This window comes from Pseudomonas sp. NPDC086566 (assembly GCF_050280885.1).
Lineage (GTDB): Bacteria > Pseudomonadota > Gammaproteobacteria > Pseudomonadales > Pseudomonadaceae > Aquipseudomonas > Aquipseudomonas vlassakiae.
This window is the reverse complement of record NZ_JBNNWD010000009.1, coordinates 166,807-220,180: the sequence shown is the minus strand read 5'-3', so window position 1 is coordinate 220,180 and position 53,374 is coordinate 166,807. Positions and strand designations below refer to the sequence as shown.

Sequence of the window (53,374 nt, the reverse complement as noted above, 5' to 3'; positions counted from 1 at the left end):
ATATTTAAATGGCTTTCTGCCTGGCTGTGACATCCGTTATTACAGGAACCCTCATGTCCGATCCGAAACCCCTTTTGTTCGCGCTCTATGAGCAGGCCAGTGTTGGCTGTGGTGGCGCACCGAGCCTGTGGACGCATCCGGCTGATGAGCGCCTGGCCGCCAATACGTTCCAGTTCTGGGCAAAACAGGCGCGCATCGCCGATCAGGCCAACCTCGACATGCTGTTCTTCGCCGATGTGCTGGGCTTCTACGATGTGTTCGGCGGCAACGCTGAAGCCGCCGTGAAGTGGGCAGTGGAGGCGCCTGCCAACGACCCGCTGATGATCATTCCAGCCCTGGCTGCGATCACCCGCAACCTGGCGTTCGGCGCTACCGTATCGACCACCTACGAACACCCGTTCAGCCACGCCCGACGCTTCAGTACGCTCGACCACATGAGCGATGGCCGGATCGGCTGGAACATCGTCACCTCTTATCTTTCCAGCGCAGCGCGCAACTTTGGCCTGGAGCAGATGATCAAGCATGACGACCGCTATGAACGGGCCGAAGAGTTCATGGATGTGGTCTACAAGCTTTGGGAAGGCAGCTGGGCGGACGACGCCGTGGTGGCGGACAAAGCGCGGCAGGTGTATGCCCGGCGTGACGGGGTGAAACCGATCAACCACAGGGGCGAACGTTATCGTGTGGCCGGGCCCCACCTTGCTGCCCCTTCGCCACAACGAACACCGCTGCTGATACAGGCTGGCTGGTCCGGCAGGGGACGTGAATTCGCGGCCAAGCATGCCGAACTGATCTTCATCGCCAAGTCGAACCCTCACGAAATCCGCCAGGGCCTGGAGGAAATCTGGCGCATGGCCGAAGCACGTGGGCGTGCGCGGGCTGATGTGCAATCGCTGACCGTGCTGCGGATCGTCACGGCAAAAACCGAGATCGAGGCGCAGCGTAAGTACGAGGCGTTGCAGAGCCACTATCACCTGGAGGCTCAACTGGTCAGTTATGCCGGCGATACCGGTATCGACCTGAGCCGCTATGCCGACAGCGATGCCTTGGCGACCCATACCGAAGGCCTCACTTCCTACATGATGCGCCCCGATGGCAGCGGCAAGCCGTTGACGGCAGGTGATGTCCGCCAGCGCTTCGCCAACGTCACCCGGGGCACGGACCTGATCCTGGTGGGTACGCCGGCTCAGGTGGCCGATCGCATTGAAGAGCATGCGCGCATTTCCGGGACCAGTGGCTACATGCTCAACCCGCTGACCAGCCCAGGTACGCTGGAGGATTTCGTCGAATGGGTGGTGCCCGAGCTGCAGAAGCGAGGGCTTTACCGTACCCAGCCGCAAAGCGGGACGTTGCGTTCCCGGTTGAGAGGCGACGGAGCCAGCCGTTTGCCAGCGAGCGCGTATGGCGCGTCGTTCCGCCAGGTAAACGGTGACTGAGGCTTCACTCTGCGCGGGGTTCGGGCGCGAATGAACGAGGAGGTATTCCTACGCGCAAGCAGCATGGCAGATTGAGACTATAGTAACGTCTTAAAAGCCGGGTCAGTGGGTGCCATGTCTACGATCGATCTGTCGTCCTCGCAAAGTCTTCGCAAACGCGTGTTGTTGGCTGGGGCGCTGAACATCGGCTCCATCGTGGCCTCCCAGGTCATTCGCCTGGGCGGCAACCTGATCATCACCCGTTTGCTGTTGCCAGAGATGTTCGGCCTCATGGCCATTGCCACCACGGTATCGGTGTTGCTGCTGTTGCTGTCCGATGTCGGCCTGCGGCAGAACATCATCCAGAGCCCCCGCGGCGACGAGCCACTGTTCCTCAACACGATCTGGTCGTTGCAGATCATTCGCGGCCTTGGGCTGTTCGTGGTGATGCAACTGGTGGCGTTGGCCTCCTGGGTGTCCCAGCACTTCGCAATGTGGCCGGCGCATTCCACCTACGCCGCCCCGGAATTGCCTGCGGTCCTGGCCGTTACTGGCTTTTTCGCGATCATCTTTGCCTTCCAGTCGACCAAGATCGACGTGGCCATCCGCACCTTCCAGCAGAAAAAGGTGGTGCTGGTCGAACTGGTGTCGCAAATCGCCGGCCTGGTGGTGATGCTGGTGATCGGCTACCTCACCCGTTCCATCTGGGCGCTGGTGGCGGCCGGTCTGGTCTCCACCTTGGTCACAACGGTGCTCAGCCACCTGATCTTTCCGGGGCATAAAGACCGCCCGCAGTGGGACCCGGCAGCGCTGCGCGAAATCGTCAACTACGGCCGCTGGGTGTTCCTGTCGTCCGCGGTCGGCGTGCTGGCCATGCAGGGGGACCGGATCTGGTTCGGCGGCAGCATGACGGTGGCCCAGCTGGGGGTGTATTCGATTGCGGTGGGCATTCTGGCGGCTTTCCAGCTCAGCCTGCAGCGGCTGGCCGGGGCGGTGGCCTTGCCGGCCTTCAGCGAGGCGGCCAGGACCGGTGACATGGACCGCTTGCGCCACCTGTATTTCCGTTTCCGGCTGATCTTCGATGTGCTGACCCTGTTCACCTGCGGCTTCCTGTTCACCGCCAGCCCGCTGATCATCCACTGGCTTTATGACGCCCGGTATCAGGAGGCCGGGCAGATGATGGCGATCCTGTCGTTGTCGCTGTTCACCTTGCGCTATGGCCTGACGCATCAGATATGGATGGCCCTCGGGCTGACCAAGTACATGGCCATGGACAACATCATTCGGGTGGTAGCGCTATTCACCCTGATGCCGTTGCTGCTGGCCATCGGCGGGGTGACCTATGCGCTGTGGGGCGTGGCCCTGCATACCTTCTTCACGCTGTTCCTGATCTTCAAGGTCAGCCACCAGTTGGGCATGCTGAGTATCAAGCGGGAGCTGGTGGTGCTGCCTGTCATGGTGTTTGGCGCCCTGTGTGGCCAGTTGATCAGCCATCTGTTCGCCTTCTGATCGGCTGCGCCAAGGACCTGAGCGATGAACGTGATCGACTTTTTTGATCGGACCCGAATCATCAACATCCCGTCCAGAACGGACCGCCGCGATGAAACCGAGGCCGAATTCGCCCGCCACGGCTTCCACATCGATGACGAAAAGATCGGCTTTTTCCCTGCTGTGACGCCCACCGACCAACAGGGCTTCCCCAGCATCGGCGCCCGCGGCTGCTTCATGAGCCATCTGCAGGTACTGGAAGAAGCCGTGCGCCTGAATGTCGGCAACATCCTCATCATGGAAGACGACATCCAGTTTTCCCGGCGCATAGGCCCGTTTGGCAAAAAGGCCATCGAGTCCCTGCAACGCATGGACTGGGACATCGCCTACCTCGGCCATTCCTGCGAGGGCAATTGCGATGACCCCGGCTGGGCACCGGTTGATCGTCCCATTCACCTGTCGCACTTTTATGCGGTGAACGGCAAGAGCGTGGGCAAGCTGCGTGACTTTCTTGCGCAGATTCTACAGCGCCCGCCCGGGCACCCGGACGGTGGGCCGATGCACTATGACGCGGCCCTCAATACACTGATCCACACCGACAAGAACATCCAGGCCTACTACTTCACCTGGAACCTGGGCTACCAGAGGCCTTCGCGTACCGACCTGCATGCCCTGTCGGTCTTCGACCGGATGGCGCTGCTGCGGCCGGTGATGGCCCTGTACCGACGCTTGAAGGCAGAGAAACTCAGGCGAACCCGCTAGCCGGCGTCACCTGCCTGTCATGCGAAGCTGATAGTGTGCGGGTCCCTCTTCGTGGCACAAGGTGTGCGACACGGTGTATCCCGGCACGACCCGCAAGCCGTTCATGCTCCGCTCAAGCGACATGCGCAGCGACGAATTCGCCGCCTTGTTCACCCAGCTTTACGGCAACCTGTATGCCGACATGCCGCCGCTGGGCGACGGCATTGCCATCGGTGGCGTCTATGGCCGCTTCGACGGCATGAGCGTGCGGCGCATGCACTACCAGGGCGATTTCACCCTCGTCCTGCCGACGCCCCAGGACGAAATCACCTTCGTGCTGCCCACTGCGGGCAAGATCATCTTCGACCACCGCGGCGAGTCGATCGGCGGTGCTCAGGTCGGCCTGGCGGTGGACAAGCTCGACATCCGCTCGGTGCGCATCACCGACGGGCATGCCCAGTGCGGCATGTCGATCCGCCGTGGGGCGTTCGCCGAACGGCTGTCGACCCTGCTCGAACAACCCTTGCCTGCGCCGATTCGCTTTGCGCCACAGGTTGACCTGAGCAACTGCGCACTGCCTGGCATCCGGGCCTTGCTCGAACTGGCAACCGGAACCGAGTTCGATCAACTGATCAGCACTGGCCTGCTGATGCCTGTGCGCTTGCAGGAGATGCTGGTCGACGCGCTGCTGGAAACCTGGCCACACAACTACAGCGAGGCGTTGCGCAGCCCGGTGCCGGCCATTGCGCCGCGGCATGTGAAACTGGCCATGGCCTACCTGCGCGAACACCCGGCCAGGCAGGTCAGTGGCAGCGAGCTGGCGGGGTTGGCCAATGTCAGCCTGCGTGCGTTGCAGGAGGGCTTCCGGCGGTTTGCCGGCACGTCGATCGTCGGCTATCAGCGGCAGGTGCGGCTGGAGCAGGCGCGTGCGATGCTGGCGCGCGGGGAGGGCGGGTCGGTGGCGGAGGTTGCCTTGCGCCATGGTTTCAGCAATGCCGGGCGGTTTGCCCAGTACTTCAAGCATGCCTTCGGGATCAACCCCGCCGATATCCGGCACCGATAGTCGGGGCCGCTCGGCGGCCCCCTGATCTTCAGAACGCGTAGCTGGCCTTGAGGCTGCCACTGACCCCATGGCTGTCACCCCCACCCATGGCTGCCACCTCGGCCCCGACACTCAGCGCCCCAAGGTTGGCCATCAGGTTGACGCCGCCGGTGAACTGGTCGCGATTATCGAAGGCCGACCGCTGTTCGATATCAAGCCCCAGCAAATGGCCTTGGCTGTCGATCTGGTGGTCGCCCAGCACATGCTCGTAGCCCACCTCGACGCCTGGCACCAGCTGCCAACTGCCCAGGGCGACTGGCGCGAAGGAGGCCTTGAGGTTGGCCACGGCGGCGCGTCGGGTTTCTTTCAGGTCGTCGACCTGCAGGGCCAGTTCGCTGCCTTTCTCGGTGAAACCGTCCACGTCAACGCGGCTGACCCGCAGCCCCAGGCTCGGCTCCAGCACCAGGGCGGCGGCGGGCAGGCGATAGCCCAGTGCCAGGCTGCCGCCAGCCAGCGTGCCATGGCTGTCGCCCTTGGCCGTGCCCAGGCCGCCACCCAGTTCACGCTTGCTGGAATAGTCGAGCCAGCCGGCGCTGGCATCGGCGTCGATGAACAGGCCATGTTCCAGGCCATTGGGCGCAAAGCGCGCCCCCAGGCTGAGGAAGGTCAGGTCGGTGTCCGCCTCACCACCGGCTCCGCCGACATTGCCATTGCTGTAGCCGAAACCGGCATGGGCGCTGAGCTGCTCGGAGAAGCGCTGGGTCAGCCCGACCATCAGCCCCTGGCTGTGCTCGTTGCTGCTGGCCGCGCGAGAAGAACCATCGGTGCCCAGATAGCCGGCCAGCGCGGTGCTCCACAGGCGCGACTGGCCGACCTTGAGGGCGCTGCCATCGGTAAACGGCGCGGCCGCACGGTCGATCATCGCCCCCTGGCGCAGCAGGGAGCTGGCGGCGTCGGCATGCACCTGGCCCCCCACGGTCGACTCGGCGCCCCCCAGCGTGCCGGCGTCGATGGCCGACTGCAGGTAGTAGTTGTAGGCGCTGTAGGTACCCGACAACGAGGTGTCCTGCAGCTGTCCCAGCAGCTGTGCACCGGCAGCGGCGTTGCCCAGCAGGCCGGCTTCGCCTGGCAGCGTGCCGTAGCGCACCATCTTGCCGCGCAGCACATAGAGGGTTTCTTGCGACAGCCCAAGGCCTGCCTTGAGGTAATTGTCCATGGTCCCGTACTCGGCGGTGACCTCATCCAGCCCAGCCTGCAGATAACTGGCTTCGACGCCGAGCAGCGGCGCGTAGATCGCGGCCATGCTCGCCGGCATGGCGGCCAGCGTCGCCGCCACGCGTGTAGTGGTGTAGTCGTTGGTGGCCAGGTAGTTGTTCATGATGGTCGCCTCGTCGACCCCGGCAATGCTCAGCAGCACGGCCGCGGTCCAGCCGGTGCGGTCCTTGCCAGCGGTGCAGTGGAACAGCGCGGCACCGTCGGCGTTGGCCAGTTCGTTGAACAGCACGCTGAACTGACCGCGCATGCCGGCATCGCTGACGAAGGCGCGGTTGGTGTCCTGCATCATCGCCCGCGCCTGGGCTGCGCTGGTGAACGAGATGTTGGTGATGTTCGAGCCCGAGGTGGTGCTGCCGATAATGTCGATGTTGGTGTAGCTGGCGCCTGCTGGCAGGGTGTCGGGCGTGCTGGCGATTTCGCTGGGGGTGCGCAGGTCGTAGACATTGCTGATGCCCAGGCCGTTGAGGATTGCGAGGTCGGCCGCCGTAGGGGTCAGGGCATTGGAGCGGTAGAACACCCCGCTACGCATCACGCCATCATGGCGGGTGGTATAGGCGCTGGTGGTGCCGGCGATATCGCGGAAATTGTCGATGCCGGCCAGGCGCGGCGTGTCGAGTGAGTCGGCGGCATGGGCAGCGGAAACGGCCAGGGTGAGCAGGGATACGGAGCAGAACAGACGTTGCAACACGGAAGTAGCCTCGATCAGGTGCGTTGGGCTGGCTACTGTCGGCGGGCAATATGAAACTGAATGTTGCAAGATGCCGCGTAGCATAAATGGCTGCGCGTTCTGTCTGCTGTGTGCGCTTTTTGGCTATGCCACCCCCAAGATGCCGGTGCATACCGCGTGGCTGTCCAGGATCCGGGCGTAATCCAGTGCCAGGTTGCTCAACGACAGTGCATGCACATCCTCGGCAGGCCAGAGCCGGCCCTGCCAGTCCTGCTGGTCGAAGGTGAAACAGGCGTCTGCCACGACCACGACATCGAACCCGAGATTGCCTGCCGAGCGCGCCGTGGACTCCACCGAGTTGTTGGTGATCACGCCGGCAATCACCAGTTCGCCGATGCCGCGAACGTGCAGCCAGCGTTCCAGGCCCGAGTTGGCGAAGGCGTCCGGCACATGTTTGTCGAACACCGTTTCGCTGGCCAGCGGTGTAAAGGCCGGCTGGAATTCACAGCCCGCCTGGCCTGGCCAGAATACCGAGTCGGGTGAGCGGGAGACATGCCGCACATGCACGATGGGTCGCCCGCCCAGACGCCAGGCGGCGAGCAGTTCGCCCATGCGCAATTCGGCCTCGGGGTTGTTGCGCCGGCCGAGGCGAGGGTGGTGGATACCGACCTGCAGGTCGATCAGCAACAATGCGGCATTGGCGGCGATGGCAGTCATGCGAAGCTCCTAGTCTGCGAGCTTCTGACCCTAGCACAGGCGAAGGCCCGAGGGGCGTGCGGGTCATCTGATCCGCTTTTTTTCCGCGAACCTGAATCTGTAACCGTATCAGCCTGCGGCGCACAATGCTGTTCGTCCCTGCTATCACATTGAAGAGGTTCCGATGGGCAAGCTCGCGCTGTTTCTGGGTGGCTTTCTGCTGTTGACCGTTCTGATCGGCCTGCTGGGCACCATTCCGCCAAGCTGATTCTTCTCACCCTTCCGGCCCGTCTGCCTCGTTGGACGGGCCAGACCACTGCCAGATCCTGGCAGTCCGCCTCGGCTGTATCGCTGGGCGTTGTCTCGGCGATCCGTGTGCGATAAGTCCTTAATTGTCCGGGGAAATCTGTCCACAAAAAACGTGGGTAGGTCTGTGGATAAAGTTCTGCAAGCCAGGTAATGTGCGGGCTCTGTTAAATTGAGCAGAAATTGAACAGCCTCTACCTGGCACGTTCAGAGGCGGCTGAGCCAGCCTGGCGCAAGGCCAGTAGCAGCTCGCGCACGCGGGCAGGCAACTCGCCAGCGGGGTAAACCGCGTGCATCTGTGGGTCCTGGCCGGTGCTCGAGGTCAGCCGGTAATCCGCGCATACCCGCACCAGGCGCCCCGCCTTCACCTGTACTTCTGCCACCCAGTCTGCCAGGCGGGCGATGCCGGCCCCGGCCAAGGTGCTGTGGTACACCGCGTCGCCAGAGCCCAGGCGCAAGCGCGGGTGCGGGCGCAGGCTGGTGATCTGGCCGTCACGGCAGAAATGCCAGGCTTTGAGGATGCGCGGCGCGGTGTGCAGGATCAGGGCATGCTTTTCCAGCTGCTCGGGCCGTTCCGGCATGCCGGCGCGGGCGACGTAGGCCGGGCTGGCATACAAATGGCGGTGATAGCGCCACAGTGGGTACCCAATCAGTTCGCTCGACTGCGCAAAGGCGCCGCGGACCACGAAATCGAACTTGCCGTGCAAGGGGTCGAAAGCCGCATCGCCGTATTGCACGTCGAGGGTGACTTGCGGGTGGCGCTGGCTGAAACTGGCCAGCACACCAGGCAATACGTGCTCGCCGAGCAGTTGCGGCGCGGCAAAACGCACCCAGCCTTGCGCAGTACCGGTGAGTGCGGCCAGTTCGTCGGCCGCGTCGCGTTGCACATCCAGCAAGCGTTCGGCATGGGGCAGCAGGCGTTCACCGGCTTCGGTGAGCGTAACCGCGTTGGCGTTCCGGTTGAGCAGCTTGCACCCGCTGTTGTCTTCCAGGGTTTGCACCGCGCGGGTTACCGCGCTGGGAGAACGGCCCAGCGCACGTGCGGCGGCGACGAAGCTGCGCTTGTGCGCGACACTGACGAACGCCTGGATTTCGCGCAGCATGTTCAATGCCATCGGAGGCTCCTGATTGCAGTTTTCGCAATGCGGCATTTCAACACAAGCGCGCTGCATTGATTAGCCTTGCGGTCTGTTTTCACTGCCAGGACCGCACCATGATGGATATCGCCGTACTTTCCCTGTTCGCTTTCGCTGCCGGCCTGATCGATGCCGCCGTCGGTGGCGGTGGGCTGATTCAGATCCCGGCGCTGTTCAACGTGCTGCCCACGGCGCAGCCGGCGGCGTTGCTGGGCAGCAACAAGCTGGCTTCGGTGTGCGGTACGGCCTTTGCGGCTCGCTCGTTCATTCGCAAGGTGACCCTGGACTGGGGGTTGATCGTGCCGGCGGCACTCAGTGCCTTTGTGATGTCGTTTGCCGGAGCGGCCACGGTTTCGCGGGTACCGCCGAGCGTGATGCGCCCGGCGGTGCTGGTGCTGATCGTGCTGATGGCGATCTACACCTTCTACAAGAAGGACTTTGGCACCTTGCACAAGCCGGCCAGGATCGGCCGCCGGGAGCAGTGCCTGGCGGTGCTGATCGGCGGTGCGATCGGCTTCTATGACGGCTTGTTCGGCCCAGGCACCGGCAGCTTCCTGATCTTCCTGTTCATCCGCTTCTTTGCCCTCGACTTCCTGCATGCCTCGGCATCGGCAAAAGTCGTCAACATCGCCACCAACCTGGCAGCGCTGGTGTTCTTCGTGCCGTCGGGCAATGTGCTGTACGCCATCGCCCTGCCGATGGCTGTGTGCAATATCCTCGGTGCCCTGACCGGGACCTGGCTGGCGGTGCGCAAGGGCGCAGGCTTTGTGCGCGGGTTGTTCCTGATTCTGCTGTGCGTACTGATCGCCAAGCTGTCCTGGGACCTGCTGAGCTGACTCAGATGACCTGGCGCTGCGCCTCGGCCTGCTCGACGCGATTGCGGCCATGCGCCTTGGCTCGGTACAGCGCCTGATCGGCGCGCGCCAGCAGGTCGTCCAGGCTGGGCGCGCTTTCGTCCTCGGCGCAGCCAGCCAGGCCGATACTGACGGTGATCTGCAGGCGCGGATCACCCTGGGCCGCATGCAGGTCCTGCACGGCGCGGCGCAGACGTTCGGCGGTGAACGTGGCCTGTTCCGGTGGCAGCCCCGGGAGCACCACCACGAACTCTTCACCGCCCAGGCGAGCCAGTAGCGCTTCGTCGTGCAGCTGCTCTTGCAGGGTACTGGCGAACTGGCGCAGGACCTGGTCGCCGACTGCATGACCATGGCAATCGTTGATCGATTTGAAATGGTCGATGTCGAGCATCATCAAGGTCAGCGGCAGCCCATGCTGCTGGCGGCTGTCGAGCAGGGCATTGGCGCGCCGGGTAAAGGCACTGCGGCTGAGCAGGCCGGTGAGGTGGTCGATGGTGGCCTGGTGCGCCAGGCGCGCCAGCAGGCTGCGATTGGCCTGGCTGACGCAGGCGACGACCAGTGGGCCGAGGACCAGCATGGCGATCCCCAGGCGCGCCGACATCAGCGTGGTGACCCCGGGCTCGCTCTGCGGCACGCTGAAGTGCATGAGGTTCTGCGCCACCGCCACGATCAGCGTGCTGCCAGCGATGAGCGCCAGCAGCGAAACCAGGAAAGGCGAGTACGTCCAGGCACACCACAGCAGCGCGGCAATCGGAAAGGCAATGGCGCCGGGGCCGCCGAAGGCGATGCTCAAGGCCAGTGAGGCCAGCAGCACCAACAAGGGCGCCAGGCGGATCAGCTGGGCACCGCTGCGCATCAGTACACGGGTCGACGGGGCGGTGAGCAGCACCGGCAGCACCAGCACGCTGGTCGAGAACTGTTCGCTGAACCAGGCCAGCCAGGTGGCCTGCAGCGACTTTTCAAACCACGGTGTAGCCATCATGCAGGCCATGCTGGCCGCCACCACGGCACCCGCTGCGCAGGCACCGAACACACTGAGCACGCCATGCGGGGTGCGCATCCGCCTATGCAGGCGGGGCAAGCGCGACAGCAGCCACCACACCGTCACCACCACGCCGAGGTTGCACAAGTTGAACCACAGGGCGGGGGCCCAGGCACTGCCACATGCCAGGTCGGCGGCGACCATCGCCAGCCACACCAGGCAAAGGCCCACCAGGCTGGCCTGGCGCGGGTAACGCAAGAGCACCCCGGCCAGCACCGCATTGACCGGCCAGAACAGCGATAACGATTCGATCGGCCGGGCCAGGATCCCGCCGAGGGTAAGGGCGAAGGTCAGGGCGAACAGGGCAAGGTAGGGCAACAAGCGCGATTGTGCTGGAAAAACCATAGGCTCGACCGACAAGCGGAAACGAAATCCAGGACAACGGCTATAAGCACCTGGGGCATTGGCGTGTCAGTGTGTTGGCACCGGGTGCTTGATGTCAATCTGCCGTGTTCGTGCAAGTTGGTGGCAAATAGCCTTCAATCCTTGCCATATTGCCTAAAGACCGAAGAACCAGGGCACCATCAGCACGGTGACCAGCATCACCAGTACGGTGAAAGGCACACCGATCTTGACGAAGTCGGCAAAGCGGTACTGACCCGGGCCGAGCACCAGGGTGTTGACGGGAGAAGACACCGGCGTCATGAACGCCGCCGATGCGGCCAGGGCTACGGTCATCGCGAACGGGTAGGGCGACAGGCCCAGCTGCGTGGCTGTGCTGATCGCCACCGGGGCCATCAGCACGGCGGTGGCGGTGTTGGAGATGAACAGGCCGATAATGGCCGTGACCATGAACAGGCAGGCCAGCATGGCCAGCGGCCCGGCACCGCCCAGCAGGCTGACCAGGCCGCCCACGGCCAGGTCTATGCCGCCGGTTTTCTGCAGTGCCTGGGCGAACGGCAGCATGCCGACGATCAATACCAGGCTCTGCCAGTGAATGGCCCGGTAGGCGCTGTTCATGTCGATGCAGCGCCCGGCACCCATCAACAGGCAGCCGATCAGCGCGGCGATGACATTGGGTACTGCGCCGCTGACCATCAACCCGACCATCACCGCCAGGCTGACCAGGGCATGCGGTGCACGGGCGCGGGCCGGCGCCACCTGATCGATTTCGGCCGGCAGGCTCAACACCAGAAAGTCCTTTGGCTGGCTCTGCAGCTGACGCACGGCCTTCCATGGGCCGACCACCAGCAGCGTATCGCCAAGGCGCAGCTTCTCTTCCACCAGTTGTTCTTCAATGGCCGCCTGCTCGCGACGCAGGCCAACCACGTTGAGGTCATAGCGGGTGCGGAAGGCCAGGTCCAGAATGCTCTTGCCGATCAGCTGCGAGCCCGGCGGCAGCGACACCTCCGCCATGCCCAGGTCCTGGGACTGGTCGATGAAATAGGCCGCCTTGAAATGCAGCGGTTCCAGTTGCATGGTCTGGCACAGGGTACGCAGGTCGTCGCGTTTGGCGAACAGGTCGAGCAGCAGCACATCGCCTTGCTGCAGGACGGTGCCTGAGTCGGCGGCGATCACCCGGGTGGTGAACTTGTGCTGGCGTTCGATGCCGATGACGTTGGCGCCATGCCGGGTGCGCAGTTCCAGCTCGCCCAGGGTATGGCCGATCAGTGGCGATCTGGGTCGGATGCGCAGGCGCCGTTCGCGGCCGTTGAGCTTGTAGTCGAGCACCAGGTCCAGCAGCGTGCGGCGGCTTTCCACGCGGCCGTCCTTGCGCATTTCGCCGTTGAGCCAGTTGCGGGTCAGCAGCATGTAGCCAATGCCCAGCGCCAGCACCACCAGGCCGAACGGGGTGAAGCTGAAAAAGCTGAAGCCGGGCGCGCCATGGCGTACCAGTTCACTGTGCACCACCACGTTGGGGGGCGTGGCCACCAGGCTGAGCATGCCACTGATCAGGCCGGCGAAGCTCAGCGGCATCATCAACCGGCTGGGCGACAGCTTCAGGCGTGCGGCAATGCTGAGCACCACCGGGATGAAGATCGCCACCACGCCGGTCGAACTCATCACTGAGCCCAGCCCGGCCACCGAGACCATCAGCAAGACCAGCAGCCGTGCCTCACTATTGCCGGCCTTTTCGCTCATCCATTCACCGATGCGGTAGGCGATGCCGGTGCGTACCAGCCCTTCGCCGATCACGAACAGGGCGGCGATCAGCACCACGTTGGGGTCGCTGAATCCGGCCAGGGCCTGCTCCACCGTGAGGATGCCCGACAGTGGCAGGGCGAGGATCACCAGCAGGGCGACCACGTCCATGCGCGGTCGGTTGATGACGAAGAGGATGACGACGACAGCCAGCAGGCCGACTACCCAGAGCAATTCCTGGTTCATGGGGCGAGGGTGTTCCTTCACTCAAAGGGTCACGAAAGACAGTAGCAGTCAGTGTGGCAGCTTGCGGTGAAGGTGGCGTTGATGTGCTGCAGGGTTTGCAGCCATGGGGAAACGAAAAGGGCCGCACGATGCGGCCCTTTTGCTGGTCGTCACTCAGTGGTGACGGTGATGGCGGTGCTTGCTGCTGCCACCGTTGTCGCCCATGTGGTTGCCCAAGGCACCACCGGCCGCGCCGCCCAGACCTGCACCGATGGTAGAGCCGGTCCTGCCGCCTACTGCGCCGCCCAGCAGCGAGCCGCCGGCCGAGCCCAGGCCACCGCCAATGGCGGCTTCGGTACGGTTGCCTTTCTTCGCCGCTACTGCACTACCGGCGGCACCGCCGAGACCGGCGCCGATGGCTGCGCCAGTGCGGCCGCCCATTTGCTGGCCGACAACGTTGCCCAGGACACCACCCAGGCCACCGCCGATGGCGGCAGTACCGTCACCGGCGAAAGCGCCCTGGCACAGCAGCAGGCCAAGGGCGAGGGAAGGTAGAGTCAGACGCATGATTGGAACCTCAGAGGAATCATCAGGTTAAGGTGCCGCACGGTTGGGCGGCGGGTCAGGGTAGGGAAGACGCTTCAACGATCGTAACGGTCACCGCGCCATTGGCGGTCGTCGTCATCGTCGCGATCATGGCGGTGGTGGTGACGGTGGCCGCGATCGTCATCGCGCCAGCCGCCGTCATCACGGTAGTGGTGGTGATAGCAGCCCGACAACAGCAGGAAGGCGGCGATCAACGTAATGCTTGTAAAGCGGGTCATCTCGATAGGTCCTTGATCCGCATAGGTTTACGGGACACTTACTGAGACTGGGATCGATCCATTTGGTTTCCTTGACCCGCAAGATTTTGCTGCCCGAGCGATGAATGGCGTTCAGGACGCAGGGTGGATGGCAAGCACTACGCCATTAGTGGTCTGAACCAGCACATAGTGATCCCCCATGCGCACCCAGTGGCTTTCCTTTTCTGGTGCGGGCAGGCCCTTGGCTTTCCAGTCGCTCAGGGCCGCGTCGTCGCGTTTGTACTGGTCCGGCGCCTTGTCGCCGACCTTGAGTTCGCGGTTGTGGGTTTCCGGTGCCTTGACGCTTTCTTCGGCCGAAGGGGCGGCCAGGGTCATCATCGGCAGGCTGGCCAGCAGCAGTGCAGGCAGAAGGTGGTTGGCTTTCATGGCAATCTCCTTGAGGGGGTATGTACCAGATGCGACAGCGGCCCGCTTGGGACAATTCATTTGCGGTGCTAGAGTCGCTTTCTTTTTTGCCCCGAGGATGGAACATGCGAGCAATTCTGCCGATGGCTGCGGCGCTGGTGTTGGTCGGTTGCGCGAGCGCGACCATGGATGCGGCGCGGGGCGGCAAGCCGACAGCCCAGCTCGACTCGCGCAAGGCGCCGGAACTGGTGGCGCAGTGCATCCAGTTCAGCTGGCAGAAAGAGGATGTGTTCGGCGACGATGCCAGCGGCTACCTGGAGCCGCGCAAGCAGGGTGGATTGACGGTTTATACCCGCGAGGCGGAGTCGTTCGTGGATGTGTACCCGCAGGCGGGTGGGACGCGGGTGGATTACTACGCGCAGAAGAATGACGGGGTGGCCCTGCAGCGCCGGGCGGCGGCGGCCACCTGTTTGTAAAGGCGATGCAGTACCGGCCTCTTCGCGGGTGAACCCCCTCCCACAGGTACTGCACGGCCCTTGAGGTCGGTGCAATCCTTGTGGGAGCGGGTTCACCCGCGAATGGTCATCAGCGCCTGATCAGGACAGGAAACCACCGTCGACATTCAGCGCGGTACCGGTGGTATAGCTGGAAGCATCGCTGGCCAGGTACAGCACGGCACCGGCCATTTCCTTGGGGTCGGCCACGCGCTTGAGCGGGATTTGCTGCAGTGCGGCATTGAGGATGGCGTCGTTCTTCACCAGGGCCGAGGCAAACTTGGTGTCGGTCAGGCCCGGCAGCAGGGCGTTGCAGCGAATGCCGAACTGCGCGCACTCCTTGGCAAACACTTTGGTCATGTTGATCACCGCGGCCTTGGTCACCGAATAGATGCCCTGGAACAGGCCTGGCGAAACGCCGTTGATCGAGGCGACGTTGATGATGCTGCCACCACCGTTTTCACGCATCAGCTTGCCAGCTTCCACCGACATGAAGAAGTAGCCGCGGATATTCACGTCGACGGTCTTCTGGAAGGCGCTCGGGTCGGTGTCGAGCACGTTGCAGAATTGTGGGTTGGTGGCTGCATTGTTGACCAGGATATCCAGGCGCCCGAACTGTTCACGGATGCCGGCGAAGACCTGCTGGATCTGCTCCAGCTCACCAATATGGCAGGCCACCGGCGTGGCCTTGCCACCCGCTGCGATGATCGCATCTGCCACCTGCTGGCAACCCTCCAGCTTGCGGCTGGAGACGATCACGTGGGCGCCTTGCTGGGCCAGCAGATGGGCGATGGCCTCGCCGATGCCACGGCTGGCACCGGAGACGAGAGCAATCTTGCCGTCGAGGTCGAACAGTTGGGTCTTGGACATGCTGTTTTCCTTGTTGTCTGGCATCAGAGCGTTGACTTGCCGATGACCTGCAGGCTCATCTGCTCCAGCAGCCGGTTCATGTGAATGAACTGGGCGAAGCGTTTGTCCTGGGTCTGGCCGTGGTAATAGCGGTAGTAGATCTGCTGGACGATGCCGGCCAGGCGGAACAGGCCGTAGCAATAGTAGTAATCGAAGTTGTCCAGGTGGATGCCGGCGCGCTCGGCGTAGTAGTCGACGAACTGGCGGCGCGTGAGCATGCCCGGGGCATTGCTTGGCTGGCGGCGCATCAGTTGCACCGGCGCCGGGTCGCTGGCTTCGATCCAGTAGGCCAGACTGTTGCCCAGGTCCATCAAGGGATCACCGAGGGTGGCCATCTCCCAGTCCAGCACCCCGATGATGCGCATGGGGTTGTCGGCATCGAGGATGACGTTGTCGAAGCGGTAGTCGTTGTGCACGATGCCTGGGCGCGGGTGGTCGGCGGGCATCTTCTCGTGCAGCCAGGCGATGACGTTCTCCCAGCGTGGCGCATCGGGTGTCAGGGCTTTTTCGTAGCGGCTGGTCCAGCCCTCGATCTGGCGCTGCACGTATCCTTCCGGCTTGCCCAGGTCGGCCAGGCCACAGGCGTGGTAATCCACCTGGTGCAACTCGACCAGGCGGTCGATGAAACTTTTGCACAGGGCTTCGGTGCGGCTGGCGTCCAGGCCCAGCTCGGCGGGGATGTCCGAGCGCAGGATCACGCCCTTGACCCGTTCCATAACGTAGAACTCACCTCCGATCAGCGACTCGTCGGTGCAGTGGGCGTAGGCCTTGGGGCAATACGGGAAACCGCTGTTGAGCTGGTTGAGGATGCGGAACTCGCGGCCCATGTCATGGGCCGACTTGGCCTTGTGACCGAAAGGCGGCCGGCGCAGCACGAACTCGCGGCCCGGGTAGCTGACCAGGTAGGTGAGGTTGGACGCGCCACCCGGGAACTGGCTGATGCTCGGCAGGCCTTCGAGGCCGGCGATGTGGCCCTTAAGGTAAGGATCGATGACGGCCGCGTCGAGTTCTTCGCCGGGGCGTACCTGGGTGGACTGGTCGGTGAGCGTCATGCGATTTCCTTATTATCTGGTGCAAGGACTATTGGCTAATCTAATGGCCAGGCGGCTGTGGAACAAGCGTGCCAGGCGCCATATAGGCGAGGGTGTTGCCGGTCGATCACTGCACCGAATGCCGGGCAAAAAAAAACCGAAGCCGGCCAGGCTTCGGTTTTCTGATTGCGCGTTGTGCCCCGCACTCAGGAAGGGAACAGCTCGCTGAGCTTCATCGACAGCATCATGTCGCCTTCGACGCGCAGCTTGCCGCCCATGAAGGCCTGCATGCCGTCGGTTTCACCGCTGACGATGCCTTTCAGGGTTTCGCTGTCCAGCACCAGGGTGCAGTTGGCATCCGGGTTTTCACCTTCCTGGATGTCGCAGGTGCCATCTTTGACGATCAGCGCGTATTGCTTGTCTTCGTCGGTGATGTTGAAGCCGAACACCAGGTCCAGACCTTCAGCAGCCGCTGGGTTGAATTTTGCTTTCATCGCTTCGACGGCTTTAGCTACATCGCTCATGGTGTTTTCCTTGTTAAGTGATATTCGCGTCCGCAAGGACACAACAGGCCGGGCTCAACGGTAGGTGATGAGCTCCGGGGCCCTCAACAGCTGCACATGGGCTTGGCTGTTGAAGGAAGCCAGTGCCACGTCGCGGCCGCGGAATTTCAGCTGGCTGAGCGACGTGTTGATGATCTGCCAGTTCAGCGCAAAGGCCTGGCTGGGCGTGATCCGGGTAACCAGGTGGAGCAGGGCGGCGATGGTGCCGCCGGACGTGAACACGGCGATGTTTTCGCCACTGCCGGCAGTGCCCAGCACGCGCTGCAGGCCGGCTTCGACCCGTGCAGTGAAGGCCTGCCAGGTCTCCAGGCCGTCGTCGGCATGCTCGCCCGCATGCCAGCGCTGAACCATGAGTGCGAACAGGCGCTGAAACTCGCTGCGGTTCTGCGCACCGTTGCGCAGGACCTCGCGGGCATGCGGCTCCTCAGCCAACAGGCCAGGCAGCAGGGCACGAATCACACCATCGGCGTCGAACTCGTTGAACGCCGGGTCGGTCTCAATGGCCGGTACCGGGCAACCGCTGGCGTTCATCGCCTGCAGCGCGTGCCGGGCAGTGTCCTGCTGGCGGCGCAGGTCACCCGCCACGCAGCGGTCCAGGCGCAGGCCGAGCTGGGCGAGGTGTTCGCCCAGGGCCTGACTCTGGCGCACACCGACGGGGGAGAGGACATCGTAGTCGTCTGCACCGAAGGAAGCCTGGCCATGTCGGATCAGGTAGAGATTGCCCACTGCGGTATCCGGCGTTGAAGGTTGCTGCGAGGTTAGGATGCGCCAGAGAGGCTGTCAACGAAAAAACATACAAGCGTTTGAAAAGGTTGTTTGAACTGTGTTGCCAGCGTTTACCTCGGCTGGCGAGGGCACGGTCGCAACGGTATGCTTGCAGCAGTTTCGCGCCGATCGGGCGCAGGTTCATAAGGAGTCAACGTGGAGTTTCTTGCCGAATACGCAAGCTTTCTCGCCAAAACCGCCACCCTGGTGATTGCCATCCTGGTGGTGCTGTCCGCCATCGCCGGTTTGCGCGGCAAGGGGCGGCGCAAGGCCGGTGGGCAGTTGCAGGTCACCCGCCTCAACGAATTCTATAAAGCGTTGCGCGAGCGCCTGGAAAGCGGTTTGCTCGACAAAGCCCAGCTCAAGGCCCTGCGCAAGCAACAGGCCAAGGCGGAAAAACAGCAGAAGAAGGGCAAGGCTGAGGAACAGGGCCGGGTGTTCGTGCTCGACTTCGACGGCGACATCAAGGCCTCTGCCACCGAAAGCCTGCGCAACGAGATCACCGCACTGCTGACCCTCGCCACCCCTCGGGATGAAGTGGTGCTGCGCCTGGAAAGCGGCGGCGGCCTGGTGCACAGCTATGGCCTGGCGGCCTCGCAACTGGCGCGCATCCGCCAGGCCGGCATCCCGCTCACCGTGTGCATCGACAAGGTCGCGGCCAGCGGCGGTTACATGATGGCGTGCATCGGCGACAAGATCATCAGCGCGCCCTTCGCCGTGCTGGGCTCGATCGGTGTGGTGGCGCAGTTGCCCAACGTCAACCGCCTGTTGAAGAAGCACGATATCGATTTCGAAGTGCTGACCGCCGGCGAGTACAAGCGTACCCTGACCGTGTTTGGCGAGAACACCGAGAAGGGCCGGGAAAAGTTCCAGGAAGACCTGGACATCACCCACCAGCTGTTCAAGGACTTCGTGGCCCGCTACCGCCCGCAGTTGCACATCGATGAGGTCGCCACCGGTGAAGTCTGGCTCGGCATTGCCGCATTGAATCGCAAGCTGGTCGATGCACTGCAGACCAGCGACGAATACCTCAGTGAGCGCGCCCGCACGGCGAGCCTGTTCCACCTGCACTATGCCGAGCGCAAAAGCCTGCAGGAGCGAATCGGCATGGCTGCCAGCGGCACGGTTGAGAACACCGTGGTAGGTTTGTGGAGTAAACTCGGGCGCTTGCGCTAACACCTTGAACCCGTTGAAATTTTTTTTTGTTCAGGGGGTTGCAAGGCGAAAGGAATGCGGACATAATGGCGCCCATCGAAACGCAGCAAACCTTGAAAAGGTGCGGTGTTTCAAGGAGATAGCGAAGCGCAAGCTGCTAGATCCGAACTTTGAGGCCGAGTAGCAAAGTGGTTATGCTCCGGATTGCAAATCCGTCTACGCCGGTTCGATTCCGACCTCGGCCTCCACCATTCGAAAGCCCCGCAGATTAACGTCTGCGGGGTTTTTCTTTATGGGTCAAAAAAGCCAATGGCTCCGAAACTAAAGGCATGAAGTCCCGAAACCCAGCCTTTCGAGGCTTGGTGATGGCGCCGACGCGGGGTAAACGCGCCGGTGATTCCTTATTTCAGTGGCCCGGCAGCACGCTTGTCCTTCCGCATGGACAGCACTAGCCTGAAGGTGGGATCAATATTCCAATCTACGGATAGGAACGTTGCCCCGCTTGTACTGCTGATAGCCTGTATAGGGAAGGATGATTGTATCGGCAATACCCGATGCCGCCATGTCTACCAGAATAGGGAAGGGCGCCCAGTGCGCTCCCTTTCTTTGCGGTCCATTCAGGTTGCAGAACTGATAGGCAACACCGCTATACGCCCGGGTGATGGTGAAACAATCGGTTTGCCATTTCGCCAGGTCATCTACGGCCTTGGATTCGTCTGACACTGTTCTCACAGTCCCGCAGCCGTTCAGCAGCATGGCCAGCGCCACCCCCATCCATAGTTTTTTCATCAGGCAACTCCATTGGTGATGGCCGAATCATAGCGCATCTATTTCGGTGCCCGCCCGGTGCGGGCTTTTTTCGCCTGGAGAAAAATCCATGACAACACCTGCGCGTTCGCAACGGGTTACGGCCCGATAAATCTCGATTCCTTTTTGAACTGCATAGCCGCCAATGGCGCATGAGGCGGAGATCTCATATCGGATAGCAAATCCTTCTACGCCGGTTCGATCCCGACCTCGGCCTCCACCATTCGAAAACCCCGCAAATGAAAATCTGCGGGGTTTTTCATTTGCCCGGCATTTAGCCATGGCTAAGCGAAAGGTCGCTGATGATGCACACCGATCCATCATCGGCCGGCGTGGCATCGGTGTAGTCGACCTGGTTGTAGACCCCACCATGGAACTCGAACAAGTGGGTGTCCCAGGTGTCATCGAGTTGCAGTTCGCTCGTTGACTTGGAGACACCGTTGCACCTGGCGGTCACCTTGACCATGCCAGCAGAGGTGGCGTGGATGATCACGTCGAATTTCGTGCCGAGCGGCACACCCTGCAGCAGGGTGCTGTTCACCGGGTTGGTCTGGTTGTAAGACGTCCGGAAGCCGATGGTGATGTTGCCCTTGTTCCAGAACACCTTCACCGGTGGGCTGTCGTCCCCCCTGACGTGCATCTGGCTGATGACGACCTTTTGCGCCGAGTTGACTTTGGTCAGCGTCATTGTCTGACGATTCCAGTGGTCCGGGGCGCTGGCCAGCGTCCAGTTCTGGGTCTCCGACCACTCGCAACGTGTCCTATGGGTGCTCTTGCTTGAAGCCCCTTTGGTCGGTGCCGTGAATTGGACGGACCCGTCGCTTAGCACTTTCACCACGCTCGGGAACTCGGCGATGGCGACAGCACCATTGAGTTCAAGCGCGACGGGGTTCGTTGAAGAGACTGCTACGGGGGTAGTGATCGTTAGATTACTGATATTTACGGTCATAAATACTCCTGACGATAAAATCATTGGCCTGGCACGATTGCCATCCAACCGTGATGCGTTCCTCCGCATCCGGCTGGGCACTCGTGAATGCGCAGGCGGATGATTTGGACGTCACGTGACTGTATGTATATACAGTACATTCGAGTGGCCGTTTATCAACCCCCGCAAGCGTGTATAGCGAAATGACGGGTAAGCAAATGGCACAGACCTGCAGCTGGCAGCCTGCGCAAAGCCCGGCTCAAGGCCGGGCTTCACTCAGCTCATTCGGGCATTCATGATTTCGACTGCTGCGGTCAGCCAAAGGATGCGACAAGTTTCGGTACACATGTCAGGTACCCGGAAAAAGAAAACCCGCCAACCAGTGGCGGGTCCAAAGTAAGTACGGAGCAGGGTCAGATTGGCAAAGTGCTTGTCATAAACTCGTGAAGTTCACGTTGGTGGCGTGTCGACACCGTGATGAGCATAAAAAAAGCCCGCCATCGAGGCGGGCAACGAGCGTTTTGAAGGGAGAGATTTCAGGCTGAGGGCCGCTGATTAAGTCAGCATTAATGGCGCGCCATTGACCACGGCGAACGATGCGCCTATACAGGCGTGCCAGCATTCCAGGAGCCACCATGCGCGACGAAGACGACCTGCACGAACCCGAACATGATCATCTGCTCGATCACGAATTCCTTTATGAAGACTACGACCCTGAAGCGGACGCTCAAGGCGCCGAGGACGAAGTCGAGGAAGACGAGGCGCTGCTGGATGACCTCGATGACGAAGAGGGCGATCACCCAGCCTGGCACGACGACCTGGACGACTGAATCAGCGCCCGTCGACCGAGTAGCGCCCTGGGCCGCTGACTGCCAGTGCCAGCAGGCCGCCGCAGATGCTGAGGTTTTTCAGGAACTGAGTCATGTTGGCGGCGCGCTCCGGGTCGATCATGTTCCAGAAGGGATGACCAAGCAGCCCGGTGCCCAATACGAACAAGGCAAACAGAAAGGCCAACGGACGGGTGTAGAAGCCCAGGATCAGCAGGATGCCGACAATGAACTCCATGAACACCGCAACCGCTGCCGCGAGCATCGGCGCAGGGGCGCCCAGCGAGGTCATGTAGCCGACCGTGCCTTCAAAACCTGTGAGCTTGGCCCAACCGGACAGCACGAAAAGGATCATGAGCAGCACGCGAGCGATCAGCAGCATGATGTCGCGTTGACCATCGAACAAGGAGTAGCGCATGGCGGCATACCGGTGAGAGGGGACAAGCTCCACTCTAGCAGTTGCGCGAAGGATTGCTGGCAGGCAGCAAAAAGGCGCCGCAAGGGCGCCTTTTCAAAGGAGTTTGGTGCGAGTGGCGGGACTCGAACCCGCAAGGCTCACGCCGACAGATTTTAAGTCTGCTGTGTATACCAATTCCACCACACTCGCACGCTTGAAAGGGTCGTGACGACCGGCGCGCTTCTAGGCAGAAGGGCCTGACAATCAAGTGCGCTTTATAACCCATTGTTATAGTTGAGTCAAACGCAGCGCCTATGATCAAAGAGTGAAGGAGTCGATCGAAAGGGCAATTGACACCTTGCTGTCATTACGCCACTGTTGCCCACTTCATTGGATCCAATGAGTGTGACGCCATGTCCCAGGCCACTCCTTCGGTTCTTCCCGGGCGTGCAGTCCGCCCCCGGTTGTTCTGGCGCCTGCTGTTCGCACAGGTATTGCTGCTGGGCGCTTTTCTGTACCTCAGCCTGGTCACCCTCGGTGGCTACCTCCTGCTACTGGGCTTCGATACCGAGCAACAGCAACCGCAGCGCTTGATGGCGTTGGCAGGCGGCGGCCTGATCCTGCTGGTGGGCCTGTGGCTGTTGAAGGTGGCGATGCCGAGGCGCATCAGCCTGGTCATGGTAGAACCCGAGCGCTGATAATCTGTTACAGCGCGAGCTGTTGCAGAAGGGTACGCTTGGCTAAGCTAATCAGGCCCCCCTGCTGTGCCTGTGGAGTATGCATGGTTTCAGCCGACTGTATCGATCACCCGGTCATGCCCGCCAGCCGCTATGAGCAACTGGTGCAATCCGTGGTGGATTACGCCATCTACATGCTCGACCCCAGCGGCCATGTAGTGTCCTGGAATGCCGGCGCGCAACGGATCAAGGGCTACCGCGCCGAAGAAGTCATAGGCCGGCATTTCTCGGTGTTCTTCACGCCTCAGGATTGTGCCGAAGGGCGCCCGGAGCGCCTGCTGAAAATGGCCCTGGAGCAGGGCGTGGCGCAGGACGAGGGCTGGCGCGTGCGCAAGGACGGCACGCAATTCTGGGCCTTGGCTGCGCTCGATGTGATCCGCGACGAGCAGGGGCAGATCATCGGCCTGGCCAAGGTCACCCGTGATATCACCGACCGGCGCGAATCGGCGCTGCAGCTCGACGCCGTGCGCGCCCAGTTGTTCCAGGCGCAGAAGCTCGAAGCGCTGGGCCAGCTCACTGGCGGCCTGGCGCATGACTTCAACAACCTGCTGACCATCATCATCAGCTCGGCGCGCCTGGCCCAGGCCAGCCAGGACCCGGCGCGGGTGCAACGCATGCTCGAGCATATCCTCGATGCCGGGCAGCGCGGTACCGAGCTGACCCAGCAGTTGCTCAGTTTTGCCCGCCACCGGCAACTCGATGTGTCTTTGATCGCCCCGGCCAAGCTGCTGGATGCCACGCGTGGCCTGCTGGAGCATGCGCTGCCGCGTGAGATCGAGTTGCAAGAGTACGTGCAGCCCGATCTGCCGCTGATCGAGGTGGATGCCGGCCAGCTGCAGATGGTGCTGCTGAATCTGCTGTTCAATGCGCGCGATGCGATTGGCGAGCGGGGCACGATCGACCTGGCGGTGCTCACGGTCGAACTGGCAGGGGAAGTCGAAGGGCTGCATGGCACGTTCGTGTGCTTCGAAGTGAACGACACGGGTGAGGGTATCGACCCGCTGGTGCTGCCGCGTATCTTCGAGCCGTTCTTCACCACCAAGGCTTTCGGCAAGGGCACCGGCCTTGGCCTCAGCCAGGTCTACGGGTTCGCCAAGCAGAGCAATGGCGCCATCCGCGTCGACAGCACGCTCGGCCAGGGCACGTGCATGCGCTTGTATCTGCCAGCCTATCAGCCCGACGCGCGGGCACAATCCGACAGGTAGCCACCATGGTTCAGGCACTCAAACGGCTGGTCACGGGGATCGAAGGGCTCGATGCCTTGCTCAAAGGCGGCCTGGTTGCCGGCGCGTCCTATATCGTTCAAGGCCCGCCCGGTGCGGGCAAGACCATCCTGGCCAACCAGTTGGCCTGCGGCCACGTGCGGGGTGGTGGCAAGGTGCTGGTGGCGACGTTGCTCAGCGAATCCCATGAGCGCTTGTTCCAGTACCTGGCAACGCTCGAATTCTTCGACCCAGGCATGGTGGGTGACCAGATCCAGTTCGTCAGCGCCTTCGACGCCCTTGAACAAGAGGGGCTCGATGCGGTGGTCCGGTTGCTGCGCCAGGAAATCGGCAAGCAGCAGGCGAGCCTGCTGATCGTCGATGGCGTGCTCAATGCCCGGGTGCGTGCGGAAACGGCGCTGGATACCAAGAAGTTCGTTTCGGAGCTGCAGGGGCATGCGGCCTTCGCCGGTTGTACCGTGTTGCTGCTGACCAGTGCCCGGCTGGATGACAACAGTCCGGAACACACCATGGTCGATGGCGTGATCGAGTTGGGCGAGCAATTGATCGGTAGCCGCGCGGTGCGCCATGTGCAGTTGCGCAAGACGCGGGGCAGCGGGGCGTTGTCCGGGCGCCACGAGTGCCTGATCGATGAGGCCGGGATGCATGTCTACCCGCGCCTGGAGGCGCTTTACAGCCACCCAAGCCAGCTGGGCTCCGCCTCCTTGAACCGGGTGTCCACAGGTGTCGAGACGTTGGACGAAATGCTGGGAGGGGGGCTGACGCTGGGCTCGGTCAGCCTGCTGATGGGCCCCTCGGGGATTGGCAAAACCTCGATTGGCCTGGCTTTTCTGGCCGCAGGCAGCGTGGAGCAGCCGGCACTGCACTTCGGGTTTTACGAAACGCCTGCCCGCTTACGCCTGAAGGCTGCGGCACTGGGCTACGACTTTGCCGCCCTCGAGCGTTCCGGCGCCTTGCAGCTGAGCTGGCAACCGACCACCGAAGGCCTGCTGGACCAGGTGGGGGCTCGTCTGCTCAAAAAAGTGGAGCAGCACGGCAGCAAGCGTGTGTTGATCGACAGCCTGGGCGCGTTCAGCCGGCTGGCGGTCGACCCGGCGCGGCTCAATGCGTTCTTCCGGGCGTTGGCGGGTGAGTTGCGGGCACGGGATGTCAGCGTCATGCTCACCTGGGAGATGCGGGATATTTTCGGATCGGAAATCACCGCCCCGGCGCCGGACCTGTCGAGTATCGTCGACAACCTGATGCTGATGCGTTTCGTCGAGCTGGATTCCCGGCTGCGACGCATGCTGTCGATCTTGAAGGTGCGCGACAGCCACCACGACCCGGCGCTGCACGAACTGCGCATCGGCCCGCAAGGTATCAATCTGCGCAAGGCGTTCGAAGGCGCCACAGGCGTGCTCTCGGGTACGCCGGTCGCGCAAGGGGGTGGCTGACGGAGCCTGTCGATGAACACCATCCTGATCGTCGATGACGAATACCTGATCGCCGATATCCTCGGCTTTGCCCTGGAGGATGAAGGTTTTCTGGTGGAAAAGGCGAGCAACGGGCGCAAGGCCCTGGAGGCGTTGCAGGAAAAGCGCGTGGAGCTGGTAATCACCGACTACATGATGCCAGTGCTCGACGGTGGGGAACTGGCGCGGGCTATCCGCGACGAACTGGGGCTCAATGACCTGCCGGTGATTCTCATGAGCGGCGCGCAGGCCAGCAAGGCCGACCCCAGGCTGTTCGCTGCGGTCTTCGACAAGCCGTTCGACATGGACAAGATGATCGCCAAGGTGCGCGAGCTGCTCGGCACCTGAGGTTCAGGTTGTGGCTTGTGCCAGCCGGTCAAGCGCGTCCGTGCGGCTTGAAACGAGGCTCGGTTCAGTGTTGGTCGTCGTGCTTTTCCGGCGCCGGGCTGCCGGCCTGGATGCGCTTGAAGATCTCTTCCCGGTGCACCTGGACATCTTTTGGTGCATCGATGCCAATCCTCACCTGCATCCCTTTAACGCCCAGAATGGTGACTTTGATGTCATCGTTGATGACGATACTTTCGCCAACCTTACGGGTGAGTATCAGCATGTAGTTCTCCTTGGTAATGTCGAAATCCGTCGGGCCATTGGACCGCAACGGTGGGAGCTGGTCCCTCTTCCTTCTCATTAAAGACGCTTTCGGCGGATAGTAATTCCCCGGAAGACAAATTCTGTTGCATGTCTTTAGTTGCAGGTGCCGAAGAAAATGCTGCATAGCAGGTCGGCGAGGTGCTCGACGGCAAGAATAGGGGGCTTCGGGCTTTATGGGAAATTTCCGTGCATGATGGGCCGGATAGTTCCGCTCAATCATCGTCTTTGCTTTCCAGTGCCTGAAGAAACAGCAGCAAAGCCACTTCTTCGGCATCCAGCCCCTTGCGCACCCGGCGCCCGGGCAGGTCGGCGAGGCGCCCGAGGGCGTAGTGCTCGAGTACGGCCGGGTGGATATAGCAGCGCCTGCACACTGCCGGGGTATTGCCCAGGCGTGCGGCTACCTGCTTGACGATGGCCGCAACCTGGCGTTTGGCTTCACTCTCAGGCTCCCAGGCCAGTGGCCGCAGCAGGCTAAGCGCCAGGCTGCTGCCGGCCCAGGTGCGGTAGTCCTTGGCAGTGAAGTCGGCGCCGGTGAGTTGCTGCAGAAACTGGTTGACCTCGCTGGAGCCGATGCTGTGCCGCTGGCCGTTCTCGTCCAGATATTGGAACAGTGCCTGCCCTGGCAGCTCCATGCAACGCTTGAGCAGGTTGGCCAGGCGCCGGTCGCGCAGCGTGACATTGTGCTCGACACCGCGCTTGCCGCGGAACTGGAAGCGTACGGTGCTGCCCTGCACCTGGACGTGGCGGTTGCGCAGGGTGGTGAGGCCGTAGGACTGATTGTCGCGCAGGTAGCGCTCGTTGCCGATGCGGATCAGCGTGTGATCGAGCAGGCTCACCACCAGTGCCATGACCTTTTCCCGGTCCAGGCCCGGCCGGGCCAGGTGCGTTTCCAGTTGTGCGCGCAGTTTCGGCAGGGCCTGGGCAAAGGCCAGCATGCGCCCGTACTTGTGCTGGTCGCGCAGTTCGCGCCACTGGGCGTGGTAGCGGTACTGCTTGCGGCCGCGGGCATCGCGGCCGGTGGCCTGCAGGTGCCCTTGCGGGTCGGCGCAGATCCACACATCGGTATAGGCCGGTGGGATCACCAGGGCGGCGATGCGGGCCAGGGTTGCTTCATCGCGGATGCGCTGCCCTTGGGCATCGAGGTAAATGAAACGGTCGCGCCAGCGGCGCCGGGTCAGGCCCGGCTGGCTGTCGTCGACATAGTGCAGGCTGGGGGGCAGGGGGCAGTCGAGCATCGGCGGCGGGCCTCGATCAGGTCACTGATCAATGGACAACGGCCGCTTCGATGATGCTCAACCCAGCAGTGCCACCGACTTGATCTGCGCGAACAGCGCCTGGCCTGTGTGCAGGCCGAGCTGGTCTGCCGAGAACCGGGTGATGCGCGCCAGCAAGGCGTTGCCGCCGGCATCCAGGCTCACCAGCACATGCGCCGGGTTGTCTGCCGGGCGCGTTTCGCGCACCCGCACCGCCAGCCGGTTGAGAATGCTCGAGGTGCTGTCGGCGCCCAGTGCCAGGCTCACGTCCCTGGCCTGGACTTTGATCCGCAACGTGCTGCCCAGGCTGTGCGCCGGGTGGGCGATACGCAGCAACGGCGCTTCATGGCCGGGCAGGCGCAGGTCGAGAAGGCCGTAGTGCGGATCGTGGCCGACCACGGTGCCCTCGAAGACCACCCCGGCATCCTCACCCTGGGCCAGTGACAGGTCGAGGCGGGCCAAGGTCTCGCCGATCGGCCCGCTGGCCATGGCCCGGCCTTGTTCCAGCAGCACCAGGTGGTCGGCCAGGCGCGCCACTTCGTCCTGGGCATGGCTGACGTACACCAGCGGGATATCCAGCTCGTCGTGCAGGCGTTCCAGGTACGGCAGGATTTCACGCTTGCGTGGCCCGTCGAGTGCGGCCAGCGGTTCGTCCATCAACAGCAGCCGCGGGCTGCTGAGCAGTGCGCGGGCTATGCCGACCCGCTGCGCCTCGCCACCTGACAAGGTGGCCGGCTTGCGTTCGAGCAGGTGGCCGATGCCCAGCAACTCGCTCGCTTGTTCCAGGCTGACCTTGCGCTCGGCAGGGGCGATGCGCCGCCAGCCGAATTCCAGGTTACCGCGCACCGACAGATGCGGGAACAGGCTGGCCTCCTGGAACACATAGCCCACCGGGCGCAGGTGCGCAGCCAGGAAGTGGCTGCGGCTGCTGTCTTGCCAAACCTCGCCGTTGACCTCGATGTAGGCACTGGCTGCCCGCTCAAGCCCGGCCAGGCAGCGCAGGCACGTCGTCTTGCCTGAGCCGGAGTGGCCGAATAGCGCGCTGATGCCGCGACCGGGAAGGTTTAGGTCGACGTCCAGGGTGAAGCCGTCACGCGCCAGCTTCAGCCGCGCCACAATCGATCCGCTCATTTCAGCTCCAGCCAGCCTTGCTGCGGCGCCCGCTGTAGAGCAGGAGCAGTACCAGGAACGAGAACACCAGCATGGCACCGGCCAGCCAATGGGCTTGCGAATATTCCATGGCCTCGACGTGATCGAATATCTGCACCGACACCACGCGCGTCTTGTCAGGGATGTTGCCACCGATCATCAGCACCACGCCGAACTCGCCCACGGTATGGGCAAAGCCGAGGATGCTGGCGGTGATGAAGCCGGGACGGGCCAGCGGCAGCACCACATGGACGAAGGTGTCCCAAGGGCTGGCGCGCAGGGTCGCGGCCACTTCCAGCGGGCGCTCGCCGATGGCGGCGAAGGCATTTTGCAGCGGCTGCACTACGAAAGGCATGGAGTATACCGTCGAGCCGATCACCAGGCCGGTGAAGCTGAACACCACGGTACCCAGGCCCAATGCCTGGGTAGCCTGGCCGAGCCAGCCATGCGGGCCGAGGGCGAGCAGCAAGTAGAAACCGATGACCGTTGGCGGCAGCACCAGGGGCAGCGCCACCACCGCGCCCACCGGCCCGCGCAGCCACGAGCGCGTGCGCGCCAACCACCAGGCGACGGGCGTGCCAATGATCAGTAGGATCAGCGTGGTCAGGCTGGCCAGTTTGAGTGTCAGCCAGACCGCGCCGAAGTCACTGGCGTCCAGCGGCATCAGATTTCATAACCGTAGGACTTGATCACCGCAGCGGCTTTCGGGCCTTTCAGGTAGTCGACCAGGGCTTTGGCAGCCGGGTTGTCCTTGCCTTTGTTGAGGATGACTGCGTCCTGCAGGATCGGCTCGTGCAGGTTGGCCGGGACGATCCAGGCCGAACCGCTTTCGACCTTGCCATCCTTGTAGATCTGCGACAGGGCGACGAAGCCCAGTTCGGCGTTGCCGGTGGAGACGAACTGGTAGGCCTGGGTGATGTTCTGGCCTTCGACGATCTTGGCCTTGGTGGCCTCGGTCAACTTCAGCTTGTCCAGCACCTGAGTGGCAGCCAGGCCGTAAGGCGCGGCTTTCGGGTTGGCGATGGACAGGTGCTGGAACTGGTTGTTCTTCAGCACCTCACCCTTGTCATCCACGTAGCCCGGCTTGGCCGACCACAGCGCCAGGGTGCCGGTGGCATAGGTGAAGCGCGAGCCCGGGACGATTTCCTTTTCCGCCTCCAGCTTCTTCGGGGTGCTGTCGTCGGCGGCGAGGAACACTTCGAACGGCGCGCCGTTCTTGATCTGCGCGTAGAACTGCCCGGTGGCGCCATAAGCGGCGACCAGTTTGTGGCCGGTGTCTTTCTCGAAGTCCCTGGCGATGGACTGGATCGGCGCGGTGAAATTCGCCGCGACAGCTACCTGCACCTCGTCGGCCCAGGCGCTGTTGAGGGTGACCAGGCTGGCCAGGCAGGTGGCGGCCAAGTGGGACAGGCAGATACGCATGAAGACAGTTCCTTGGAGTGGTTATCGTTATGGTGTGAACTATATAGCGATAGGCCATTCGACTGGAAGGGGCTGGAAGAAGGGTTATAGCCTGGGAGAATTTTGGCTGTCAGTGCCGGCCTCTTCGCGGGCACTGATTCAAGATCCTATTGCTTGATCTGCGCCAAGGCCTTGTCAGCAATCTGCCGGGTCAGCTGCTCAGCCGGCATGTGCCGGCCCAGGCGCAGCGCCTGCCCTGACCACAGGTTGCTGAAATCGCTGTTGCCTTGCGCATCGGTAATTGCCCGCAGTGGCATCAATGCACCACCGGCCAACGGGAAGCGCGGCGCCAGTTCGCTCATCGGCCCCAGCTCACGCATGATGCGGTTGTTGATGCCACGTGCCGGGCGCCCGGTGAACAGGTTGGTCAACGCGGTGTCGCTGGCCGCTGCGGTGTCCAGTGCGCGGCGGTGCGCAGGGGAGACCTTGGCCTCCGGGCAGAACAGGTAGGCAGTGCCGATCTGCACGGCGCTGGCGCCCAATGCCAGGGCCGCCACCAGGCCGCGGTGGTCGCCAATGCCGCCGGCAGCGATCACCGGCAAGCGCACGGCATCGGCAATCTGCGGCACCAGGGCGAAGGTGCCGATCTGGCTGGTGAGATCGTCGCTGAGGAACATGCCGCGGTGGCCGCCGGCTTCATAGCCCATGGCGATGATCGCATCGCAGCCATTGGCTTCGAGCCACTGCGCTTCTTCCACCGTGGTGGCGCTGGACAGCACCTTGGCACCCGTGGCCTTGACCCGCTGCAGCAGTGCCGAGTGCGGCAAGCCGAAGTGGAAACTCACCACCTCCGGGCGCAGTTGCTCGACCAATAGGCAGCTCTGTTCATCGAAGGGGGCGCGATTGGAAACAGGCGTGGGCGCATCGAAGTCGGCACCGACTTCGGCGTAGTACGCTTTCAGGGCCTGTTTCCAGCGGGCGTCGCGCTCGGGGTCGGGCGCTGGCGGCTGGTGGCAGAAGAAGTTCAGGTTCAGCGGCTGCCCAGGGCAGGCCATGCGGAAGGCCTCGATCTCGCTACGCACCTGCTCGCCCGTGAGCATGGCGCAGGGCAGGGCACCCAGGCCGCCAGCCCTGGCCACGGCAATGGCCATGGCCGAACCCGTGGCACCGGCCATCGGCGCTTGAAGAATGGGCAACTCGATGCCCAGCAGATCGAGGATACGACGGTCGGGCCAGGTGCTCATGCGCTTCTCCTTGTCGCCGCTGCCTTACAGTGCCTTGCTCACCTGGATGTCGCTGATCTTTTCGGCGTCTTCGCCGTGGATCTTGCGCAGGGCTTGCAGGGCCTGTTCGTGCGAGGCGTCGGTCATCACTGCGAAGTCCCAGCGGCGCTGGCCGTCGAGCTTGTACTTGATGACGTATTTGATGTTCTGGGTCATGGCGGGCCTTATCCGAGTTTCGACGACGAGCGGCGGATGATCTTGATCTTGTGGGTCAGGGTCGGTTTGCGCGTTACCGAGATCGGCCGGGTGGTCACCGTATCGATGGTGATGTTCCAGAAACCGGTGCTGGGCACGGTGATCCTGGCCGGGAAGCGATCGAAGTGGCCACCATGGTAGGTGTGCCGGCCGCCGTTCTTGAAGCTGCGGAAGTTGGCGTCGTTCATCAGGCGGATGTTGCAGCGCTGGGAGCACTCGATGACGACGATGTCGTCCTCGTTCAGGTGCTCGCGCTGGTGTACGAATTTCATGGGGTGCTCCGCAAGGATTGGTTCTGCAAAGGCGAAAGATACCACGATGTCGGCTTGCGCTGCCGCGCATGATGGCCGCTGGCAGATAAAACGGCCAAAGCGGGGAGCAAAACCGCCTCGCTGTTGTCCCACGCTCTCTTGTCATTCGAGGTGCGGCAAATGAAGTGGACGGTGGCGGCGTTGTTCCTGGCGCTGGGTGGGTGTGTCAGTGTGTCGGAACTTGAGCAATCCCATGAAACCATGGATGTAATGTCCGGCAAGACGCCGCGCGAGTATGCCGATTGCATCAAGGCGCATCTGGCCAAGAGCCGCGACCCGCTGGTAGAGGAGCAGCGCGACGACGGCCTGCGTCTGATCGTGCCGCAAAAGCTCACGGCAGGTGCCGGGCCGGCAGCCTTACTCGACATCCATAAGCGGGGCAGCGGCAGCAGCATCAAACTGCATGAGCGTCTGAACAACTTCCCGCTGCGCCCGGGTGATGTACGCGAGGCAACGACCGAGTGCATCTCGGGGAGTTGATCTGGCTCAACGGATCGGCGCATAGCAGGCCATTTGCCAGCCGGTGATCGGCTGGGGCGTTGTTGCGAATTCCCTTACAGGGCTAGTATCCATTTGCTTATGTTTTTTAAGCCTAAGCTTATAACAAAAGAAATGGAGATTCGTGATGACACCGTTGAGTCGCGTCGTGATCGGCAGCCTGCTGATCCTGGCCTGGCCCGCGGCGCATGCCGCCGATGGCCAGAAAGTCTTTACCCAGGGCGGTGCCAACCCCGCCGCCATGGCCTGCCTGGGCTGCCATGGCCCGGACGGAAAGGGCATGGCCGCCGCAGGGTTCCCCCGCCTGGCTGGCCTGCCGGCCGGTTACCTGAGCAAACAGCTGCACGACTGGCGCAGTGGCAGCCGCCAGCAGCCGGTCATGGCGCCGTTGGCCAAAGCCCTGAGCATCGATGAGATCGAGGCCGTCAGCCATTACCTGGCCGCGCTGCCCAGTGATCCTGCCCCGGACTGGCGTCGCCAGCAGATGGCGAGCAACCCCACTGAACGCCTGGCCCTCTACGGCGACTGGAGCCGACAGATCCCCGGCTGTGTGCAGTGCCACGGCCCAGGCGGCAGCGGGGTCGGCGAGCACTTCCCGCCGCTGGCCGGGCAGCCTGCGGCGTACCTGATGGCGCAGCTCAACGGCTGGCGCGACGGCAGCCGCAGCAATGACCCCAACCAGTTGATGGCCGGCGTGGCCAAGGCCATGACCGACGCCGAAGTCAAGGCGATTGCCGAGTACTTCGCCCATCCCGCCAGCCCGGAGGTCAAGCCATGAAACCCTTTATGCCAACATTACTGCTGCTGGCCACGGGCGCTGCCTTTGCCAATCAAGCGCCGATCGCCATGGAAGACCAGTCGCAACTGAAAGTCCCCGGTGTCCAGGCCGCGCCACAATTCGCCCCGCCCGCCGAAAGCGAGTTGCCGGACAATGCATTCGGCAAAATGGTCCGCGAGGGCCACGCACTGTTCGTCGATACTCGCCGGTTGATGCCCGAGGCGGTGGGCAATGGCATGAACTGCAGTAATTGCCACCTCGACCAGGGCCGCCTGGCGCATTCCGCGCCGCTGTGGGGCGCTTATCCGATGTACCCGGCCTACCGCAAGAAGAACGACAAGGTGAACACCTTCGCCGAGCGCATCCAGGGTTGCTTCCAGTTCAGCATGAACGGCAAGCCGCCGGCCGCCGACAGCCCGCAGATGACGGCGCTTGCCGTCTATTCGTACTGGCTATCGACCCAGGCGCCCACCGGCGTGGAAATCGCCGGTCGCGGTTACCCCGAGGTGCCGCAGCCAAAAGGTGGCTATGACTTCAAGCGGGGCCAGCAGGTCTACCGCGAGCAGTGCGCCATTTGTCACGGTGACAACGGTGAGGGGCAGAAGGTCGCCGGTGACTACGTGATGCCACCCCTCTGGGGCAAGGACTCCTACAACTGGGGCGCCGGCATGCACCGGATCAATACCGCGGCATCGTTCATCAAGTACAACATGCCACTGGGCAAGCCGGGCAGCCTGAGCGATCAGCAGGCCTGGGATGTGGCCGCCTGGGTCAACCGCCACGAGCGCCCCCAGGACCCTCGCCTGGTGGAGGGTTCCATCGAAAAGACACGGCTGAAGTTCCATGCCAACGACGGCGTCAACCTGTACGGCCAGCAGGTCGACGGGGTGCTGATCGGGCAGGGCACAGGCAGTTGAGCAGGCGTCGTGCCGGCCCTTTCGCGGCTGCCCCGAAGGGGCCGGATGACGGGATTTTCACGAACTTTTTGGAACTATCTACACTGGGTTATCTCTATCATGGCAACGGTCGTCGCAGGCAGGGCATTGTAAGCTGCATGCCGCCTGATTAGACTGCGCCGAATTCCACAGGCTTCGCCTATGTTTAAGGATGTTTATGATCAAGAAATGCTTGTTCCCGGCAGCCGGCTACGGCACCCGCTTCCTGCCAGCTACCAAAGCCATGCCCAAGGAAATGCTGCCGGTGGTCAACAAGCCACTGATCCAGTATGGCGTTGAAGAAGCATTGGATGCTGGCCTGAACGAGATTTCCATCGTCACCGGCCGCGGCAAGCGCGCACTGGAAGACCACTTCGACATCAGCTACGAGCTGGAAAACCAGATCAAGGGCACCGACAAGGAAAAATACCTGGTCGGTATCCGTCGCCTGCTCGACGAATGCTCGTTCTCCTACACCCGCCAGACCGAAATGAAAGGCCTGGGCCACGCCATCCTGACCGGCCGCCCGCTGATCGGTGACGAACCGTTCGCCGTGGTGCTGGCGGACGACCTGTGCGTCAACCTCGAAGGCGAAGGCGTGCTCGCACAGATGGTCGCGCTGTACAAGAAGTACCGCTGCTCGATCGTTGCCATCCAGGAAGTCGATCCGCAGGAAACCAACAAGTACGGCGTCATCGCCGGTGAGGAAATCAAGGACGGCATTTTCCGCGTCGACTCCATGGTCGAGAAGCCGAAGCCGGAAGACGCCCCGTCCAACCTGGCGATCATCGGTCGCTACATCCTCACCCCGGACATCTTCGAGAAAATCGAACAGACCGAGCCAGGCAAAGGTGGCGAGATCCAGATCACCGACGCGCTGATGAAACAGGCTGCCGAAGGCAACGTGATTGCCTACAAGTTCAAGGGCAAGCGTTTCGACTGCGGTGGCGCCGAAGGCTACATCGAGGCGACCAACTTCTGCTTCGAGAACTTCTACAAGGCCGGCAAGGCGTACTGATACGCCAATGCGGGTTCAAGGAGCCACCCTTCGGGGTGGCTTTTTTGTGCGCGCAAGGCAACGGCGTTATGCTGGGCGCCTGCCTAGGAGAGTGAATACATGGCCTACGATTTTGATCTGTTCGTGATTGGCGCCGGTTCCGGCGGTGTGCGCGCAGCGCGCTTCGCTGCCGGCTTCGGTGCAAAAGTGGCAGTGGCCGAGAGCCGCTACCTCGGTGGCACCTGCGTCAACGTCGGCTGCGTGCCGAAGAAGCTGCTGGTATACGGCGCCCACGTCGCCGATGAACTGGAGCAGGCCGCCGGTTTTGGCTGGACCCTGGAAGAGGGGCACTTCGACTGGGGCACACTGATCGCCAACAAGAACCGCGAGATCGAGCGCCTCAATGGCATCTACCGCAACCTGCTGGTGAACAGTGGCGTGACCTTGCTGCAAGGCCATGCCCGCATCACCGGTGCCAACGAGGTGGAAGTGGACGGCCAGCGGTTCAGCGCCGAGCACATCCTGATTGCCACCGGCGGCTGGCCGCAGGTGCCGGACATTCCTGGCAAGGAGCTGGCCATCACCTCCAACGAGGCGTTCTACCTCAAGGAGCTGCCGCGCCGCGTGCTGGTGGTCGGCGGTGGTTACATTGCCGTCGAGTTCGCCGGCATCTTCCAGGGCCTGGGCGCCGACACCACCTTGCTCTACCGCGGTGAACTGTTCCTGCGTGGCTTCGACGGCTCGGTGCGTACCCACCTCATGGAGGAGCTGGAAAAACGCGGCATGAACCTGCAGTTCAACGCCGACATCCAGCGCATCGACAAACTTGAAGACGGCAGCCTGAAAGCCACCCTCAAGGACGGCCGCGAGCTGGTCGCCGATTGCGTGTTCTACGCCACCGGCCGCCGCCCGATGCTCGACAACCTGGGCCTGGAAAACACCGGCGTGGAGCTGGATGCCCGCGGCTTCATCCGCGTCGACGAGCAGTACCAGACGACCGCACCGTCGATCCTCGCCATTGGCGACGTGATCGGCCGCGTGCAGCTCACCCCGGTGGCCCTGGCCGAAGGCATGGCCGTGGCCCGGCGCCTGTTCAAGCCGGAGCAGTACCGCAAGGTGGATTACCAGAACATCCCGACGGCGGTGTTCAGCCAGCCCCCCATCGGCACGGTCGGCCTCACCGAGGAACAGGCGCTGGAAGCCGGGCACAAGGTACAGATCTTCGAGAGCCGCTTCCGCGCCATGAAGCTGACCCTCACCGACATCCAGGAAAAGACCCTGATGAAGCTGGTGGTGGACGCCGAGACCGACAAGGTGCTGGGCTGTCACATGGTCGGCCCGGATGCCGGCGAGATCATCCAGGGCCTGGGTATTGCCCTCAAGGCTGGTGCGACCAAGCAGTTGTTCGACGACACCATTGGCGTGCACCCGACTGCCGCCGAAGAGTTCGTCACCATGCGCACCGTCACCCGCTGACGCGACGGGCCTCGTCACCGTGATACCGGTGATGAGGCCCCCTCGAATACCGCGCAATCCTTTGCTCAGCCCATTCCCTTCTATTAATTATCTGCGGTTATAGCCAAAACCAATCATAAGCATGAGGTTTGCCAATGAGCCTTTGTCGGGGCGAGCAGTTAGGATTCTCTCCATCAACTGATTCCAACCCCATGAAGGAGCGTCTCTCATGCCAATCATCAACAGCCAGGTCAAACCGTTCAACGCCACCGCCTACCACAAGGGCGAGTTCGTTCAGGTCAGTGAAGCCGACCTGAAAGGCAAGTGGTCCGTCGTGTTCTTCTACCCGGCCGACTTCACCTTCGTTTGCCCGACCGAGCTGGGTGACCTCGCCGACAACTACGCCGAGTTCCAGAAGCTGGGCGTGGAAATCTACGGCGTATCGACCGACACCCACTTCACCCACAAAGCCTGGCACGACACTTCGGAAACCATCGGCAAGATCCAGTACCCGCTGATCGGTGACCCGACCCACGTCATCTCGCGCAACTTCGACGTGCTGATCGAAGAAGCCGGCCTGGCCGATCGCGGTACCTTCGTGATCAACCCGGAAGGCCAGATCAAGATCGTCGAACTGAACGACGGTGGTGTTGGCCGCGACGCAGCCGAGCTGCTGCGCAAAGTCAAGGCTGCCCAGTACGTTGCCGCTCACCCAGGCGAAGTTTGCCCGGCCAAGTGGAAAGAAGGCGAAGCCACTCTGGCCCCGTCCCTGGACCTGGTCGGCAAGATCTAAGCCGATGTGCACGTCGCGGGCGGTAGCCAGCCGCCAAAGCTGAAACACCTACCGCCCCGTAAAAGCGCCCGGGCGACCTCGCCTGGGCGTTTTTGTATCCGAGTTTTGAAAAAAGGAATCGCCCGTATGTTGGACGCCACGCTTAAATCGCAACTGAAAACCTACCTGGAGCGGGTCACCCAGCCGATCGAGATCGTTGCCTCCCTCGACGACGGCGCGAAGTCCCGCGAACTGCACGACCTGCTGGTGGAAATCGCCGGCCTGTCGAACCTCATTACCTTCAGCGCGGACGGCAGCGATGCCCGTCGCCCTTCGTTCTCGCTGAACCGCCCGGGTGCCGACATAAGCCTGCGCTTCGCCGGCATCCCCATGGGCCACGAATTCACCTCCCTGGTACTGGCGCTGCTGCAAGTCGGCGGCCACCCGTCCAAGGCCAGTGCCGAAGTGATCGAGCAGATCCAGGCGCTGGAAGGCGAATTCACCTTCGAAACCTACTTCTCGCTGTCGTGCCAGAACTGCCCGGACGTGGTCCAAGCGCTCAACCTGATGGCCGTGCTCAACCCCAATGTGCGCCACGTGGCCATCGACGGTGCGTTGTTCCAGGATGAAGTCGAATCGCGCAAGATCATGGCGGTGCCGAGCATCTACCTGAACGGCGAAGTATTCGGCCAGGGCCGCATGGGCCTGGAAGAAATCCTCGGCAAGATCGACACCAACGCCGGTGCCCGCCAGGCGGAGAAGATCAACGCCAAGGACGCCTTCGACGTGCTGGTGGTCGGCGGCGGCCCAGCGGGGGCCGCAGCGGCCATCTATGCCGCCCGTAAAGGCATCCGCACCGGTGTCGCTGCCGAGCGTTTCGGCGGCCAGGTGCTCGATACCCTGGCCATCGAAAACTTCATTTCGGTGCAGGAAACCGAAGGGCCGAAGCTGGCCACGGCGCTGGAAGAACACGTCAAGCAGTACGACGTCGACATCATGAACCTGCAGCGCGGCGAAGCGCTGATCCCGGCCACTGATGGCGGCCTGCACGAAGTACGCCTGGCCGGCGGCGCCTCGCTCAAGGCCAAGACGGTGATCCTCGCCACGGGCGCCCGCTGGCGCGAAATGAACGTGCCGGGCGAGCAGGAATACCGCGCCCGCGGGGTGGCCTATTGCCCGCACTGCGACGGCCCGCTGTTCAAGGGCAAGCGCGTGGCGGTGATCGGCGGCGGCAACTCGGGCGTGGAAGCGGCCATCGACCTGGCCGGTATCGTCGCCCAGGTGACGCTGATCGAGTTCGACAGCCAGCTGCGTGCTGATGCGGTGCTGCAGCGCAAGCTGCACAGCCTGCCGAACGTCAAGGTGATCACCAGTGCGCTGACCACCGAAGTGGTTGGCAATGGCGAAAAAGTGACGGGTCTGCGTTACAAGGACCGCAACAGCGATGAGCTGCATGACCTGGCGCTGGAAGGCATCTTCGTGCAGATCGGCCTGCTGCCGAACACGGATTGGCTCAAAGGCACGGTCGAGCTGTCGCCACGTGGCGAGATCATCGTCGACGCCAAGGGCCAGACCAGTGTGCCGGGTGTGTTTGCCGCAGGTGACGTGACCACCGTGCCGTACAAGCAGATCGTCATCGCGGTGGGTGAGGGCGCCAAGGCATCGCTGGCTGCGTTCGATCACCTGATCCGCACCTCGGCACCGGCGTAAGCCTGTCCCGGCCTCTTCGCGGGGCAAGCCCGCTCCCACAAAGGTCGCGTACCACTTGTAGGAGCGGGCTTGTCCCGCGAAGAGGGCGCAACTGACAAGGCAAAACCTAAGGGTGTCTATGCTTAGCGCAGACACTCTTCAGGAGCTCCACCATGACCCTGATCAGCCGCGAACCCTGGTGGCTCGTCCCCCCGAAGCCCGGGCAGAAAGAGCAAGACCTGCACTGGGGCTACCTCGAGATCTACGCAGACGGCCGCACCGTGTTCGTCGACCAGCGCCCCAGTGACCGGGAGTTGGCCGAGCGCAAGAGCTGTCGCAACTTCCCCGACCCTGAGCCTTAGCCTTCCAGTTCGGCCAGTCGCGCTTCCAGTGCCGCGATCCGTGCCTCAAGGGCTTCAATGCGTTCTTCCGACACGCTGCCGCCACTGCTGCGAGCGCCACCTTCCTGCTGCCGCGCTGCCAGAATCGCCTCGATTTCTGCCGGGTCACCCAGAGCATGGGTATAGCGGTCTTCCCGCCGCCCGGCCTGGCGTGGCAGGTGCAAGGCCAGGTCGCGCGAAATCAGGCGCTCCAGTTGGTGCTGGATCTGCTCGGTGTCATCGAAGTCGTGCAGGCGGTTGCTGCGGGTCAGCAGTTCGTTGAGGGTCTGCGGCCCCCGCAGGAACATCAGGCCCATCAGCACCAGCTGCGCCGGTACCAGTTCCAGGGCCTTGTCCAGCCGATGTTCCCAGCGGTCGGCGCGGCTGCCCATCTGCAGGCGGGTCATGCCCTGGCCCTCGAGGGCGCGCAGGGCCTGGCCGACCTGGCCCTGGGTCAGGTTCATGACCGGTTCACGGCTGGTTTTCTGATTGCAGGCCAGGACCAGGGCGTTCAGGGTCAGCGGGTAGCTTTCCGGGCTGGTGGCCTGCTTCTCGATGAGCGCGCCGAGAATGCGGATCTCGATGCTGCTGAGGCGGCCTTCGCCGGCGGTTTCGTGTTCTGACATGGCCCTGTCTCATGGCTGGGGAAAGGCCACTAGCGTAGGTAATGCCGCGGGGTAAGGCAATTGGGGCCGCAAGGCGGCCCCGGCAATCTCAAGCGTTACGCCGTTCTTCGGCCTGGCAAGCCGCAGCAGTGAACAGTACATCAGTCGAAGAGTTCAGCGCCGTCTCCGCCGAGTCCTGCAGCACGCCAATGATGAAGCCCACCGCCACCACCTGCATGGCAATCTCGCTGGGGATGCCGAACAGGCTGCACGCCAGCGGAATCAGCAGCAGCGAACCCCCGGCGACCCCAGAAGCACCGCAGGCACACACCGCCGCCACCACGCTCAGCAGCACTGCTGTGGGCAGGTCGACCGGGATGCCCAGGGTGTGCACGGCCGCCAGGGTCAGCACGGTGATGGTGATTGCCGCGCCTGCCATGTTGATGGTCGCCCCCAGCGGGATCGAAACCGAATAGGTGTCTTCATGCAAACCCAGGCGCTCCGACAGCGCCAGGTTGACCGGAATGTTGGCCGCCGAACTGCGGGTGAAGAATGCGGTAATGCCGCTTTCGCGCAGGCACAGCAAGGTCAGCGGGTAAGGGTTGCGGCGGATTTTCCAGAACACGATCAGCGGGTTCATCACCAGCGCCACGAACAGCATGCAGCCGATCAGCACGCCCAGCAGGTGCAGGTAGCCGAGCAGGGCGCCGAGGCCAGACTGCGCCAGGGTCGAACTGACCAGCCCGAAGATGCCCAGCGGGGCGAAGCGGATCACCATGCGCACGATCAAGGTCACACCATTGGACAGGTCTTCGACCACAGTGCGGGTGGTGTCGCCAGCATGGCGCAGGGCCACGCCCAGGCCGATGGCCCAGGTCAGCACACCGATGAAGTTGGCGTTGAGCAAGGCGTTGACCGGGTTGTCGACCGCGCTCAGCAGCAGGTTCTGCATCACCTCGCTGATACCGCCCGGCGCGCTCAGGGCCGCCTCGCTGGTGCTCAGGGCCAGTTGCGACGGGAACAGCATGCTGGCGACCACGGCCACCACCGCGGCAGCGAAGGTGCCCAGCAGGTACAACCAGAGGATCGGGCGGATATGGGTTTCCTGGCCGTGGCGGTGGTTGGCGATCGATGCCATGACCAGAATGAACACCAGCACCGGCGCAACAGCCTTCAGGGCGCTGACGAACACTTTGCCGAGAAAGCCCAGGTCACGGGCGATGGCAGGTGCCAGCAGGGCCAGGGCGATGCCGGCGATGAGGCCGATGACGATTTGGGTCACCAGGCTGGTGCGGTTTACTAGGCGAAGAACAGGCGTCATGTGCAGCGGAGTCTCGAAATCTTCAAAGGGCGCGACTCTAGCACAATCGGGCCCGGCCCTTTCGCGAGCCGCCACTACCAGTGGAACAGTTCGCGCCGTGCCCCCTCGGTAATCGCCACGATCCCCGGATGCTTGACCTTGCGCTCCACCGAAATGGCATAGAACGACTCATGCACCGCTTCGGTCTGGCCAATCAGTGCGACGCCATACTGCCGGCACACCTCCTCGGCAATCACGCTCGGCGCCACGAATATCCCGCTGCCCGACTGGCCGAATGCCTGCATCAGCGCGCTGTCATCGAACTCGCCAACGATCCTGGGCTGCACCTGCTGCTCGCCCAGCCAGCGCAATAGGCGGCTGCGCACCACGGTTTCCGGCCCGGGGATCAGCAGTGGCGCATCCTGCAGGCAGGCGGGGAAGGGGCCGGCATGCTGGCTGGCCAGGGCCGGGGTGGCGAAAAAGCTCAGGCCGCATTCGCCGAGCTTCTGGCTATACCCCTTGATATCCAGGTGGCTGGGCATCGGGCTGTCGGAAATCACCAGGTCCAGGCGCTGTATCGCCAGGTCTGCCAACAGCCGTTCGAGCTTGTCTTCGCGGCAATTGATGCGCAGCACTTCATCCAGCTCCATGGTCGGGGCCAGCAGCCGGTAGACGATCGACTTCGGCACCACGTCGGCCACCCCCACGCGAAACAGGATCTGCTCCTGCGGGCCGGCCCTGAGCATGGCCTCCAGTTCGCTGCCGATCTGGAACATCTGCTCGGCATAGACCAGTGCCTGGCGGCCGGTCTCGGTCAGCTCCAGTTGTCGACCGACACGCTGGAACAGCTCCAACCCGTAGGTCTGCTCGAACAGGCTGATCTGCCCGCTGATGGTCTGCGGCGTCAGGTTCAGCTGCTCGCTGGCGCGGGCGATGCTGCCGGTCTTGGCCACGGCCCAGAAGTAGTGAAGCTGGCGATAGTTGAGCACGCGGGCGGGTCCCGATTCGAAAAAACCGAAGTATACACACTGGAAATACGAATTTTCCTGAACTATCGGCGTCTTTAGAATGCGACCCCATCAGGCGCTTCGCGCCGCCGGGATTTTTCAAGCGAGGACACCATGCTGCATCTCAAATCCATTGGCACACCGCTGGTGCTGGCCCTGGCGCTGTTCAGCCTGGCCGGTTGCGACCAGGCCGAGAAGTCTGCCCAGCAGATGCTCGACCAAGCGGCGAAGTCGGCCAAGCAGGCCATCGACGACACCAACAAGGCCGCCCAGCAGGCGTTGAGCGATGCCATCGGTCACCAGGGCGAGAAGCCCAAGGACGCCGAGAAGAAAGCCCACACCCAAGAAATCTGACCCCAACCGCCGCATCAGGATTTGAACAATGGAATACTTGCTGGAACTCGCCGCTAGCCCCACCGCCTGGGTCGCCCTGGCTACGTTGGTGGCCATGGAAGTGGTACTGGGTATCGACAACCTGATCTTCATCTCGATCCTGACCAACAAACTGCCTGTGGAATACCGTTCCAAGGCACGCCGTATCGGTATCAGCATGGCGTTGGTCATGCGCCTGGCCCTGCTCAGCACCGTGGCCTGGATCGTGCAGTTGACCGACCCGGTGTTCGAAGTGTTCGGCAACGCCTTCTCGTGGAAGGACGTGATCCTGATCGCTGGCGGCCTGTTCCTGCTGTGGAAGGCCACCAAGGAGATCCACGAGAACGTCGACCCGCACGGCGCCAAGGAAGAAGCCAAGGTCTCCAGCACGGTCACCCTGGGCTTTGCCGCGGCGATCTTCCAGATCCTGTTGCTGGACATCGTCTTCTCGGTCGACAGCATCATCACCGCCGTGGGCATGACCGAGCACCTGCCGATCATGATCATTGCCGTGATTACCGCCGTCATCGTCATGATGGTGGCCGCCGACCCGCTGGCCAACTTCATCAACGACAACCCGACGGTGGTGATGCTGGCCCTGGGCTTCCTGATCATGATCGGCATGACGCTGATCGCCGAAGGTTTTGGCGCCCATGTACCGAAAGGCTATGTATACGCGGCGATGGCTTTCTCGACGGTGATCGAGATCCTCAACATCCTGGCTCGCCGAGCGCGGCTCAAGCGTGAAGCCGCTGAAGGCTGATGAAAAAATACAACGGGGCGCCTGGCGCCCCGTTTGCATTCAGGTGAAGTAGCCTCAGTGCGCCCTGGCATGCCGCCGCGCCCTGCGCACAGGTTGCGCCTTGGCCGGGGCCTGCGGTGGCAGGTGGTGATGCGGGGAATGACGCCGCACGATACGCATAACACCCCACAGCATGGCGGCCGCGACGCTCAGCCACATACCTACCAGCATGAGGATTGCCATGGTCAGGCTCATGTGTGCCTCCTTCTCTTGGGCCAACCTGCGGTTAGCCCTCCAGACACAGCTTTAGTCTAGCTGCCCGGCCGTGACGTTCCATTGACCAAAGGTCGATTGCTCAGGCCGATTGGTTCCGTTCACTTGTCGGGCTATACCCGCGCAACGCGGCGCCCTATGATCGGTGGCCAGAGCCGGGCGCTGCCTGCCTGGCACCGGAACAAGCGAGTGTCCATGGAGCAACATTCCTGCAAGCGCTGGGCGACCGTCCCGCGTCGACTGTTGGCCGCCTGCCTGGTGGCCGCGACCCTGGGCGGCTGCGCCAGTGCACCGCCCGCAAGCCTCAAGGGCATGCCACAGCGGGTCGAGATCAGCAGCGTGCCGTTCTACCGCGGCAATGCCAACCACAGTGGGTCGATGGCCTTGGCCGCGCTGCTCTCCCAGCAAGGCGCGCCGATCACCCCGGGGCTGCTGGACAAACCGCTGAATCTGCCCAAGGGCGCCGATGCGCTGGAAACCAGCATCCCGCGGGTGGCCCGCGAGTACGGCATGCTGGTGTATCCGTTGGACAAGCAACTGGATGCCTTGCTGACCCAGGTGGCCGCTGGCAATCCGGTACTGCTGCGTTACCAGGAAGGGTCGGCGTGGTGGAGCGAACCGCGTTACGCGGTGCTGATCGGCTATGACAGCTTCAAGAAGCGTGTATTGCTGCGCTCGGGGATGCATCGGCGCCAGTTGATGGCGTTCGACGACTTTGCCTCGGCGTGGGCGAAGGAGGGTAGTTGGGCGGTGCTGGTGCAGCCACCGCGCCAGCTGCCGGCCCAGGTGGACCGCCAGCGTTGGCTGCAGGCTGCCGATGAACTGGCCCGGGCGGGCCAGGAGGTTGCGGCAAAACAGGCCGTGCGCAGCCTGAACAAATAGCGTTACCTGCTCCGGCCCTTTCGCGGGTAAACCCGCTCCCAGAAGATTTGCACCATGGCACAGTGCTTTGTGGGAGCGGGTTTACTCGCGAAGAGGCCAAGCCTGTTTACATCAGAAGCCCAGACGATCGCGCAGGCTGTAGTACCAGGCACCCATGGCGCTGAACGGCACGCGCAGCATCTGGCCACCCGGGAACGGGTAGTGCGGCAGGCCGGCGAAGGCGTCGAAACGTTCGGCCTGGCCGCGCAGGGCCTCGGCCAGTACCTTGCCCGCCAGGTGGGTGTAGGTCACGCCGTGGCCCGAGCAACCCTGCGAGTAGTAGATGTTGTCGCCGATACGGCCGACCTGAGGCAGGCGCGACAGGGTCAGCAGGAAGTTGCCGGTCCAGGCGTAGTCGATCTTGACGTTCTTCAGCTGTGGGAAGGCCTTGAGCATCTTCGGGCGAATGATCGCTTCGATGTTGGCCGGGTCGCGTGCACCGTACACCACGCCACCGCCGAAAATCAGGCGCTTGTCGCTGGTCAGGCGGTAGTAGTCGAGCAGGTAGTTGCAGTCTTCCACGCAGTAGTCCTGCGGCAGCAGGGTGCGGGCCAGTTCTTCGCCCAGCGGCTCGGTGGTGATCACCTGGGTGCCGCACGGCATCGACTTGGCCGCCAGTTCCGGTACCAGGTTGCCCAGGTAGGCGTTGCCGGCAACGATGATGAACTTGGCGCGGACCTTGCCTTGCGGGGTATGCACAACCGGGTTGGCGCCACGCTCGATACGGATGGCCGGGGTCTGCTCGTAGATGATACCGCCCAGCGACTCGACCGCGGCGGCTTCGCCCAGGGCCAGGTTCAGCGGGTGGATGTGGCCGCCGCTCATGTCCAGCATGCCGCCGACATAGTTGTCGCAGGCAACCACTTCACGGATACGCTTCTGGTCCATCAGCTCCAGCTGGGTGTGGCCGAAGCGTTCCCACAGGCGTTTTTGCGATTCCAGGTGACCCATCTGCTTGGCGGTCAGCGCGGCGAACACGCCGCCGTCCTTCAGGTCGCACTGGATGTTGTACTTGGCCACGCGCTCACGAATGATGCGGCCGCCTTCGAAGGCCATCTTGCCGAGCAGTTGGGCTTCTTTAGGGCCGACAGTGCGTTCGATGACGTCGATGTCGCGGCTGTAGCTGTTGACGATCTGACCACCGTTGCGGCCCGATGCGCCGAAGCCGACCTTGGCCGCTTCGACGATGCTCACCTTGAAGCCGTTTTCCAGCAGGAACAGCGCGCTGGACAGGCCGGTGTAGCCGGCACCGATGATGCAGATATCGGTTTCCACCTCACCCTGCAGCGCCGGACGTGGCGGCACCGGGTTGGCCGAGGCGGCGTAGTAGGACTGGGGGTAGGGGGTGTTAGCCATGCTGCAGGAACCTCGTGTTTTATATTTTTAACGAATGTACCGATGCTATCAATAATAATAAACACCCGCTAGTCGTCCGGTGAAATTCCTTTACGGGCCTGCGGCTCGCCTTTCTCTATAAACAGTTTAAGATTCAGTGAGTTAGCGCGAAAAAAAGTGTTGACAGGGTTTTTGGAATGCGTAGAATGCGCACCACACGACAGGCACATAGCTCAGTTGGTTAGAGCACCACCTTGACATGGTGGGGGTCGTTGGTTCGAGTCCAATTGTGCCTACCAAATAAAGTCCCGGGTTTCCGGGCGGCGAAAAGGGCGACCCGCAGGGGTCGCCCTTTTTGCATTATGGGCCTCGTTGGCGTAGCGGTTGCCAGCGCTGGCAGGTTCCTGAAAGTTTTTGATTTTTTTGAAAAAAACGCTTTACAGGTGTGCATTCGATCACTAATATGCGCACCACACGACAGGCACATAGCTCAGTTGGTTAGAGCACCACCTTGACATGGTGGGGGTCGTTGGTTCGAGTCCAATTGTGCCTACCAAACAAAGTCCCGGGTTTCCGGGCATCAAGAAGGGCGTCCCGAAAGGGTCGCCCTTTTTGCATTCCGGGTCGCCTTCGAAGCAGTGTGTAACCTTTGGTCGCGGGCAGTGCCCCGAGTGGCCGTGGTAGAATCCGCCCCTTCGAATCTGGAGGTACACGCGTGCGCAAACTGGCAGTGGTATTGGCAGTGCTGGCCCTGGCGGGCTGTGAGAACGAGGTCGAAGGTGTGCATAAACAGGTTGCCGAGCACCTGCACAACCCCAAGACCGCCAAGTTCGGCAACGTGCGGATCGACACCAAGGGCACCATTTGCGGCCAGGTGCGTGGCAAGGACGATGCCGGCCAGTACGAGGCCTACCGCAGTTATGTGGCGATCAAGGGCGGCGACGGTCAATACGAAATCATCGTCGATGATGGCGGCAACAACCTGCGTATTCGCGAGTACTGCGGCGGTGCCGACCTGCAGCGCCGTGCCGAGGCGCTGGCCAATCAACCAGCCCCTGAGGGGTGGGATGTCGAAGTGATCCAGGGCGCCAACATGGGCGCGCTGTCCGACATGACTGCACGCCTGATCGAGAAAGGCATCCCTTCTTCGGTCGAGTACCGTGATGGCAAGCCGGTGGTGCTGATGGGGCCGTTCCCGAGCAAGGCCGAAGCCGAAGCGCGCAAGGCCGAGGTCATGGCCAAGCTGGGCACCGATTCGATCGTCATCCAGCATGGTGCGCAGCGTTAACTGTAATCTGTAGTCTTACCCGGCTATGCTTGGCTTGAGACTAGCCAAACGGGGAGGGCCTCATGTCTACGCTGGAGCGGGCCATTGCCGTGGCCGCCAGGGCACATGAAGGGCAATACGACAAGGGTGGGGCAGCTTATATCCTCCACCCGTTGCGGGTGATGATGCGGGTCAGCACGCCAGAACAGCGCATTGTCGCGGTGCTGCATGACGTGATCGAAGACACGTCGCTGACCCTTTCCGATTTGGCCCGTGAGGGCTTCCCCCTGAAAATTCTCGCCGCCTTGCTGGCCCTGAGCCGGAACAAGGGCGAAAGCTATCAGGACTTCGTGGTGCGCCTGGGCAGTGACCCGTTGGCGCGCACCGTCAAGCTGGCCGACCTGGCCGACAACAGTGACCTGTCGCGTATTCCCGTGCCTGGCCCTGCCGACCTGGCGCGGCTGGCCCGTTACCGCGAGGCCAGTGCCTACCTGCAGGCGCTGGCCTGAGCCTCAGTCTTCCTTCGGTACGGTCCAGAAGATCTGCACGCCGCCGTCGTCGCGGTGGGCGAGGGTGACGTTGTCGTTCTCGGCAATTTCCTCGAGCAGGGTTTCCCAGTCGTCAGGCGACTCGTGCTCCAGGCGGAAGATCAGCGCGGCGCGGCTGCGCTGGGCGAGGGGGTTGTTGATGATCTTCTGGATACGCAGGCCCAGTTGTTGGTAGCTGCTTGCGGTTGCTTCGGCGGTGTTGGCCACGGAGGCGATTCCTTGTTGTGCTGTATGTGCGTACAGTATTTCAAGGCAAAGTATTTCGCAACTGCATCGGTGCTGGATTATTCGCGGCTAAAGCCGCTCCTACAGGGGCTGCATACCTCTGTAGGAGCGGCTTTAGCCGCGAAAGGGCCAGTGCAAGCAGTGCACCAGCCCAAGTCCTACCCGAATCAGTACTCCCAGAAGATCCGCTGCAGCTCCTTGCTGTCCTGGGTCCTGGTCATCGCCACCATCGCCAGGATCCGCGCCTTCTGCGGGTTCAGGTCATGGGCCACGACCCAGTCATACTTGTCATCCGGCTGTTCGGCATTGCGCAGCACGAAGCCACCCTGGTTGACGTGGGACGAGCGAATGATCTGCACGCCGTTTTTGTGCAGTTCCTGCAGCGCTGGCACCACCCGCGACGACACCGAGCCATTGCCGGTACCGGCATGAATGATCGCTTTCGCCCCGCTCTGCGCCAGCGCCTTGTACGCCGTATCGGTCACGTTGCCGTAGCTGTAGGCAATGTCCACTTGCGGCAGGCTGCTGATCTGCTTGATGTCGAACTCCGAGTTGGTGGTATGGCGCTTGGCCGGCAGGCGGAACCAGTACGACTTGCCTTCGACCACCATGCCCATCGGGCCCCAGGCGCTCTTGAACGCTTCGGTCTTGATGTTGACCGACTTGCTCACGTCGCGGCCGGACTGGATCTCATCGTTCATGGTCACCAGCACGCCCTTGCCGCGCGACTGCTTGTCGCTGGCCACCGCCACGGCGTTGTACAGGTTGAGCATGCCGTCGGCAGACATCGCCGTGCCCGGGCGCATCGAGCCGACCACCACGATCGGCTTGTCGGTCTTCTCGACCAGGTTGAGGAAATAGGCCGTCTCTTCCAGGGTGTCGGTGCCGTGGGTGATGACGATGCCGTCCACGTCGCTGCTGTCGGCAAGCTCGGCGACGCGCTTGGCCAGTTTCAGCAAGTCGTCGTTGGTGATGCTTTCGGAGGCGATCTGCATCACCTGCTCACCGCGCACATTGGCCAGGTCAGCCAGTTCCGGCACGCCGGCAATCAGCTTGTCGACGCCGAGCTTGGCGGCCTGGTAGGTGGCGCTGTTGGCAGCGCTGGCGCCGGCGCCGGCAATGGTGCCGCCGGTGGCGAGGATGACCACGTTGGCCAGTTTCTGCTGGGTTTCGGCTTCTTTTGCCGAGGCCGTGGCGGGCAGGATCAGCAACAGCGCCAGGGCGCTGGGGGCGAAAGACTTCAGTGCAGCATTCATAATTATTGTTCTCTCTTCCTAATGAGATGGTTGCTGTGTCGCCCGTTAACCAACGCAGGTTTCGTACCAGCGGCTTCAATGCCGCTGGATGGGCCATGCCGGGCGTATTCCATTCGGAATCCCGAACAAGCATAGGAAAAGGTGTTCGGTTTTTCGGAAAAATTCCGGATAATCAGCACCGCTTGCGTCTGGCCTTCGCCAGCGAAACGGATTTGACAAAACCAGGTCTTGTTTCCATAGTTACCCAACGCAAACGTTTGCGATCCGATAAAAAACACAAGATTCGGAGTCATCTCCCATGAAGCTGCCGTTCCCCGGTCGTCTGCTGGCGCTCGCCGTCATCTCCTCGCTGTCCCTCGCCATGCCGCTGTCTGTTGCCCATGCAGAGGAAAAACCCAAGGTCGCGCTGGTGATGAAGTCGCTGGCCAACGAGTTCTTCCACACCATGGAAGACGGCGCCAAGGACTATCAGAAAGCCCACTCCGGCGAGTTCGACCTGGTAACCAATGGCATCAAGAACGAAACCGACACGGGCGAGCAGATCAAGATCGTCGAGCAGATGATCAGCTCTGGCGTCAACGCCTTGGTTATTGCCCCGGCTGACTCCAAAGCCCTGGTGCCTGTGCTGAAAAAGGCGATGGAGGCCAAGATCGTTGTCGTCAACATCGACAACCGTCTCGATCCAGACGTGCTCAAGAGCAAGCAAATCAGCGTGCCCTTCGTCGGCCCTGACAACCGCAAGGGCGCACGCATGGTCGGCGACTACCTGGCCCAGCAGAAGCTCAAGGCCGGTGACCAGGTCGGCATCATCGAAGGTGTGTCGACCACCACCAATGCCCAGCAGCGTACCGCCGGCTTCAAGGACGCCATGGATGCCGCCGGAATGAAGATCGTCTCGGTGCAGTCCGGCAACTGGGAAATCGACAAGGGCAGCGCCGTCGCCGCGTCCATGCTCAACGAATTCCCTGACCTCAAGGCGCTGCTGGCCGGCAACGACAGCATGGCCCTGGGTGCCGTCTCGGCCGTGCGCGCTGCCGGCAAGACCGGCCAGGTGCAGGTGGTGGGCTACGACAACATCAACGCCATCAAGCCAATGCTCAAGGATGGTCGCGTGCTCGCCACCCTCGACCAGGCCGCCAGCCAGCAGGCGGTATTCGGCATTCAGGCGGCGTTGAAGGTGCTCAAGGGTGAAAAGCCCGACGTGGACGCCGACAACGTCATCCAGACCCCGGTCGAACTGATCACCAAGCCCTGACCCCAGCAGGAGAGACGGCCATGCCAGCATCGGCCAATGAAGTCGTGCTTGCCGCCAGCGGCCTGGGCAAGTGCTACACGCAGCCGGTGCTGGCCGAGGTCAGCCTGGCCCTGCGCGCTGGCGAAGTGCTGGCGCTGACCGGCGAGAACGGGGCAGGCAAGAGCACGTTGTCCAAGCTCATCTGCGGTCTGGAAACACCCAGCAGCGGGCACATGAGCTACCGCGGCCAGGCCTACGCACCGGCCAGCCGCAGCGAGGCCGAGCGCCTCGGTGTGCGCATGGTCATGCAGGAGCTCAACCTGCTGCCGACTCTGACCGTGGCGGAAAACCTGTTCCTCGACAACCTGCCCAGCCGCTTCGGCTGGATCAGCCACAAGCGCCTGCGCCAGCTGGCCACGGCTGCCATGGCCCAGGTCGGCCTGGACGCCATCGACCCGGACACCCCGGTCGGCGAGCTGGGTATCGGCCATCAGCAGATGGTCGAGATCGCCCGCAACCTGATCGGCGACTGCCATGTGCTGATCTTCGACGAGCCCACGGCGATGCTCACCGCCCGCGAAGTGGAGCTGCTGTTCACCCAGATCGAGCGCTTGCGCCAGCGTGGCGTGGCCATCGTCTACATCTCGCATCGCCTTGAAGAATTGCAGCGCGTGGCCCAGCGCATCGTCGTGCTGCGCGACGGCGAGCTGGTGTGCGACGAGCCCATCCAGCGCTACAGCAGCGCCGAGCTGGTCAACCTGATGGTGGGCCGCGAACTGGGCGAACATATCGACCTTGGCCGCCGCACGATCGGCGCGCCGTTGCTCAAGGTCGACAAGTTATGCCGCGGCAACAAGGTGCGCGACGTATCGCTGCAGGTCAGGGCAGGGGAGATCTTCGGCATTTCCGGGCTGATCGGCGCCGGTCGCACCGAGCTGCTGCGGCTGATCTACGGCGCCGACCGCGCCGACAGCGGCAGCATCGAGGTCGGCCAGCCACTCAAGGCGGTGACCATCGATTCACCCAAGGCGGCGGTAAACGCCGGGATCGCCCTGATCACCGAGGACCGCAAAGGCGAAGGCCTGCTGCTGACCCAATCGGTCAGCGCCAACATCGCCCTCGGCAACCTGGCCGCCGTATCCCGCGCCGGGGTGCTCGACGGCGAAGCGGAAAAGGCCTTGGCCGAGCGCCAGATCAGCGCCATGCGCATTCGCAGCGCCGGCCCGGCACAGGCGGTCGGCGAGCTGTCTGGCGGTAACCAGCAGAAGGTGGTGATTGGCCGCTGGCTGGAGCGCGACTGCCAGGTGCTGCTGTTCGACGAACCCACCCGCGGCATCGACGTCGGTACCAAGTTCGACATCTATGGCCTGCTGGCCGAGCTGGCGCGCCAGGGCAAGGCCCTGTTGGTGGTGTCCAGCGACCTGCGCGAACTGATGCTGATCTGCGACCGCATTGCCGTGCTCTCCGCCGGCCGCCTGATCGATACCTTCGACCGCGAACACTGGAGCCAGGACCTCCTCCTTGCTGCCGCCTTCGCCGGCTACCAGAAACGTGACGCCCTGCTGCATGACGCAGCACCCAGGATGGATGCATGAAGACCACACCCCTAGACACCCCGGGCAGCGCCCCCGTGCGCCGCAGCGCTACTTACTTCGGCCTGGGCACCTACCTGGGCCTGGCCGGCGCCTTGCTGGCGATGATCGTGCTGTTCTCGTTCCTGAGCAGCCACTTCTGGTCGTACGCCACCTTCAGCACCCTGGCCAACCAGATCCCCGACCTGATGGTGCTGGCCGTGGGCATGACCTTCGTGCTGATCATCGGCGGCATCGACCTGTCGGTCGGCTCGGTGCTGGCACTGGCGGCCTCCACGGTCAGCGTGGCGATCCTCGGCTGGGGCTGGGGCATGCTGCCCGCAGCCCTGCTCGGCATGGCCGTCGCCGCCCTGGCCGGCAGCATCACCGGTGGCGTCACCGTGGCCTGGCGCATCCCGTCGTTCATCGTCTCGCTCGGCGTACTGGAGATGGCCCGCGGCCTGGCCTACCAGTTCACCGACTCGCGCACCGCCTATATCGGCGACGCCTACGCCTGGTTCTCCAATCCGGTGGCCTTCGGCATCTCGCCGGCCTTCATCATCGCCTTGCTGGTGATCGTGCTGGCCCAGCTGGTGCTGACCCGCACGGTGTTCGGCCGTTACCTGATCGGCATTGGTACCAATGAAGAGGCCGTGCGCCTGGCCGGTATCGACCCGCGCCCGTACAAGGTGCTGGTGTTCGCCCTCATGGGGCTGCTCGCCGGCCTGGCCGCGCTGTTCCAGATTTCGCGCCTGGAAGCCGCCGACCCCAACGCCGGTTCCGGCCTTGAGCTGCAGGTGATCGCCGCCGTTGTGATCGGCGGCACCAGCCTGATGGGCGGGCGCGGCTCGGTCATCAGTACGTTCTTTGGCGTGCTGATCATTTCGGTACTGGCTGCAGGCCTTGCGCAGATCGGCGCATCGGAACCGACCAAACGCATCATCACCGGGGCGGTGATCGTCATCGCCGTGGTGCTCGACACTTATCGCAGCCGGCGTGCAGGCCGGCGGAACTGACAACATGGCAACCATCAAAGACGTCGCGGCCCTTGCCGGCATTTCCTACACCACCGTGTCACATGTACTGAACAAGACCCGCCCGGTCAGCGAGCAGGTACGGCTCAAGGTCGAGGCAGCCATTCTTGAACTCGACTACGTGCCCAGCGCCGTGGCGCGTTCGCTCAAGGCGCGCAGCACGGCCACCATCGGCCTGCTGGTGCCCAACAGCGTCAACCCGTACTTCGCCGAGCTGGCCCGGGGCATCGAGGACGCCTGCGAGCGCAATGGCTACTGCGTGATTCTGTGCAACTCCGACGACAACCCGCAGAAGCAGCGCAGCTACTTGCGCGTGCTGCTGGAAAAGCGCATCGACGGCCTGGTAGTGGCATCGGTGGGCGAGGATGCCGACCTGCTGCAGAGCCTGGCCTGTGTGCGCACGCCGATGGTCATCGTCGACCGTGAGCTGGAAGGCGTCGACGCCGACCTGGTGCGTATCGATCACGAGCACG

General features: G+C 62.9%; 59 protein-coding genes, 4 tRNA genes and 1 pseudogene (1 of these 64 cut by a window edge). 33 read left to right on the top strand and 31 right to left on the bottom strand.

Features of this window, described 5'->3' with window-relative positions; all coding sequences use genetic code 11:
- Positions 1-53 precede the first annotated feature (53 nt).
- The 4 genes from ACQKPS_RS21530 to ACQKPS_RS21515 all read left to right on the top strand — a co-directional run bounded on the left by ACQKPS_RS21530 (position 54) and on the right by ACQKPS_RS21515 (position 4,707).
- Positions 54-1,436 (top strand): LLM class flavin-dependent oxidoreductase, encoded by a 1,383-nt coding sequence (locus ACQKPS_RS21530; protein ID WP_427605584.1) that lies wholly within the window; start codon positions 54-56, stop codon positions 1,434-1,436.
- Positions 1,437-1,550: 114 nt separating this feature from the next.
- Positions 1,551-2,924, top strand: coding sequence for an oligosaccharide flippase family protein (locus tag ACQKPS_RS21525; RefSeq protein ID WP_254484871.1), 1,374 nt, complete (start codon positions 1,551-1,553; stop codon positions 2,922-2,924).
- A 24-nt stretch (positions 2,925-2,948) separates the two neighbouring features.
- Complete coding sequence (locus tag ACQKPS_RS21520) at positions 2,949-3,665, top strand: glycosyltransferase family 25 protein (RefSeq protein ID WP_427605583.1); 717 nt, start codon at positions 2,949-2,951, stop codon at positions 3,663-3,665.
- A gap of 103 nt (positions 3,666-3,768) precedes the next feature.
- Positions 3,769-4,707 (top strand): AraC family transcriptional regulator, encoded by a 939-nt coding sequence (locus ACQKPS_RS21515; RefSeq protein ID WP_427605582.1) that lies wholly within the window; start codon positions 3,769-3,771, stop codon positions 4,705-4,707.
- Between the two features lie 28 nt (positions 4,708-4,735).
- On the opposite strand, the gene ACQKPS_RS21510 is transcribed toward ACQKPS_RS21515, so the two are convergent.
- The 3 genes from ACQKPS_RS21510 to ACQKPS_RS21500 form a co-directional block, all read right to left on the bottom strand.
- On the bottom strand, positions 4,736-6,649 hold the full coding sequence (locus ACQKPS_RS21510; RefSeq protein WP_427605581.1) for a tyrosine-protein phosphatase: 1,914 nt from the start codon (positions 6,647-6,649) through the stop codon (positions 4,736-4,738).
- A gap of 123 nt (positions 6,650-6,772) precedes the next feature.
- Positions 6,773-7,345 carry a cysteine hydrolase family protein gene (locus tag ACQKPS_RS21505; protein WP_254484880.1) on the bottom strand — a complete coding sequence of 191 codons (573 nt, stop codon included), beginning with the start codon at positions 7,343-7,345 and terminating at the stop codon, positions 6,773-6,775.
- Between the two features lie 479 nt (positions 7,346-7,824).
- Complete coding sequence (locus ACQKPS_RS21500) at positions 7,825-8,745, bottom strand: LysR substrate-binding domain-containing protein (RefSeq protein ID WP_427605580.1); 921 nt, start codon at positions 8,743-8,745, stop codon at positions 7,825-7,827.
- 98 nt (positions 8,746-8,843) lie between these two features.
- Here ACQKPS_RS21500 and ACQKPS_RS21495 point away from each other — a divergent pair, with 98 nt between their 5' ends.
- On the top strand, positions 8,844-9,602 hold the full coding sequence (locus tag ACQKPS_RS21495) for a sulfite exporter TauE/SafE family protein (protein WP_427605579.1): 759 nt from the start codon (positions 8,844-8,846) through the stop codon (positions 9,600-9,602).
- Between the two features lies 1 nt (position 9,603).
- Here ACQKPS_RS21495 and ACQKPS_RS21490 read toward each other — a convergent pair whose 3' ends face one another.
- The 5 genes from ACQKPS_RS21490 to ACQKPS_RS21470 form a co-directional block, all read right to left on the bottom strand.
- Entirely contained in the window at positions 9,604-11,022 is a 1,419-nt protein-coding gene (locus tag ACQKPS_RS21490; RefSeq protein ID WP_427605578.1) for a diguanylate cyclase, read from the bottom strand.
- A 138-nt stretch (positions 11,023-11,160) separates the two neighbouring features.
- The gene (locus ACQKPS_RS21485; RefSeq protein WP_254484890.1) at positions 11,161-12,990 is read right to left on the bottom strand and encodes an SLC13 family permease; all 1,830 of its coding nucleotides are present in this window, start codon (positions 12,988-12,990) and stop codon (positions 11,161-11,163) included.
- A gap of 153 nt (positions 12,991-13,143) precedes the next feature.
- Entirely contained in the window at positions 13,144-13,536 is a 393-nt protein-coding gene (locus ACQKPS_RS21480) for a glycine zipper domain-containing protein (protein ID WP_176508579.1), read from the bottom strand.
- Positions 13,537-13,610: 74 nt separating this feature from the next.
- Entirely contained in the window at positions 13,611-13,793 is a 183-nt protein-coding gene (locus ACQKPS_RS21475; protein ID WP_427605577.1) for a hypothetical protein, read from the bottom strand.
- A gap of 111 nt (positions 13,794-13,904) precedes the next feature.
- Complete coding sequence (locus tag ACQKPS_RS21470) at positions 13,905-14,198, bottom strand: RcnB family protein (RefSeq protein ID WP_152957096.1); 294 nt, start codon at positions 14,196-14,198, stop codon at positions 13,905-13,907.
- 104 nt (positions 14,199-14,302) lie between these two features.
- Here ACQKPS_RS21470 and ACQKPS_RS21465 point away from each other — a divergent pair, with 104 nt between their 5' ends.
- A complete protein-coding gene (locus ACQKPS_RS21465) occupies positions 14,303-14,653 on the top strand; it encodes a hypothetical protein (RefSeq protein ID WP_152957095.1) in 351 nt (116 codons plus the stop codon).
- A 120-nt stretch (positions 14,654-14,773) separates the two neighbouring features.
- On the opposite strand, the gene ACQKPS_RS21460 is transcribed toward ACQKPS_RS21465, so the two are convergent.
- The 4 genes from ACQKPS_RS21460 to ACQKPS_RS21445 all read right to left on the bottom strand — a co-directional run bounded on the left by ACQKPS_RS21460 (position 14,774) and on the right by ACQKPS_RS21445 (position 17,900).
- On the bottom strand, positions 14,774-15,541 hold the full coding sequence (locus ACQKPS_RS21460) for an SDR family oxidoreductase (RefSeq protein WP_427605576.1): 768 nt from the start codon (positions 15,539-15,541) through the stop codon (positions 14,774-14,776).
- A gap of 23 nt (positions 15,542-15,564) precedes the next feature.
- Positions 15,565-16,632 (bottom strand): phosphotransferase family protein, encoded by a 1,068-nt coding sequence (locus ACQKPS_RS21455; RefSeq protein ID WP_254484904.1) that lies wholly within the window; start codon positions 16,630-16,632, stop codon positions 15,565-15,567.
- Between the two features lie 185 nt (positions 16,633-16,817).
- Entirely contained in the window at positions 16,818-17,135 is a 318-nt protein-coding gene (locus ACQKPS_RS21450; RefSeq protein WP_254484906.1) for an SCP2 sterol-binding domain-containing protein, read from the bottom strand.
- Positions 17,136-17,189: 54 nt separating this feature from the next.
- Positions 17,190-17,900 (bottom strand): histidine phosphatase family protein, encoded by a 711-nt coding sequence (locus ACQKPS_RS21445; protein ID WP_254484909.1) that lies wholly within the window; start codon positions 17,898-17,900, stop codon positions 17,190-17,192.
- A gap of 195 nt (positions 17,901-18,095) precedes the next feature.
- Between ACQKPS_RS21445 and sohB the strand changes: the two genes are divergently transcribed.
- Complete coding sequence (gene sohB / locus ACQKPS_RS21440) at positions 18,096-19,115, top strand: protease SohB (protein ID WP_254484911.1); 1,020 nt, start codon at positions 18,096-18,098, stop codon at positions 19,113-19,115.
- Between the two features lie 153 nt (positions 19,116-19,268).
- Positions 19,269-19,342: transfer RNA gene (locus tag ACQKPS_RS21435), tRNA-Cys, on the top strand.
- Between the two features lie 217 nt (positions 19,343-19,559).
- Here ACQKPS_RS21435 and ACQKPS_RS21430 read toward each other — a convergent pair.
- Both ACQKPS_RS21430 and ACQKPS_RS21425 read right to left on the bottom strand, forming a co-directional pair.
- Positions 19,560-19,883: a YceK/YidQ family lipoprotein gene (locus ACQKPS_RS21430; RefSeq protein WP_254484914.1), complete on the bottom strand. Its 324-nt coding sequence runs from the start codon at positions 19,881-19,883 to the stop codon at positions 19,560-19,562.
- A 292-nt stretch (positions 19,884-20,175) separates the two neighbouring features.
- Positions 20,176-20,850 (bottom strand): polysaccharide lyase family 7 protein, encoded by a 675-nt coding sequence (locus ACQKPS_RS21425; protein WP_313201914.1) that lies wholly within the window; start codon positions 20,848-20,850, stop codon positions 20,176-20,178.
- Between the two features lie 614 nt (positions 20,851-21,464).
- Here ACQKPS_RS21425 and ACQKPS_RS21420 point away from each other — a divergent pair.
- On the top strand, positions 21,465-21,659 hold the full coding sequence (locus ACQKPS_RS21420; RefSeq protein WP_283724368.1) for a hypothetical protein: 195 nt from the start codon (positions 21,465-21,467) through the stop codon (positions 21,657-21,659).
- 1 nt (position 21,660) lies between these two features.
- Here ACQKPS_RS21420 and ACQKPS_RS21415 read toward each other — a convergent pair whose 3' ends face one another.
- Both ACQKPS_RS21415 and ACQKPS_RS21410 read right to left on the bottom strand, forming a co-directional pair.
- Positions 21,661-22,074 (bottom strand): DoxX family protein, encoded by a 414-nt coding sequence (locus ACQKPS_RS21415; RefSeq protein ID WP_099815855.1) that lies wholly within the window; start codon positions 22,072-22,074, stop codon positions 21,661-21,663.
- Between the two features lie 104 nt (positions 22,075-22,178).
- Positions 22,179-22,263: transfer RNA gene (locus ACQKPS_RS21410), tRNA-Leu, on the bottom strand.
- Between the two features lie 203 nt (positions 22,264-22,466).
- Between ACQKPS_RS21410 and ACQKPS_RS21405 the strand changes: the two genes are divergently transcribed.
- The 5 genes and pseudogenes from ACQKPS_RS21405 to ACQKPS_RS21385 all read left to right on the top strand — a co-directional run bounded on the left by ACQKPS_RS21405 (position 22,467) and on the right by ACQKPS_RS21385 (position 25,812).
- A complete protein-coding gene (locus tag ACQKPS_RS21405) occupies positions 22,467-22,751 on the top strand; it encodes a hypothetical protein (protein ID WP_254484923.1) in 285 nt (94 codons plus the stop codon).
- A gap of 83 nt (positions 22,752-22,834) precedes the next feature.
- Positions 22,835-23,470 (top strand): annotated as a pseudogene (locus ACQKPS_RS21400) (PAS domain S-box protein); the annotation flags it as partial.
- Positions 23,471-23,629: 159 nt separating this feature from the next.
- Entirely contained in the window at positions 23,630-23,995 is a 366-nt protein-coding gene (locus ACQKPS_RS21395; protein WP_409519868.1) for an ATP-binding protein, read from the top strand.
- Positions 23,996-24,000: 5 nt separating this feature from the next.
- Positions 24,001-25,446 carry an ATPase domain-containing protein gene (locus ACQKPS_RS21390; protein ID WP_427605575.1) on the top strand — a complete coding sequence of 482 codons (1,446 nt, stop codon included), beginning with the start codon at positions 24,001-24,003 and terminating at the stop codon, positions 25,444-25,446.
- A gap of 12 nt (positions 25,447-25,458) precedes the next feature.
- Positions 25,459-25,812 (top strand): response regulator, encoded by a 354-nt coding sequence (locus tag ACQKPS_RS21385; protein ID WP_054884940.1) that lies wholly within the window; start codon positions 25,459-25,461, stop codon positions 25,810-25,812.
- A 64-nt stretch (positions 25,813-25,876) separates the two neighbouring features.
- Here the strand turns inward: ACQKPS_RS21385 and csrA are convergent, their stop codons facing one another.
- The 8 genes from csrA to ACQKPS_RS21345 form a co-directional block, all read right to left on the bottom strand.
- Positions 25,877-26,074 (bottom strand): carbon storage regulator CsrA, encoded by a 198-nt coding sequence (gene csrA / locus ACQKPS_RS21380; RefSeq protein WP_012315047.1) that lies wholly within the window; start codon positions 26,072-26,074, stop codon positions 25,877-25,879.
- A gap of 253 nt (positions 26,075-26,327) precedes the next feature.
- Complete coding sequence (locus ACQKPS_RS21375; protein ID WP_254484929.1) at positions 26,328-27,350, bottom strand: DNA topoisomerase IB; 1,023 nt, start codon at positions 27,348-27,350, stop codon at positions 26,328-26,330.
- Positions 27,351-27,407: 57 nt separating this feature from the next.
- On the bottom strand, positions 27,408-28,499 hold the full coding sequence (modC, locus tag ACQKPS_RS21370; protein ID WP_283724365.1) for a molybdenum ABC transporter ATP-binding protein: 1,092 nt from the start codon (positions 28,497-28,499) through the stop codon (positions 27,408-27,410).
- Between the two features lies 1 nt (position 28,500).
- Positions 28,501-29,181, bottom strand: a complete 681-nt coding sequence (modB, locus tag ACQKPS_RS21365; RefSeq protein WP_283724364.1) for a molybdate ABC transporter permease subunit — start codon at positions 29,179-29,181, stop codon at positions 28,501-28,503.
- Positions 29,181-29,939 (bottom strand): molybdate ABC transporter substrate-binding protein, encoded by a 759-nt coding sequence (gene modA / locus ACQKPS_RS21360; protein ID WP_427605574.1) that lies wholly within the window; start codon positions 29,937-29,939, stop codon positions 29,181-29,183. Before modA ends, modB begins: the two co-directional genes overlap by 1 nt.
- Positions 29,940-30,085: 146 nt before the next feature.
- A complete protein-coding gene (locus ACQKPS_RS21355; protein ID WP_427605573.1) occupies positions 30,086-31,162 on the bottom strand; it encodes an NAD(P)H-dependent flavin oxidoreductase in 1,077 nt (358 codons plus the stop codon).
- Between the two features lie 24 nt (positions 31,163-31,186).
- Entirely contained in the window at positions 31,187-31,357 is a 171-nt protein-coding gene (locus ACQKPS_RS21350; protein WP_254484936.1) for a hypothetical protein, read from the bottom strand.
- An 8-nt stretch (positions 31,358-31,365) separates the two neighbouring features.
- Positions 31,366-31,668, bottom strand: coding sequence for a DUF1883 domain-containing protein (locus ACQKPS_RS21345; protein WP_254484937.1), 303 nt, complete (start codon positions 31,666-31,668; stop codon positions 31,366-31,368).
- A gap of 159 nt (positions 31,669-31,827) precedes the next feature.
- Between ACQKPS_RS21345 and ACQKPS_RS21340 the strand changes: the two genes are divergently transcribed.
- The 8 genes from ACQKPS_RS21340 to ACQKPS_RS21305 all read left to right on the top strand — a co-directional run bounded on the left by ACQKPS_RS21340 (position 31,828) and on the right by ACQKPS_RS21305 (position 39,193).
- Complete coding sequence (locus tag ACQKPS_RS21340) at positions 31,828-32,187, top strand: hypothetical protein (RefSeq protein ID WP_254484938.1); 360 nt, start codon at positions 31,828-31,830, stop codon at positions 32,185-32,187.
- Positions 32,188-32,332: 145 nt separating this feature from the next.
- Complete coding sequence (locus tag ACQKPS_RS21335) at positions 32,333-32,983, top strand: c-type cytochrome (protein ID WP_427605572.1); 651 nt, start codon at positions 32,333-32,335, stop codon at positions 32,981-32,983.
- A complete protein-coding gene (locus tag ACQKPS_RS21330; RefSeq protein WP_427605571.1) occupies positions 32,980-33,900 on the top strand; it encodes a c-type cytochrome in 921 nt (306 codons plus the stop codon). Before ACQKPS_RS21335 ends, ACQKPS_RS21330 begins: the two co-directional genes overlap by 4 nt.
- 196 nt (positions 33,901-34,096) lie before the next feature.
- Complete coding sequence (gene galU, locus ACQKPS_RS21325; protein ID WP_054884950.1) at positions 34,097-34,936, top strand: UTP--glucose-1-phosphate uridylyltransferase GalU; 840 nt, start codon at positions 34,097-34,099, stop codon at positions 34,934-34,936.
- 99 nt (positions 34,937-35,035) lie between these two features.
- Entirely contained in the window at positions 35,036-36,391 is a 1,356-nt protein-coding gene (gorA, locus tag ACQKPS_RS21320; protein ID WP_427605570.1) for a glutathione-disulfide reductase, read from the top strand.
- A gap of 208 nt (positions 36,392-36,599) precedes the next feature.
- Positions 36,600-37,163, top strand: a complete 564-nt coding sequence (gene ahpC / locus ACQKPS_RS21315; RefSeq protein ID WP_054884952.1) for an alkyl hydroperoxide reductase subunit C — start codon at positions 36,600-36,602, stop codon at positions 37,161-37,163.
- 126 nt (positions 37,164-37,289) lie between these two features.
- Positions 37,290-38,852, top strand: coding sequence for an alkyl hydroperoxide reductase subunit F (gene ahpF / locus ACQKPS_RS21310; RefSeq protein WP_254484942.1), 1,563 nt, complete (start codon positions 37,290-37,292; stop codon positions 38,850-38,852).
- Positions 38,853-39,004: 152 nt separating this feature from the next.
- On the top strand, positions 39,005-39,193 hold the full coding sequence (locus ACQKPS_RS21305; RefSeq protein WP_041166543.1) for a hypothetical protein: 189 nt from the start codon (positions 39,005-39,007) through the stop codon (positions 39,191-39,193).
- Here ACQKPS_RS21305 and ACQKPS_RS21300 read toward each other — a convergent pair.
- From ACQKPS_RS21300 to nhaR, 3 genes are all read right to left on the bottom strand, one after another.
- On the bottom strand, positions 39,190-39,837 hold the full coding sequence (locus ACQKPS_RS21300; RefSeq protein ID WP_427605569.1) for a YceH family protein: 648 nt from the start codon (positions 39,835-39,837) through the stop codon (positions 39,190-39,192). The two genes, ACQKPS_RS21305 and ACQKPS_RS21300, sit on opposite strands and share 4 nt — an antisense overlap.
- An 88-nt stretch (positions 39,838-39,925) precedes the next feature.
- Complete coding sequence (gene sstT, locus ACQKPS_RS21295) at positions 39,926-41,137, bottom strand: serine/threonine transporter SstT (RefSeq protein ID WP_254484945.1); 1,212 nt, start codon at positions 41,135-41,137, stop codon at positions 39,926-39,928.
- Positions 41,138-41,211: 74 nt separating this feature from the next.
- The gene (nhaR, locus tag ACQKPS_RS21290; protein WP_254484946.1) at positions 41,212-42,105 is read right to left on the bottom strand and encodes a transcriptional activator NhaR; all 894 of its coding nucleotides are present in this window, start codon (positions 42,103-42,105) and stop codon (positions 41,212-41,214) included.
- Between the two features lie 132 nt (positions 42,106-42,237).
- Here nhaR and ACQKPS_RS21285 point away from each other — a divergent pair, with 132 nt between their 5' ends.
- Positions 42,238-42,477, top strand: a complete 240-nt coding sequence (locus ACQKPS_RS21285) for a hypothetical protein (protein WP_254484947.1) — start codon at positions 42,238-42,240, stop codon at positions 42,475-42,477.
- Positions 42,478-42,505: 28 nt separating this feature from the next.
- A complete protein-coding gene (locus ACQKPS_RS21280; protein WP_016391529.1) occupies positions 42,506-43,258 on the top strand; it encodes a TerC family protein in 753 nt (250 codons plus the stop codon).
- A gap of 54 nt (positions 43,259-43,312) precedes the next feature.
- Here the strand turns inward: ACQKPS_RS21280 and ACQKPS_RS21275 are convergent, their stop codons facing one another.
- Entirely contained in the window at positions 43,313-43,492 is a 180-nt protein-coding gene (locus tag ACQKPS_RS21275; RefSeq protein ID WP_254484948.1) for a hypothetical protein, read from the bottom strand.
- Between the two features lie 156 nt (positions 43,493-43,648).
- On the opposite strand from ACQKPS_RS21275, the gene ACQKPS_RS21270 reads away from it, so the two are divergent.
- Positions 43,649-44,392 carry a peptidase C39 family protein gene (locus tag ACQKPS_RS21270; protein WP_254484949.1) on the top strand — a complete coding sequence of 248 codons (744 nt, stop codon included), beginning with the start codon at positions 43,649-43,651 and terminating at the stop codon, positions 44,390-44,392.
- Between the two features lie 111 nt (positions 44,393-44,503).
- Here ACQKPS_RS21270 and ACQKPS_RS21265 read toward each other — a convergent pair whose 3' ends face one another.
- Entirely contained in the window at positions 44,504-45,787 is a 1,284-nt protein-coding gene (locus ACQKPS_RS21265; RefSeq protein WP_254484950.1) for an NAD(P)/FAD-dependent oxidoreductase, read from the bottom strand.
- Positions 45,788-45,988: 201 nt separating this feature from the next.
- Here ACQKPS_RS21265 and ACQKPS_RS21260 point away from each other — a divergent pair.
- The 4 genes from ACQKPS_RS21260 (at position 45,989) to ACQKPS_RS21245 (ending at position 47,542) form a co-directional block, all read left to right on the top strand.
- A tRNA-Val gene (locus tag ACQKPS_RS21260) sits at positions 45,989-46,065 on the top strand.
- A 180-nt stretch (positions 46,066-46,245) separates the two neighbouring features.
- Positions 46,246-46,322: transfer RNA gene (locus tag ACQKPS_RS21255), tRNA-Val, on the top strand.
- Positions 46,323-46,481: 159 nt separating this feature from the next.
- Positions 46,482-47,054 (top strand): SPOR domain-containing protein, encoded by a 573-nt coding sequence (locus tag ACQKPS_RS21250; RefSeq protein ID WP_427605568.1) that lies wholly within the window; start codon positions 46,482-46,484, stop codon positions 47,052-47,054.
- A 62-nt stretch (positions 47,055-47,116) separates the two neighbouring features.
- Positions 47,117-47,542, top strand: coding sequence for a GTP pyrophosphokinase (locus ACQKPS_RS21245; protein ID WP_054884962.1), 426 nt, complete (start codon positions 47,117-47,119; stop codon positions 47,540-47,542).
- Positions 47,543-47,545: 3 nt separating this feature from the next.
- Here ACQKPS_RS21245 and ACQKPS_RS21240 read toward each other — a convergent pair whose 3' ends face one another.
- Positions 47,546-47,788, bottom strand: a complete 243-nt coding sequence (locus tag ACQKPS_RS21240; RefSeq protein ID WP_054884963.1) for a DUF1654 domain-containing protein — start codon at positions 47,786-47,788, stop codon at positions 47,546-47,548.
- Positions 47,789-47,973: 185 nt separating this feature from the next.
- Positions 47,974-49,062: an asparaginase gene (locus tag ACQKPS_RS21235; protein ID WP_254484952.1), complete on the bottom strand. Its 1,089-nt coding sequence runs from the start codon at positions 49,060-49,062 to the stop codon at positions 47,974-47,976.
- A 298-nt stretch (positions 49,063-49,360) separates the two neighbouring features.
- Between ACQKPS_RS21235 and ACQKPS_RS21230 the strand changes: the two genes are divergently transcribed.
- The 4 genes in view from ACQKPS_RS21230 to ACQKPS_RS21215 are tightly spaced (at most 20 nt apart) and all read left to right on the top strand, a layout consistent with a single transcriptional unit that may run on beyond the window.
- Positions 49,361-50,317 (top strand): sugar ABC transporter substrate-binding protein, encoded by a 957-nt coding sequence (locus tag ACQKPS_RS21230; protein WP_427605567.1) that lies wholly within the window; start codon positions 49,361-49,363, stop codon positions 50,315-50,317.
- A gap of 20 nt (positions 50,318-50,337) precedes the next feature.
- Positions 50,338-51,891 (top strand): sugar ABC transporter ATP-binding protein, encoded by a 1,554-nt coding sequence (locus ACQKPS_RS21225; protein WP_427605566.1) that lies wholly within the window; start codon positions 50,338-50,340, stop codon positions 51,889-51,891.
- Positions 51,888-52,883, top strand: a complete 996-nt coding sequence (locus tag ACQKPS_RS21220) for an ABC transporter permease (protein ID WP_283724352.1) — start codon at positions 51,888-51,890, stop codon at positions 52,881-52,883. Before ACQKPS_RS21225 ends, ACQKPS_RS21220 begins: the two co-directional genes overlap by 4 nt.
- 4 nt (positions 52,884-52,887) lie before the next feature.
- Positions 52,888-53,374, top strand: the 5' portion of a protein-coding gene (locus tag ACQKPS_RS21215; RefSeq protein WP_254484956.1) for a LacI family DNA-binding transcriptional regulator. Its footprint extends 536 nt past the window's final position; 487 of the gene's 1,023 nt are visible here — the first part of the coding sequence; its start codon is at positions 52,888-52,890; its stop codon lies off the right edge, out of view.

What these genes read in the sequence shown, in the direction of transcription:
- ACQKPS_RS21305 (WP_041166543.1), top strand. Translation starts at nt 39,005, where the DNA reads ATGACCCTGATCAGCCGCGAACCCTGGTGGCTCGTCCCCCCGAAGCCC.
- ACQKPS_RS21420 (WP_283724368.1), top strand. Translation starts at nt 21,465, where the DNA reads ATGCGCGACGAAGACGACCTGCACGAACCCGAACATGATCATCTGCTC.
- ACQKPS_RS21475 (WP_427605577.1), bottom strand. Translation starts at nt 13,793, where the DNA reads ATGACCCGCTTTACAAGCATTACGTTGATCGCCGCCTTCCTGCTGTTG.
- modB (WP_283724364.1), bottom strand. Translation starts at nt 29,181, where the DNA reads ATGCCGCTGGACGCCAGTGACTTCGGCGCGGTCTGGCTGACACTCAAA.
- ACQKPS_RS21330 (WP_427605571.1), top strand. Translation starts at nt 32,980, where the DNA reads ATGAAACCCTTTATGCCAACATTACTGCTGCTGGCCACGGGCGCTGCC.
- ACQKPS_RS21375 (WP_254484929.1), bottom strand. Translation starts at nt 27,350, where the DNA reads ATGCTCGACTGCCCCCTGCCCCCCAGCCTGCACTATGTCGACGACAGC.
- ACQKPS_RS21425 (WP_313201914.1), bottom strand. Translation starts at nt 20,850, where the DNA reads ATGACCGTAAATATCAGTAATCTAACGATCACTACCCCCGTAGCAGTC.
- ACQKPS_RS21395 (WP_409519868.1), top strand. Translation starts at nt 23,630, where the DNA reads ATGGTGCTGCTGAATCTGCTGTTCAATGCGCGCGATGCGATTGGCGAG.
- ACQKPS_RS21495 (WP_427605579.1), top strand. Translation starts at nt 8,844, where the DNA reads ATGATGGATATCGCCGTACTTTCCCTGTTCGCTTTCGCTGCCGGCCTG.
- ACQKPS_RS21480 (WP_176508579.1), bottom strand. Translation starts at nt 13,536, where the DNA reads ATGCGTCTGACTCTACCTTCCCTCGCCCTTGGCCTGCTGCTGTGCCAG.
- sstT (WP_254484945.1), bottom strand. Translation starts at nt 41,137, where the DNA reads ATGACGCCTGTTCTTCGCCTAGTAAACCGCACCAGCCTGGTGACCCAA.
- ACQKPS_RS21355 (WP_427605573.1), bottom strand. Translation starts at nt 31,162, where the DNA reads ATGAGCACCTGGCCCGACCGTCGTATCCTCGATCTGCTGGGCATCGAG.
- ACQKPS_RS21530 (WP_427605584.1), top strand. Translation starts at nt 54, where the DNA reads ATGTCCGATCCGAAACCCCTTTTGTTCGCGCTCTATGAGCAGGCCAGT.
- ACQKPS_RS21505 (WP_254484880.1), bottom strand. Translation starts at nt 7,345, where the DNA reads ATGACTGCCATCGCCGCCAATGCCGCATTGTTGCTGATCGACCTGCAG.
- ACQKPS_RS21300 (WP_427605569.1), bottom strand. Translation starts at nt 39,837, where the DNA reads ATGTCAGAACACGAAACCGCCGGCGAAGGCCGCCTCAGCAGCATCGAG.
- ACQKPS_RS21405 (WP_254484923.1), top strand. Translation starts at nt 22,467, where the DNA reads ATGTCCCAGGCCACTCCTTCGGTTCTTCCCGGGCGTGCAGTCCGCCCC.
- ACQKPS_RS21270 (WP_254484949.1), top strand. Translation starts at nt 43,649, where the DNA reads ATGATCGGTGGCCAGAGCCGGGCGCTGCCTGCCTGGCACCGGAACAAG.
- ACQKPS_RS21235 (WP_254484952.1), bottom strand. Translation starts at nt 49,062, where the DNA reads ATGAATGCTGCACTGAAGTCTTTCGCCCCCAGCGCCCTGGCGCTGTTG.
- galU (WP_054884950.1), top strand. Translation starts at nt 34,097, where the DNA reads ATGATCAAGAAATGCTTGTTCCCGGCAGCCGGCTACGGCACCCGCTTC.
- ACQKPS_RS21230 (WP_427605567.1), top strand. Translation starts at nt 49,361, where the DNA reads ATGAAGCTGCCGTTCCCCGGTCGTCTGCTGGCGCTCGCCGTCATCTCC.
- ACQKPS_RS21460 (WP_427605576.1), bottom strand. Translation starts at nt 15,541, where the DNA reads ATGTCCAAGACCCAACTGTTCGACCTCGACGGCAAGATTGCTCTCGTC.
- ACQKPS_RS21520 (WP_427605583.1), top strand. Translation starts at nt 2,949, where the DNA reads ATGAACGTGATCGACTTTTTTGATCGGACCCGAATCATCAACATCCCG.
- ACQKPS_RS21245 (WP_054884962.1), top strand. Translation starts at nt 47,117, where the DNA reads ATGTCTACGCTGGAGCGGGCCATTGCCGTGGCCGCCAGGGCACATGAA.
- ACQKPS_RS21415 (WP_099815855.1), bottom strand. Translation starts at nt 22,074, where the DNA reads ATGCGCTACTCCTTGTTCGATGGTCAACGCGACATCATGCTGCTGATC.
- ahpF (WP_254484942.1), top strand. Translation starts at nt 37,290, where the DNA reads ATGTTGGACGCCACGCTTAAATCGCAACTGAAAACCTACCTGGAGCGG.
- ACQKPS_RS21275 (WP_254484948.1), bottom strand. Translation starts at nt 43,492, where the DNA reads ATGAGCCTGACCATGGCAATCCTCATGCTGGTAGGTATGTGGCTGAGC.
- ACQKPS_RS21470 (WP_152957096.1), bottom strand. Translation starts at nt 14,198, where the DNA reads ATGAAAGCCAACCACCTTCTGCCTGCACTGCTGCTGGCCAGCCTGCCG.
- ACQKPS_RS21455 (WP_254484904.1), bottom strand. Translation starts at nt 16,632, where the DNA reads ATGACGCTCACCGACCAGTCCACCCAGGTACGCCCCGGCGAAGAACTC.
- ACQKPS_RS21500 (WP_427605580.1), bottom strand. Translation starts at nt 8,745, where the DNA reads ATGGCATTGAACATGCTGCGCGAAATCCAGGCGTTCGTCAGTGTCGCG.
- ACQKPS_RS21485 (WP_254484890.1), bottom strand. Translation starts at nt 12,990, where the DNA reads ATGAACCAGGAATTGCTCTGGGTAGTCGGCCTGCTGGCTGTCGTCGTC.
- ACQKPS_RS21265 (WP_254484950.1), bottom strand. Translation starts at nt 45,787, where the DNA reads ATGGCTAACACCCCCTACCCCCAGTCCTACTACGCCGCCTCGGCCAAC.
- ACQKPS_RS21335 (WP_427605572.1), top strand. Translation starts at nt 32,333, where the DNA reads ATGACACCGTTGAGTCGCGTCGTGATCGGCAGCCTGCTGATCCTGGCC.
- ACQKPS_RS21285 (WP_254484947.1), top strand. Translation starts at nt 42,238, where the DNA reads ATGCTGCATCTCAAATCCATTGGCACACCGCTGGTGCTGGCCCTGGCG.
- modA (WP_427605574.1), bottom strand. Translation starts at nt 29,939, where the DNA reads ATGCGTATCTGCCTGTCCCACTTGGCCGCCACCTGCCTGGCCAGCCTG.
- ACQKPS_RS21345 (WP_254484937.1), bottom strand. Translation starts at nt 31,668, where the DNA reads ATGAAATTCGTACACCAGCGCGAGCACCTGAACGAGGACGACATCGTC.
- ACQKPS_RS21515 (WP_427605582.1), top strand. Translation starts at nt 3,769, where the DNA reads ATGCTCCGCTCAAGCGACATGCGCAGCGACGAATTCGCCGCCTTGTTC.
- ACQKPS_RS21340 (WP_254484938.1), top strand. Translation starts at nt 31,828, where the DNA reads ATGAAGTGGACGGTGGCGGCGTTGTTCCTGGCGCTGGGTGGGTGTGTC.
- ACQKPS_RS21350 (WP_254484936.1), bottom strand. Translation starts at nt 31,357, where the DNA reads ATGACCCAGAACATCAAATACGTCATCAAGTACAAGCTCGACGGCCAG.
- gorA (WP_427605570.1), top strand. Translation starts at nt 35,036, where the DNA reads ATGGCCTACGATTTTGATCTGTTCGTGATTGGCGCCGGTTCCGGCGGT.
- ACQKPS_RS21450 (WP_254484906.1), bottom strand. Translation starts at nt 17,135, where the DNA reads ATGAGCGATGTAGCTAAAGCCGTCGAAGCGATGAAAGCAAAATTCAAC.
- ACQKPS_RS21225 (WP_427605566.1), top strand. Translation starts at nt 50,338, where the DNA reads ATGCCAGCATCGGCCAATGAAGTCGTGCTTGCCGCCAGCGGCCTGGGC.
- ahpC (WP_054884952.1), top strand. Translation starts at nt 36,600, where the DNA reads ATGCCAATCATCAACAGCCAGGTCAAACCGTTCAACGCCACCGCCTAC.
- ACQKPS_RS21465 (WP_152957095.1), top strand. Translation starts at nt 14,303, where the DNA reads ATGCGAGCAATTCTGCCGATGGCTGCGGCGCTGGTGTTGGTCGGTTGC.
- ACQKPS_RS21430 (WP_254484914.1), bottom strand. Translation starts at nt 19,883, where the DNA reads ATGAAAAAACTATGGATGGGGGTGGCGCTGGCCATGCTGCTGAACGGC.
- ACQKPS_RS21525 (WP_254484871.1), top strand. Translation starts at nt 1,551, where the DNA reads ATGTCTACGATCGATCTGTCGTCCTCGCAAAGTCTTCGCAAACGCGTG.
- ACQKPS_RS21220 (WP_283724352.1), top strand. Translation starts at nt 51,888, where the DNA reads ATGAAGACCACACCCCTAGACACCCCGGGCAGCGCCCCCGTGCGCCGC.
- ACQKPS_RS21385 (WP_054884940.1), top strand. Translation starts at nt 25,459, where the DNA reads ATGAACACCATCCTGATCGTCGATGACGAATACCTGATCGCCGATATC.
- ACQKPS_RS21390 (WP_427605575.1), top strand. Translation starts at nt 24,001, where the DNA reads ATGGTTCAGGCACTCAAACGGCTGGTCACGGGGATCGAAGGGCTCGAT.
- ACQKPS_RS21280 (WP_016391529.1), top strand. Translation starts at nt 42,506, where the DNA reads ATGGAATACTTGCTGGAACTCGCCGCTAGCCCCACCGCCTGGGTCGCC.
- modC (WP_283724365.1), bottom strand. Translation starts at nt 28,499, where the DNA reads ATGAGCGGATCGATTGTGGCGCGGCTGAAGCTGGCGCGTGACGGCTTC.
- csrA (WP_012315047.1), bottom strand. Translation starts at nt 26,074, where the DNA reads ATGCTGATACTCACCCGTAAGGTTGGCGAAAGTATCGTCATCAACGAT.